Genomic DNA, 56973 nt, shown 5'->3' with positions numbered 1-56973 from the left:
ACGCACGGCGTCCTGCGCCTGATCCTCGAGATCGACGGTGAGACGGTCACCGAGGCCCGCTGCGGCATCGGGTACCTGCACACCGGCATCGAGAAGAACATGGAGTTCCGGTCCTGGGTGCAGGGCACGACCTTCGTGACCCGGATGGACTACCTGTCCCCGTTCTTCAACGAGGCGACCTACTGCCTCGGCGTGGAGCGTCTCCTCGACATCGAGGACGACGTCCCGGAGAAGGCCAACGTGATGCGAGTGCTCCTGATGGAGCTCAACCGCCTCTCGTCCCACCTGGTCTGCATCGCCACGGGCGGCATGGAGATCGGCGCCCTGACGGTGATGACGATCGGCTTCCGCGAGCGCGAGCTGGTCCTCGACCTCTTCGAGCTGATCACCGGTCTGCGGATGAACCACGCGTTCATCCGTCCCGGTGGCGTCGCCCAGGACCTCCCGGTCGGGGCGCTCGACGAGATCCGCGCCTTCATCGCCCTGATGAAGAAGCGCCTGCCCGAGTACGCCGCGCTCTGCAACGCCAACCCGATCTTCAAGGGTCGCCTCGAGGGCGTGGGTCACCTCGACCTCGCCGGCTGCCTGGCGCTCGGGATGACCGGACCGGTGGTCCGCTCGACCGGCTACCCCTGGGACCTGCGCAAGTCCGAGCCCTACTGCGGCTATGAGGACTACGACTTCGACGTGCAGACCTGGGACACGTCCGACTCCTACGGGCGCTTCCGCGTCCGGCTCAACGAGATGTGGGAGTCGCTGCGGATCATCGAGCAGGCCGCCGACCGGTTGGCCGGCCTCGAGGGTGCGCCGGTCATGGTCGCCGACAAGAAGGTCGCCTGGCCCAGCCAGCTGTCGATCGGCAGCGACGGCATGGGCAACTCCCTCGACCACATCCGCCACATCATGGGGGAGTCGATGGAGGGCCTGATCCACCACTTCAAGCTCGTCACCGAGGGCTTCCGGGTGCCGCCCGGGCAGGCCTACGTCCCGGTCGAGTCCCCGCGCGGCGAGCTCGGCGCCCACGTGGTCTCCGACGGCGGCACGCGCCCCTTCCGGACTCACTTCCGCGATCCGTCCTTCACCAACCTGCAGGCGACCAGCGTGATGAGCGAGGGCGGCCAGGTGGCCGACGTCATCGTCGCGATCGCCTCCATCGACCCCGTCATGGGGGGAGTCGACCGATGAATCACCCCACTCGATTCTTCGTCCGCCTCGCTCCGCTCGGGAGCGTAACAATCGTGAGGGGACCCCGATGAGCCTGACCACCGAGACCCGCGCCGAGCTCGAGCAGATCGCGGCGCGCTACCCGCAGAAGCGCTCGGGACTGCTGCCGATGCTCCATCTCGTGCAGTCCGTGGAGGGCAGGGTCACGCCCGAGGGCATCGAGACCTGCGCCGAGATCCTCGAGATCAGCCCGGCGGAGGTCAGTGGCGTGGCGACCTTCTACACGATGTACAAGCGCAAGCCGGTCGGCGACTACCACGTCGGGGTGTGCACGAACACGCTGTGCGCGGTGATGGGCGGTGACGAGATCTTCGCCAAGCTCAAGGACCACCTCGACGTCGGCAACGACGAGACCACCGAGGAGGAGCCGGGCAAGAAGTCGATCACCCTCGAGCACCTCGAGTGCAACGCGGCCTGCGACTACGCCCCGGTGATGATGGTCAACTGGGAGTTCATGGACAACCAGACGCCGGACTCGGCGGTCAAGGTGGTCGACGACCTCCGGGCCGGCAAGGAGGTCACCTCCACCCGAGGCCCTCGGATCTGCAGCTGGCGCGAGGCCGAGCGTGTGCTCGCCGGTTTCCCCGACGACCGCGTCGACGAGGGCCCGGCCGCCGGGGAGGCCTCGCTGCTCGGGCTGCGCATCGCCGCCGACCGGGGCTGGACGGCGCCGAGCGACAACGCGTCGGGCCGGACCGGCACCGAGCCCACCACCGCGGAGGGTGCTGTCGAGGAGGCGGACACCGCACGTGCCGAGACCGAGACCAAGCAGCAGGAGGCAGCCGATGAGTGACGTCGACACCCTCACTCCCGTCCTCACCAAGGACTGGGGCACCGACCGCAGCTGGACGCTCCCCGTCTACGAGTCCCGGGGCGGCTACGCCTCGCTCAAGAAGGCGCTGACGATGGCGCAGGACGACATCATCGCGGCCGTGAAGGACTCCGGCCTGCGGGGCCGCGGAGGCGCCGGGTTCCCGACCGGGATGAAGTGGTCCTTCATCCCGCAGGACAACCCGAAGCCGAAGTACCTCGTCGTCAACGCCGACGAGTCCGAGCCGGGCACCTGCAAGGACACCCCGCTCATGATGGCCTCGCCCCACGTCCTCGTGGAGGGCGTGATCATCTCGTCGTTCGCGATCCGGGCCAACACCGCCTTCATCTACATCCGCGGCGAGATCCTGCACGTCATCCGCCGCGTCCAGGCGGCGGTCGCGGAGGCCTACGCCGCCGGTCATCTCGGCACGAACATCCACGGCTCGGGCTACGACCTCGACATCGTCGTCCACGCCGGAGCCGGTGCCTACATCTGTGGTGAGGAGACCGCGCTGCTCGAGGGTCTCGAGGGCCGTCGGGGCCAGCCGCGGCTGCGGCCGCCGTTCCCAGCCGTCGCGGGTCTGTACGCCAGCCCCACGGTCATCAACAACGTCGAGTCGATCGCCTCGGTGCCCAGCATCATCGAGCACGGGGCCGAGTGGTTCGCCTCGATGGGCACCGAGAAGTCCAAGGGCTACGGCATCTTCTCGCTCTCGGGCCACGTCACCCGCCCGGGTCAGTACGAAGCGCCCCTCGGCATCACGCTGCGCGAGCTGATCGGCCTCTCCGGCGGGATGCGCGAGGGTCACCAGCTGAAGTTCTGGACGCCCGGCGGCTCCAGCACCCCGCTGCTGACCGACGAGCACCTGGACCTGCCCCTCGACTTCGAGGGCATGGCCGGCGCCGGCACGATGCTCGGCACCCGCGCCATCCAGCTGTTCGACGAGACCACCTGCGTGGTCCGTGCGGTCCTGCGCTGGACGGAGTTCTACAAGCACGAGTCCTGTGGCAAGTGCACGCCGTGCCGTGAGGGCACGTGGTGGCTGGTCCAGACCCTGGCCGCGATCGAGCGGGGCGAGGGCTCCGAGGCCGATCTCGACCTGCTGCTCGACCAGTGCGAGAACATCCTGGGGCGCTCCTTCTGTGCCCTCGGAGACGGCGCGACCAGCCCGATCTCCAGCTCCATCCAGTACTTCCGAGACGAGTACGTCGCCCACCTCACCCACGGCGGTTGTCCCCTCGACCCCGCCGCCTCGACCGTGTGGGGCTCGTCCCTCACCCGTTCCGGAGCGTGACACCCATGACCACCACTCCCGAGAAGGCCGGCACCCAGGGCGCCGTCGAGACCGTCAGCGTCACCATCGACGGCGTCCAGGTCGACGTACCCAAGGACACGCTGGTGATCCGGGCCGCCGAGCAGATCGGCGTCCAGATCCCGCGGTTCTGCGACCACCCGCTGCTGGCCCCCGCCGGCGCGTGTCGTCAGTGCCTGGTCGAGGTGCCAGACGCGGGCAACGGGCGCGGTTTCCCCAAGCCGCAGGCCTCGTGCACGCTGCCCGTCGCCGACGGCATGGTGGTCAACACCCAGGCCACCAGCGAGTCCGCCGACAAGGCCCAGCAGGGCGTGATGGAGTTCCTGCTGATCAACCACCCGCTCGACTGCCCGGTCTGCGACAAGGGCGGCGAGTGCCCTCTGCAGAACCAGGCGATGAGCAACGGGCGCGGCGAGTCCCGCTTCGTGGGCTCGGGGTCGGGCGGCGTCAAGCGCACCTTCCCCAAGCCGATCAACCTCTCTCCACAGGTGCTCCTGGACCGCGAGCGCTGCATCGTGTGCCAGCGCTGCACGCGCTTCGCAGAGGAGATCCCCGGCGACCCGTTCATCGCTCTGGTCGAGCGTGGCGCCCAGCAGCAGATCGGCATCGCGGAGAACGCTCCGTTCTTGTCCTACTTCGCCGGCAACACGATCCAGATCTGCCCGGTCGGTGCGCTGACGTCGGAGTCCTACCGGTTCCGCTCGCGCCCCTTCGACCTGGTCAGCACCCCGGCCGTGGCCGAGCACGACGCGTGCGGCTCGGCGATCCGCGTCGACCACCGTCGCGGCAAGGTGATGCGCCGTCTCGCGGGCAACGACCCCGAGGTCAACGAGGAGTGGATCACCGACAAGGACCGCTTCGCCTTCACCTACGCCACCGAGCCCGACCGCCTGACCTACCCCCAGGTGCGTGACGCCGGCGGTGCCCTGCGGCCCGCGTCGTGGCCCGAGGCCTTCTCGGTCGCAGCGCGCGGCCTGGCCGACGCCCGCGCCGCCGGCGGAGTCGGGGTCCTCACCGGGGGACGACTCACCGGGGAGGACGCCTACGCCTACTCCAAGTTCGCTCGCGTCGCCCTCGGCACCAACGACATCGACTTCCGAGCCCGGCCGCACTCCGCCGAGGAGGCCGACTTCCTGGCCGCCCACGTCGTGGCCACCGGTCCCGACGGACCGGCCGGCGGCAGTGTGACGTACGGCGACCTCGAGAGCGCCGCCACCGTCGTGCTCGTCGGCTTCGAGCCCGAGGACGAGGCAGGCGCGATCTTCCTGCGCCTGCGCAAGGCGGCCCTGCACAGCGGCACCCGCGTCCTGTCGATCGCGCCCTTCACCACGCGCGGCCTGAGCAAGATGCACGGCACGCTGATCCCCACGGCGCCCGGCGACGAGCCCGGCGCCATCTCCTCGCTGCTCGGTCACGCCGAGCACGGCGTCGACGCCACCTCGGTGATCCTCGTCGGTGAGCGCCTGGCGACGGTGCCCGGCGCCTTCAGTGCCGTGGCCGACCTCGTCGCCAAGTCGGGTGCCCGGGTCGCCTGGGTGCCGCGCCGGGCCGGTGACCGCGGAGCCCTCGAGACCGGTTGCCTCCCGACGCTGCTCCCCGGTGGCCGCCCGGTCGCCGACGCCCAGGCCCGCGTCGACGCCGCCACCGCGTGGGGCGTCGACTCGCTGCCCGAGAAGGCAGGGCGCGACGGTGACGCCATCGTCGCCGCCCTCGGCGCCGGAGAGCTCGCCGGCCTCGTGATCGGCGGGGTCGACCCCGCCGACACCGCCGACCCCGCGGCGACCACGGCTGCCATCGAGCGCGCCCGGTTCGTGGTCGCCCTCGACGTCCGTGCCAGCGACGTCACCCGCGCCGCCGACGTGGTCTTCCCGGTGGCACCGGTCGTGGACAAGGCCGGCACCTACGTCAACTGGGAGGGGCGACCGCGGCCGTTCGAGGCCGTCCTCGGCGCGCCGTCGTCCCTGCCCGACCTCCGGGTCCTCGCCGGCATCGCCGAGGAGCTCGGCGCCACGCTCGGCTTCCGGACCGTGGCCGAGGTGTGGTCGCAGATGGAGGACATCGGCCCCTGGGACGGCGCCCGGGCCACGATGACCCCGGTCTCCGCCCCGACGAAGGACCCGCTGGGCGACCCGGCCGAGGGCCTGCTGCTCTCGACCTGGAAGCAGCTGCTCGACCAGGGCACGATGCAGGCCGGTGACAAGCACCTGGCCGCCACTGCCCGCCCGGCCGTGGCCAAGGTCGGACGCACGGTCTACGACGCCCTCGGTCCCACGGTCACCCTGACCGGCGAGCGGGGCTCCGTCACGCTGCCGGCCGAGCCCGTCGACGACATGGTCGACGGTGTCGTGTGGGTGCCGAGCAACTCCAGCGGGCTCGGCCTGCTGACCGACCTCGCACCGCCGGGTGCTCGGCTCACGATCTCCGGAGGGGACGCCTGATGGACACCGTCGCAGGCTTCGGCACCGACCCGTGGTGGGTCATCCTGCTCAAGGCAGCGCTGATCTTCGTGATCCTGGTGCTGCTCACGCTCTTCAACATCTGGTGGGAGCGCCGCGTCGTGGCGCGGATGCAGCACCGCATCGGCCCCAACCGCAACGGCCCCTTCGGCCTGCTGCAGTCCCTGGCCGACGGCGCGAAGCTGATGTTCAAGGAGGACCTCACGCCGAAGGCCGCCGACAAGCTGGTGTTCGTCCTCGCGCCGGTCCTCGCCGTCATCCCGGCCTTCGTGACCTTCTCGGTGATCCCCTTCGGGCCCGAGGTGACGATCCCGTTCACCGACACCCGCACCCAGCTCCAGCTGACCGACATGCCCGTGGCCGTGCTGTTCGTGATGGCCGTCGCCTCGATCGGCATCTACGGCATCGTCCTCGGGGGCTGGTCGAGCGGCTCGACGTACTCGCTGCTCGGCGGACTGCGCTCGAGCGCCCAGATGATCTCCTACGAGGTCGCGATGGGCCTGGCCCTGATCGCGGTCTTCCTCTACGCCGGGTCGCTGTCGACCTCGGAGATCGTCGCCGCCCAGGACGACCTCTGGTTCGGACTGATCCTGCTCCCGTCGTTCGTCATCTACGTGATCTCGATGGTCGGAGAGGTCAACCGGGCCCCCTTCGACCTCCCCGAGGCCGAGGGCGAGCTGGTCGGCGGCTTCCACACCGAGTACTCCTCGATCAAGTTCGCGCTGTTCTTCCTCGCCGAGTACATCAACATGGCGACCGTCTCGGCGCTCGCCACGACGTTGTTCCTCGGCGGCTGGACGGCACCCTTCTGGATCGACGAGCTCTGGGCCGGCGCCAACGAGGGCTACGTCCCGGTGATCTGGTTCTTCGCCAAGATGCTCACCTTCATCTTCTTCTTCATCTGGCTGCGCGGGTCGCTGCCCCGGATGCGCTACGACCAGTTCATGAACCTCGGCTGGAAGTGGCTCATCCCGATCTCGCTGGCCTGGATCGTCGCCGTCGCCACGCTCCGGCTCGCCCGCACCGAGGGCTGGTTCGCCTCCGACAACGTGCCGATCATCATCGGAGTCGTCCTGGTCGCGTTCCTCGCGCTGTTCTTCATCGGGGGCGACGGCGAGCAGGACGACGAGCCCCAGGCCGTCGGCGGTGACGCCGCGGCCGGGCTGCCCGGCGCCTACCCGACCCCGCCGATGCCCGCCGGCGGCGCCGTGCGCGGCTCCGCCGAGCCGGTCTCCTTCGAGCGATCGACCCCCATGTCCACCGTGTCAGGAGAGGACACCTGATGGCCGAGCCCAAGAGCTTCAAGGAACAGTTCATCGACCCGGTCGCCGGGTTCGGGGTGACGTTCCGGACGATGTTCAAGAAGGTCGTCACCGAGCAGTACCCCGACGAGAAGTTCGCCACCGCGCCACGCTTCCACGGCCGACACCAGCTCAACCGCTGGCCCGACGGCCTGGAGAAGTGCGTGGGCTGTGAGCTGTGCGCGTGGGCCTGCCCGGCCGACGCGATCTACGTCGAGGGCGACAGCAACTCCGACGGACCCGACGGCGAACGGTTCAGCCCGGGCGAGCGCTACGGCCGCGTCTACCAGATCAACTACCTGCGCTGCATCCTGTGCGGGCTGTGCATCGAGGCCTGCCCCACGCGAGCGCTGACGATGACCAACGAGTACGAGCTGGCCGACAACAACCGAGCCGACCTCATCTACGAGAAGTCCGACCTGCTGGCGCCGCTGCTGCCCGGCATGGAGCAGCCGCCGCACCCGATGCGGCTCGGCGACGACGAGGGCGCCTACTACCGCAACACCTACGCGGCCCCGGCCCCGACTGCTGCCGGCGGCGAGGAGGGAGGTCCCGCATGATCGCCTTCTGGAGCCTGGCTCCGATCATGGTGCTGGCTGCGCTGGGACTGCTCGTCGTCCGCAAGGCCGTGCACGCCGCCCTGCTGCTGGCCGTGGTGATGATGTCGCTCGCCGTGCAGTACGCCGCCCTGGACGCACCGTTCCTGTTCGTGGTCCAGATCATCGTCTACACCGGCGCCATCCTGATGCTCTTCCTCTTCGTCGTCATGCTCGTCGGGGTCGACGCCTCCGACTCGGTCGTCGAGACGATCAAGGGACAACGGGTGATGGCGATCGGCACCGGACTGCTGGTCGGTCTCGTGCTCGTCGTCGGGATGGGCCAGCTCACCCTCGGGACCGCCACCGGCCTCGACGAGGCCAACGCCGGCGGCAACATCGAGGCACTGGCCGACCTGATCTTCTCGCGCTACGTGGTGATCTTCGAGGTCACCGCGGCCCTGCTGATCACTGCCGCGCTGGGCGCGATGGTGCTCGCGCACCGTGAGCGGTTGACGCCCAAGCTGAGCCAGGCCGAGATGGCCGCCAAGCGGGTGCGTGACTACGCCGAGAAGGGCACCCACCTGGGGCCGCTGCCGGCACCCGGCGTCTATGCCCGGCACAACGCGGTCGACACGCCGGCGCTGCTGCCCGACGGCACCGCCGCCGAGGACTCGATCTCACGCGTGCTCTCGGCGCGAGGCACGGTCCGCTCGGCGCCCGCGATGGCCGACGACATCGAGGAGCTCAAGCGCCAGCTGGGCCTCGACGAGCACGGACGGGAGCAGGACCAGTGACCGAGTACGTCGTACTGTCCGCGATCCTCTTCACCATCGGCGCCACCGGCGTGCTGGTGCGCCGCAACGCGATCGTGGTCTTCATGTGCGTCGAGCTGATGCTCAACGCGTCCAACCTGGCCCTGGTCGCCTTCGCCAAGCAGCACGGCAACCTCGAGGGGCAGGTCGCGGCCTTCTTCGTCATGGTCGTCGCCGCGGCCGAGGTCGTCGTGGGGCTGGCGATCATCATGACCATCTTCCGCACGCGACGCTCGGCCTCGGTCGACGACGCCAGCCTGTTGAAGTTCTGAGGTAGAGCGCCTGATGTACGTAATCGAGACCGGGGTCGTCCCGGTGGTGGCTCCCGAAAGCGCCGACGGCGTCTTCTCGCTGCTGTGGCTGATCATCGCCCTCCCGCTCGCGGGTGCCGCGATCCTGCTGCTCGGCGGCCGCTACACCGACCGGTGGGGCCACTGGCTCGGCACGGCGATGCCGATCGGCTCGTTCATCCTCTCCGTCGTGCTGCTCGTGCAGCTGCTCGGCCGCGACGAGGAGGAGCGCCAGATCGGGCAGCATCTCTACGACTGGATCCAGGTCGGCGGCCTGGACGTCGGCGCCGACCTGCTCTACGACCCGCTGGCCGCGCTCTTCCTGCTGCTCATCACCGGTGTCGGCTCCCTGATCCACGTCTACTCCATCGCCTACATGGAGCACGACGTACGACGTCGCCGGTTCTTCGGCTACCTCAACCTCTTCGTCGCCGCGATGCTGACCCTGATCCTGTCGGCCAACTACGTGGGTCTCTTCCTCGGCTGGGAGGGCGTCGGCCTGGCGTCCTACCTGTTGATCGGCTTCTGGCAGCACAAGGACTCCGCGGCCAAGGCCGCCAAGAAGGCCTTCGTGATCAACCGGGTCGGCGACATGGGCATGGCCACGGCGATCTTCCTGGCCTTCGTCACCTTCGGGACCACTGACTTCGCCGGCATCAGTGCCCTCGCCGACCAGGCGCCCGAGGGCACCATGACGGCCTTCGGCATCCTGCTGCTGGTCGGTGCATGCGGCAAGTCCGCCCAGGTGCCGCTTCAGGCGTGGCTGCTCGACGCCATGGAGGGCCCCACCCCGGTCTCCGCCCTCATCCACGCGGCCACCATGGTCACCGCGGGCGTCTACCTGATCGTCCGCTCCAACTTCGTCTTCGAGTACGCCCCGACGGCGCAGACCTGCGTGGTCGTGGTCGCGGTGGTCACGCTCCTGTGGGGTGCGGTGATCGGCTGCGCCAAGGACGACATCAAGAAGGCCCTGGCGGGCTCCACGATGAGCCAGATCGGCTACATGATGCTCGGCGCCGGCCTCGGCCCGGCCGGCTACGCGTTCGCGATCTTCCACCTGATCACCCACGGCTTCTTCAAGGCCAACATGTTCCTCGGAGCAGGCTCGGTGATGCACGCGATGGACGACGACGTCGACATGCGCCACTACGGCGTGCTCAACAAGGCGTTGCCGGTCACCTTCCTCACCTTCGCGATGGGCTACCTGGCCATCATCGGCTTCCCGGGCTTCTCCGGCTTCTGGTCGAAGGACAAGATCATCGAGGCCGCCCTGGCCGAGAACTGGCTGATCGGGATCGCGGCGATGATCGGGGCCGGCGTGACCGCCTTCTACATGACCCGTCTGATGGTGATGACCTTCTTCACCGAGAAGCGCTGGCGCAAGGACGTCCACCCCCACGAGTCCCCGGCCTTGATGACCGTGCCGCTCATCGTGCTGGCCGCGCTCTCGGTCCTCGGTGGCTTCCTGCTCCTGAACGGCTGGATCGTGCACTGGCTGGAGCCGGTGACCGGGCCGGAGCCCGAGCACGAGCTGCCGATCCCGGCGCTCGCCATCACCGCCCTGGTCACCCTCGTCGTCGCCATCGGCGTCGCCGTGGCGATCGTCCTGGTCCAGCGGCGCCCCGTGCCCGACACGCCTCCGACCGACGTCTCGCTCGTGGTCAAGGCCGCCCGCGCCGATCTGTACGGCGACGCGATCAACGACGGGCTCGTGGTCCAGCCCGGCCGCCGCCTGGTGACGGGGCTCTTCGCCTTCGACCGGCACGGTGCCGACGGCGCCTTCATGGGCGGTGGTGGCGCGATCGCCGCCATCGGCGGTCAGCTCCGCAAGGTGCAGAACGGCTACGTCCGCTCCTACGCACTCTCCGTGCTCGTCGGCGTCCTCATCGTCGCCGTCGCGATGCTGGCGGTGAACCTGTGATGATGCCCCACGCCGTTCTCCGTCTCCTCCGCTTCGCTCCCCCGACAAACAACGCCGCGGGGACCCCGGGGTCCTCTGGAAGCCCGATCTTCACTCCGGAGGTTTCCCTGTGATGTTGACGACCCTCATCCTCGTGCCCCTCGTCGGGGCGCTCGTGATCGCCGCCCTCCCGGCGGCCAACGCCCGCGTAATCGCCCTCGGCGTCACCGCGGTCACTCTCGGACTCGGCATCGCCGTCGCGGTGATGTACGACGTCGACGGCGGCATGCAGCTGACCGAGCAGGTCTCCTGGATCGAGGCGTTCGGGGTGCACTACGCCCTCGGCGTCGACGGCCTCGGACTTCTCCTCGTGCTGCTGACCGTGGTCCTGGTCCCGATCGTGCTGGTCGCCGACTGGGACGCCGGCGACGAGAACCCGAAGGCCTTCTACGGCTGGGTGCTCGCCCTGGAGGCCCTGTCGCTGGCCGTCTTCCTGGCCACCGACGTCTTCCTCTTCTACGTCGTCTTCGAGGCCACGCTGATCCCCGCCTACTTCCTGGTGGGCGGCTTCGGTAAGGCCGGTCGCAGCGCGGCTGCGGTCAAGTTCCTGATGTTCCAGCTCGGCGGCGGTCTCGTGCTGCTCGCCTCGGTGATCGGCCTCTACGTCGTCTCCGCGCAGCAGGGCACGCCGTCGTACCTCCTCTCGGACCTGATGGCCCTGGACATCGGCACCGAGGCAGGCCGCTGGCTGTTCTTGGGGTTCTTCATCGCGTTCGCGATCAAGGCGCCGCTCTTCCCGGTGCACACGTGGCTGGCCGACACGACGGAGAAGGCGACGCCGGGCACCAGCGTCCTGCTGGTCTGCGTGCTCGACAAGATCGGCACGTTCGGGATGCTGCGGTTCTGCCTCGGGATCTTCCCCGAGGCCTCGCAGTGGGCCACGCCGGTCGTGGTGACCATCGCGGTCATCTCGATCATCTACGGCGCCCTGGTCGCGATCGGCCAGGACGACGTCCTGCGCCTGATCGGTCTGACGTCGCTGAGCCACTTCGGCTTCATCACCCTGGGCATCTTCGTCTTCAGCAGCCAGGGTGGGTCCGGAGCGATCCTCTACATGGTCAACCACGGACTCGGCACGGCCGCGCTGTTCCTGGTGGCCGGCTACCTGATCAAGCGCCGGGGCACCACGCTCATCTCCGAGATGGGCGGCATCGAGAAGGTCACGCCGGTCCTGGCCGGCCTGCTCCTCGTCGCCGGCCTGGCGACGCTCGGGCTGCCGGGCCTGAGCCCGTTCGTCTCGGAGTTCCTGGTGCTGCTCGCCGCGTTCGACTACGGGTGGTGGGTCGGTGCCTTCGCCGTCACGGGCATCGTGCTCGCCGCGATCTACGTCCTGTGGATGTACCAGCGCATCATGACCGGCCCGACGCCGCCCGAGGTCGAGGCGACCCCGGACGGCACCCTGCGCGAGATCGCCGCGGTCGCGCCGTTGATGGTCGCGCTAGTCTTCTTCGGCTTCTTCCCGAAGCCGCTGCTGGAGACGAGCAACCCCTACGTCGCCGACCTGATGATCCACGTCGGAGTCACCGACGACGAACCCACCGTCGCCCTGGCCGAGGAAGCGGGTCGCTGAGATGGACTTCATCAATCCCACCATCGAGTACGCCGAGCTCTCGCCGCTCCTGATCGTCATGGGCGTGGCCTGTCTCGGAGTCGTCGTCGAGGCATTCCTGCCGCGCGAGCGGCGTCACGTCGTGCAGAGCACCCTCGCCGGGGTCGGCGTGGCGGCGGCGCTGGGTGCCACGATCGCGGTCGGCCTCAACCTGGACCCTGCTGGCACTGACGGTGCCGGGCAGGGCCTCGTCGGTGCCGAGGGCTCGATCGTCGTCGACGGCCCCACGATCTACCTCTGGGGCCTGGTCCTCGTCTTCGCCCTGGGCGGAGTGGCACTCTTCGCCGAGCGACGGCTCGAGGCGGGCATCTCGGCCTTCGCCGGTCAGGCTGCCGCCGTCCCGGGCACCGACGCCGAGCGCGAGGCCTCCACCAAGGGCCTGGCGCACACCGAGGTCTACCCACTGCTGATGTTCGCGGTGGGCGGCATGCTCCTCTTCCCCGCCTCCGGGGACCTGCTCATGATGTTCGTCGCGCTCGAGGTGCTCTCGCTGCCGCTGTACCTGCTCTGCGGACTGGCACGACGTCGCCGCCTGCTGAGCCAGGAGGCGGCGATGAAGTACTTCCTTCTCGGCGCCTTCTCCTCCGGGTTCTTCCTCTACGGCATGGCGCTGGTCTACGGCTACGCCGGCTCGATGGACTTCGCGGCCATCAACGAGGCGGTCGTCAACGGCGCCGACAACGAGATCCTGCTGATGCTCGGCATCGCCCTGCTCTCGGTCGGACTGCTCTTCAAGGTCGGGGCGGTGCCCTTCCAGGCCTGGACCCCCGACGTCTACCAGGGCGCGCCGACCGCGGTGACCGCCTTCATGTCGGCGGGCACCAAGGTGGCCGCGTTCGGCGCCATGCTGCGGCTCTTCTACGTCGCCCTCGGCGCCGACCGCTGGGACTGGCAGCCGATGCTGTGGGTCGTCGCGATCCTCACGATGGTCGTCGGGGCGGTCGTCGCGATCGCCCAGACCGACGTGAAGCGGATGCTGGCCTACTCGGCCGTCGCCCACACCGGGTTCCTGATCACCGGTGTCCTGGGTCTGCAGTCGGCGGGCGAGCTGGCCGACGGCCAGGTCACCTCGCTGCAGGCGGTGCTGTTCTACCTGACGTCGTACGGCGTCGCCTCGCTCGGCGCGTTCGCCCTGGTGATGGTCGTGCGCGACGCGAACGGCGAGTCGTCGTCGTTCGTCCGCTGGACCGGCCTCGGCAAGCGCTCCCCGCTTGTCGCGGGACTGTTCGCCTTCTTCCTGCTCTCGATGGCGGGGATCCCGCTGACCGCCGGCTTCGTCGGCAAGTGGGCCGTCTTCACGGTAGCCATGTCCGCCGGGGCCTGGCCCGTCGTGCTGGTGGCGATCGCGTCGAGCATCGTCGCGGTCTACTTCTACGTGCGCTTCATCCGGCTGATGTTCTTCACCGACCCGGAGCCGGGAGCCGAGGTCGCCGAGGTGACGACGGCCTCGCCGCTCACCGGTCTGACCATCGCGGTGTGCGCAGCCGCGACGTTGTTCCTCGGGGTCGTACCCGGTCCGGTACTCGACCTGGCGGTGCATGCGGGAGACTTCATCAGGTGACGACGTCCACTGCCTCCGCGGTCCCCTCTCCGGGGGGCCCGGTCGACCTGGCGCTGCCCATCTCCGACGCCGGGCTCGCCCGCCGGCTCAGCGAGCGGATGGCCGACGTCGAGGAGGCACTCTTCGGGCACGCGGTGAGTCGCGCGCCGTACGTCACCCGGGCCGCCCAGCACCTGCTCTCCGCCGGCGGCAAGCGGTTCCGTCCGTTGCTCGTGCTGCTCGCTGCCGAGACCGGCACCGACCCCGACTCGGCCGACGTCGTCACCGCTGCCTGCGTCGTGGAGATCACCCACGTCGGCTCGCTCTACCACGACGACGTCATGGACGAGGCCGACCTGCGCCGCGGGGCCGACTCGGCCAACGCTCGCTGGGACAACCTGGTCGCGATCCTCACCGGTGACTTCCTCTTCGCGAAGTCGTCCGAGCTGACCGCGCTGCTCGGCGCCGACGCGGTGCGCATCCAGGCCGAGACCTTCACCCGGCTCGTCGAGGGACAGATCCTCGAGACCGTGAAGCCGGGTCCGGACGAGGATCCCCTCGCGCACTACCTCGACGTCGTGGCCGGCAAGACCGGCTCCCTGATCGCGACCTCGGCGCGCTACGGCGCTCGCTTCGGTGGCGCGACGCCCGAGGTCGAGGAGGCGCTCACGGCGTACGGCGAGATCGTGGGCACCGCCTTCCAGCTCTCCGACGACATCCTCGACATCGCCTCGGAGACCGAGGAGTCGGGCAAGACCCCGGGGACCGACCTGCGCGAAGGGGTCCCGACGCTGCCGGTGCTGATGGCCCTCGCCTCCGACGACCCGGGCGACGCGAGGCTGCACGAGCTGCTCGGCGCGCCGATCACCGACGAGGGCGAGGTCGCCGAAGCACTCGGACTGCTGCGGGCACATCCGGCGATGGCCGAGGCCCGGGCGTACGTCGTGGGGCAGGCCGCCGAGGCGAAGGCGCTGCTGGACGTCCTGCCGCAGGGCCCGGTGCGCGAGGCGCTGGAAGCCTTCGCCGACGTCGTGGCGGTTCGCTCCGCCTGACCCCGCGACGTCCGGTTACGGTGTGCCTGCGCGCCCGAGAGTGGCTCGCGGCCGGCGCGGTCCATGGCCACGGGGACGCAACGTTTGCCACCGTGACCTGTGGGCAGGACCGCCATGACACTCACCCACCATCTCCAGGGAGATCCCATGCGAGCAACTCGCCTTCTCGTCGCCCTTCTCGCCTTCGCACTGGTGGGGCTGCTGCCTGCCACCGCTGCGACCGCCGCGCCGGTCGCCGACGCCACGTCGGCCAACGCGGGGTCGAGCCCGATGGCAGCCCCGGTGTCGGCGCGCGGAGCCAAGAAGCTCACCGCCAAGATCGTCAAGCGCAAGAGCGGCAAGCTCATCCTGACCGGTGTGATCCGCCCGAAGAAGGGCCCGGTCGTCATCCAGAAGGCGACCAACTGCAACGCCAAGAAGGGCACCTGCAACTTCAAGAAGTTCGGCAAGTCCAAGATCAACAAGAAGGGCCGCTACACCAAGCGCGTCTACGCGCCCCGCAACGGTGCCTGGGCCTGGCGGGCCAAGAAGAAGGGGACCGTCAGCGAGGTCTGGGTCACCTGCGTGAAGAAGCCCGGCGACAGGTGCCCGCTTCCCTGACTTGATCGGCACGAGGGCCCCCACCGCGATGCGCCTGTTCGGCTTTTAGTGTGGTTTTGGGCGCGCCTTGTCCGGCCCTCCCGGTAACCTTGACCCTTCGGTCAGGGCCCGGGAGGGCCGGTTCGCGTTCGGAGGGGGTCGCTGGTGGTTGCCGCCCGCGACCTCGAGGACGGCACTGCCGGTGGGACCGGCGCCGGCACGCTGTCTGCGGAGACGTCCCGCCAGGAGGACAACTGACCGACGCAGCAGCACCGCAGTGCCCGGACCCGTCACACGCGGGGAGCCGGGTGCGCCGCCGTGGGCTCAGGGCCTCCGCGGCCGGCACACGGCAGCGGTTCGAGTGCCTGCCCGAGACCGGAAAGCGGCACTTCTTCACCACCCCGGCCGCCGGAGCGGTCGAGGCTGGACGCTCACCGAGGCAGCGGTGCCCTGACCCGTGGCACGCCGACGCCCGGGTCCAGGGACGAGGCACGCGCACGACGAAGGCGGGCACCTGGCGGCGGTTCCGGTGCACCCGGCCCGACGGCAGCTCGCACTTCTTCCAGGTGCTCGCCTCGGCGGCCGGCACCCAGCTCACCTCGCTCGACCGCCCGCCGGGGTGCCCCGAGCACGCGGTCTCGAAGGTGACCCGGCAGGGCGTGTACGGCCGCGGCGCCACGAAGCGGCAGCGCTACCGCTGTGTCCCCGCCGACGGCACGGCGCCACACACCTTCACCCCGCCACTGGCACGGGAGGCCGTCGAGGTCGGTGTCGAGAGCTGCACGACTTGCGACGAACTGCTCTCCCCGCACCGCGGCGCGCTCACCGGCGCCCGGCACACCCCGTGGACGCTCGCGTTGTACGCCCGGGCGCTGAACGAGCTCTCGATGGGCGCCAGCTACGCGGCGGTGTCGCTGATGATGCGCGAGTACCGCGACCGAGCCAGCCGCCACCTGCTCGAGCACCATGGCGGCGGCGCGCTGCTCGACGGGCAGGCGACCGGGGCCGCGCAGTCGTACACCGCCGCGCAGGGCAAGTCCGCCTGGCACCTCGCCGCCGACCTGGTGGAGCAGTACGCACCGCTGCTGTGGCGCCCCGTCGAGCAGCAGATGCGCGACCGCGACCGGCAGCAGCGCGCCGCGAACGACCAGCAGCTCGCCGCTGCACCGAACGCCGCGCTCGCCACCCCCATCACCTGGCTGCTCGACGAGCAGCCGGTCATTTTGTCCGGCCGTCGCCGGCGCGGCCAGCAGCGGCGCCTTGAGCGGAACCAGTGGAGCTTGCTGGTGGTCGTCGAGGTCCGCTGGCACCCGGCCGAGGACCCGATGAGCTACCCGCGTCGGGAGTACCGGCTCCGGCTGGCGCGCGCCTACCCGCGCGCGAACGAACAGGCGTGGCGGCTGGTGCTGGACGAGCTCGGCGAACGCCCGGACTTCATCGTCGCCGACAACGCCGAAGCCATCAGCAACGCGGTGACGAAGCAGTACGGCGCAGGGGTCGTCGGACTGGTCCCGAGCCTGTTCCACATCCAGCGCAACCTCCGCGACGCACTGAGGAAGCTGCCAGGGGCGACCACCAAGCTCGAGGGGCGCACCGTGCTGGTCCCCGAACTGGCCAAGCACCTCGACGTGCTCGCTCGCGACGAGCTGCTCAACCTCGGCCCCGCCGACTGGACACGGTGGTGGGACGACCTCATCGGAGCCGTCGCCACGCTGCCGGCGCCCGTGACCGGAGTGCTGGAGCAGCGCCGCATCTACGAACCCCGGGTCGCGGCCGCGCTGCCCATCCTGGCCCGACAGCCGCAGCTGCCGGCGTCCAACGCCGCGGTCGAGAACCGGATCCGGCACGCGCTTGAGCCGTTCCTGGACAACCGCAAGCAGCTGTACCGCAACCTCGCCCGGACGAACTTCCTGCTCGATCTCGCGGTCGCCCGGGCCCAGGGCGCGTTCACCGACCTCGACGAGGTCACCCGGCTGCTGCGCGAAGACAACGAGGCCGCCGGCGGGTGGGCACCCGCCCCGCGCACCCTCGCCGACGCTCAACCGCCACCGCGCGCCGAGGGTGAGCCGCCACCGGTGTACTCCTCGCTGTTGAACCCGCTGCTGGTCGCCGCGCTCGCCGAGCAGCGGCTCACCCAACCACCCGTTCGGCAGCAGGACGGGCAGCAGAGCGGAGGGCGACCGTGACGCTCACCGACGCCGGCTTCGAGCTGTTCCAGCACCTCACCGCCCGCACCTTCCTCGTGCTCGACACCGAGTACACCCGCGACCCCGACGGGGATGGCGACCGCATCATCTCCCTGGCCATCACCCCGGTTGTCGGCGGGAAACGGGTTCGCGACGGCGAGCTGTACGTCGAGATGAACCCCGGCGTGCCCGTTGACCCCCGCTCCACCGCGGTGCACGGCTTCACCACCGAGGCCGTGGCCCGCAAGCGCCGCTTCGGCTACTACGCGCCCGCGGTGCTCGACGCCCTCACCGTCCCCGACGCGGTGCTGGTCTGCCACACCGGCAGCGACATCCGGGTGCTGCGCCGCGAGTTGGAGCGGCTCGACGAGGCGAGGGCAACCGGGGACGCGACGGTGCCCGTCGGCCTCGAGCAGCTGCCCGAGCTGCCCATCATCGACACCAGCACCCTGCCGCGACTGCTCCGGCTGCCCGGCGTCGGTCAGCGCGGCGTCGTCAGCCTCGCCACCTTGTGCCAGCTCGTCGGGGTCGCCAACGCCGAGGCGCACCACGCCCGCGCGGACGCCCGCGCCACCGCCGACGCCCTGGTCAAGCTGCTCCTTCACGCCGCCGGGGCGTTCGCCTACGACAGCCTCGAGGCGCTGCTCGAAGATCACGCCCGGGGCACTACCCACGACCCGAAGCTTCCTGGCTACATCCGCAGCCGCCGCGAAGCGCCCGTCGTCCCGACCGAGCACCTGGTCCGCCACGACTCCCCGCTCACCCACGCGGGCACTCCGGCCGAGCAGCAGGCGTGGTTGGAGCTGGCCGTGGAGTGCGTGCGGCTGCGCTGCCCGCACCTGCGCACCGAAGCCACCCTCGCCGCCCAGGAGAACGGCGCCGCGCTGTTCGACCCACTCGTCGCGCTGCTGGCCACCGTCACCGAGCCCGGCCAGGCAGGCACCCTGCTCGGCGCCGTCGCCGCACTCATCACCGCCTCCAGCCCTGGTGCCGACCCGCCCGCGGCCGCGCCCGCGCTCGCGCACACCCGGGCGCTGCGCTGGTGGGCCAAGCAGCGGCCCCAGGTCGAAGCCTCCACCCCGTGCGAGCCGTCCGGGTCTCGCTCCTGCCCCGACTGCTGGGAAGGTCACGGTTGCCCCCGCGACACGCTGTACCAGCCGGTGACCCGGATCGCGGTGCTCGGCGAGCAGGGCAGGCTCACCAAGACCGGCATCCGAGACCGCCTCTTCGGCAAGCGCGAGGACCGTCGCATCAACCGCTGGTCACCGACCCACCCGCGCGAGACCGCGTACATGGCTTGGATGGTGTTCACCTTCACCGTCGAGGAGGACCGGGTCCTCGCCGCGAACGACTACCTCGCCGTCGCGATGAGCAAGGGGCTCCACCTGCTCGAGCCGCGCCTGGCCCGAGTCGCGTGCCAGTCGATCGCGGAGACCCGCGGGCTGACCGCAGCGAAGGAGGTCGCGGGGACGGTGCTCGCCGGCCGCACGACCGACCCGGCCTACGATGAGCTCGAACTGTGGATGACCTGGCACGAGCAGGCCGCGGTCGCCACCGCCCGGGCCCAGCAGCCGCGCACCATCACCCACCGGCGCCTCGCCCGCCCCGAAGGGCGCGTGAACCCGAACCCCTACCTGCCGCGCTGATGGACGAACCACTCGGACATCCCAGCCGGCGTTGAAGCGCGCGCCCGTTCTCCCACCGCGATGAAAGCAATGTTCAGCGCACGCTGTACTATTCAGCACATGCTGACCACTGCTAGCCGTCTTGACGTGATGAACAGGTTGGGTCGGGCGATGGCCGACCCCACGCGCTCCCGCCTACTCATGGCCCTTCTGGAGGGCCCCGCCTACCCCGGCGACCTCGCCCGCGACCTAGACCTGACCCGGTCCAACGTGTCGAACCACCTCGCGTGCCTGCGCGACTGCGGCATCGTCGTAGCCGAACCCGAAGGCCGACACACGCGCTACGCCGTCGCTGACCCGCACCTCACCCGGGCTCTCACTGCGCTCATCGACGTCACCCTGGCCGTCGACGAGAGCGCACCCTGCATCGACCAGCAATGTGTCCTGCCCGGGTGTGGCACCCAAGGGGCCGGCGCCTGATGCTGACCTCCGCAGCGCAGGCCATCGGCCTGTTCATCGCCACCAACATCGACGACATCATCGTGCTGTCGCTGTTCTTCGCCCGAGGAGCTGGACGGCCCGGAACCACGTCGCGCATCCTGGCTGGGCAGTACCTGGGGTTCGCCGGCATCCTCGCCGCGGCAGTGCTCGTGTCGCTCGGCGCCGGAGCCTTCCTGCCCGAGGCCGCGATCCCCTACTTCGGCCTCATCCCGCTGGTCCTCGGCCTCTGGGCTGCATGGCAGGCATGGCGCGATGATGATGATGATGATGACGACGACGCCAAAGTCGCCGGCAAGGCCGTCGCAGTGTGGACCGTCGCCGCCGTCACCTTCGCCAACGGCGGCGACAACATCGGCGTCTACGTCCCCGTCTTCTTGAACGTGGGCCCCGCCGCGACAGCCGCCTACTGCGTCGTCTTCCTCGTCCTCGTCGCCGCCTTGGTGGTCGCAGCCAGGTTCGTCGCCACCCGACCAGGAATCGACGAAGTCCTCGAACGCTGGGAGCACATCCTGTTCCCGGTCGTCCTCATCGGCCTGGGCCTGGTCATCCTCTACAGCGGCGGAGCCTTCGGGCTCTGATGCTTCGCCTGGCCAGCGGTCGAGCACGTGCAGGTAGCGCGGGCCTAGTCGCCGTCACCCTCGACAAGAGAACGCTCCACCGCGCGCCGGTCACGCTCGAGTAGCGCTCGCCGACACGCCGCCCGACCGCTACCTGCCCCCGAGCTCCGCCCATCGCGTGCAGGCTGGAGCCATCGGCTCGGAGGCGCAGACGTGAAAGCGCCCCCCGGTCCGATCGGACCGGGGGGCGCTTCGATGCGCCATAGGCGCGCCGTGAACCCACACTAAAAGCCGAACAGGCGCGATGCGGTGGGGGCCTTCGTCGCGGTCGGACGTCCGGTCGTGTCAGACGACGGTCCAGGTGTCGGTGCCGTTGATGAGGGTGCTGAGTCGGTCGGTGGGCGTGCCGGGTGCTGCGTCCATCGAGGAGCTGATCTGGGCGCGGGCCTGGTCGTCGTACGTCGGGCGCTCGACCTGGCGGAAGATGCCGATGGGTGAGGTGTTGAGGTAGCCCGAGTCGGTGAGCCTGGAGATCGCGAACGCGACGGAGGGGTCGGGGTTGTGGGCGTCGTGGACGATGAGCTGGTCGAGCGCTGCCTGGTGGTCGCCGTGGTCGCCGTGGAGGTCGGCGAGGTCGACGGCCTTGACGCCACCGGTGCTGGGGTCGCGGATGACGCCCTTGGTGGGGTTGCCGTCGGCGTCGGGGACGCCGTAGGTCACGGGCTGGCCGTGGACCAGGGGGATGAGGGCGTTCTCCTTGGTGTCGCGGTCCTTGATCGCGTCGAAGGCGCCGTCGTTGAAGATGGGGCAGTTCTGGTAGATCTCGACCAGGGACGTGCCGCGGTGGGCGGCGGCTGCGGCGAGCACGGCGGTGAGGTGCTTGCGGTCGGAGTCGATGGTGCGGGCCACGAAGGAGGCCTCGGCGCCCAGGGCCAGCGAGACGGGGTTGAAGGGGTGGTCCAGCGATCCCATCGGGGTCGACTTGGTGATCTTGCCGGCCTCGGAGGTGGGGGAGTACTGACCCTTGGTCAGGCCGTAGATGCGGTTGTTGAACAGCAGGATCGTCATGTTGACGTTGCGGCGCAGCGCGTGGATCAGGTGGTTGCCGCCGATCGAGAGCGCGTCGCCGTCGCCGGTGACGACCCAGACGTTGAGGTCCTCGCGCGCGGTGGCGATGCCGGTGGCGATCGAGGGGGCACGTCCGTGGATGGAGTGCATCCCGTAGGTGTCGAGGTAGTAGGGGAACCGGCTGGAGCAGCCGATGCCGGAGACGAAGACGATGTTCTCGCGGCGCAGGCCCAGGCCCGGGAGGAACGACTGGACGGCCTTGAGGACGGCGTAGTCGCCGCACCCGGGGCACCAGCGGACCTCTTGGTCGGAGGTGAACTCCTTGCCGGTCTGGGCGGGTGCGTCGGGGTCGAGGGTGGGGACGGACTCGGTGCCCGAACGAAGTCCGGGCACACCGAGATCGGTGCTGGTGCTCATCGGGGAGCCTCCTCGTGGTCGGCGGGGGCAGTGGTGGGGTGGGAGAACACGGCAGGGTCCAGGTCGATGCCCTCGGCCTCGGCGACCAGGGTGCCGACGGCCTCGGCGAGGTCGGCCGCCTTGATGGGCATGCCGTTGACCTGGTTGAACCCGACGGCGTCGACGAGGTAGGTGCCGCGCAGGAGCAGGGCCAGCTGGCCGAGGTTCATCTCGGGCACCATCACCTTGTCGTAGCGGGCCAGGATCTCTGCGAGGTCCTTCGGGAACGGGTTCAGGTGACGCAGGTGCGTCTGCGCGACGTGGTAGCCGGCGCGGCGTACCCGTCGGCACGCGGCACCGATCGGGCCGTACGTCGAGCCCCAGCCCAGCACCAGCACCTTCGCCTCACCGGAGGGGTCGTCGACCTCGAGCGGTGGCAACGAGTCGGCGATCCGGGCGACCTTCGCGGCACGGGTGCGGACCATGAAGTCGTGGTTGGCGGGGTCGTAGGAGATGTTGCCGTGGCCCTCGCCCTTCTCGAGGCCGCCGATGCGGTGCTCGAGGCCGGCGGTGCCGGGGATGGCCCACGGGCGGGCGAGGGTGTCCTCGTCGCGCAGGTAGGGCCAGAACTCGGCATCGTCTCCGTCACCGTGGTTGGTGGTGGTGGCGAAGGCGGGGTCGATGACGGGCAGGTCGGCGACGTCGGGGATCTTCCACGGTTCGGAGCCGTTGGCGAGGTAGCCGTCGCTCAGCAGCATCACGGGGGTGCGGTACGTGACCGCGATCCGGGCGGCCTCGATCGCGGCGGTGAAGCAGTCGCCGGGTGACTGCGGGGCCACGATCGGCACGGGAGCCTCGCCGTTGCGGCCGAACATCGCCTGGAGCAGGTCGGCCTGCTCGGTCTTGGTCGGCAGGCCCGTGGACGGCCCGCCGCGCTGGACGTCGATGACGAGCAGCGGGAGCTCGGTCATCACTGCCAGGCCGATGGCCTCGGACTTCAACGCGATCCCGGGACCACTGGTGGTCGTCACCCCCAGCGAGCCGGCGAAGGAGGCCCCGATCGCGGCACCCACACCGGCGATCTCGTCCTCGGCCTGCAGCGTGGTCACCCCGAACGACTTGTGCTTGGACAGCTCGTGGAGGATGTCGGAGGCCGGGGTGATCGGGTAGGACCCCAAGAACACCGGGAGCCCGGACTGGACCCCGGCGGCCACGAGGCCGTAGGACAGGGCGAGGTTGCCGGTGATGTTGCGGTAGGTCCCGGCGGTCATCTCGGCGGGCTTGATCTCGTACTGGACCGCGAACGCCTCGGTCGTCTCGCCGAAGTTCCAGCCGGTCTTGAACGCGGTGATGTTGGCGTCCCTGATGTCGGGCACCTTCGCGAACCGCTTCGACAAGAACGCCTCGGTGCCCTCGGTCGGGCGCCCGTACATCCACGAGAGCAGACCCAACGCGAACATGTTCTTCGCCCGAGCCGCGTCCTTCCGGGACAGCCCGTACTCCTTGACGGCCTCGACCGTCATCCCGGTCAGGTCGACGGTGTGGACGTTGAAGTCGGCCATCGGGTGACCCGGAGCAGCATCACCCAACGAGTCCAACGGGTTGGCGGTGTAGCCGGCCTTCTCGAGGTTGCGCTTGGTGAAGTCGTGGGTGTCCACGATCACCGTCGCACCCTTGGGCAGGTCAGCCAGGTTGGCCCGCAGCGCGGCCGGGTTCATCGCCACCAGGACGTCGGGGGCATCCCCGGCGGTCAGGATGTCGTGGTCGGCGAAGTGCACCTGGAACGACGACACCCCCGCCATCGTCCCGGCAGGCGCCCGGATCTCGGCCGGGAAGTTCGGCAGCGTCATCAGGTCGTTGCCGAACACCGCCGACTCCGAGGTGAACCGGTCACCGGTGAGCTGCATCCCGTCACCGGAGTCACCCGCGAACCGGATGATCACCCGATCGAGCTGCTTGACCTGCTTGGACACCTGTCCCACCTTCAATTCCACTGTTGCTGCCGGGCGGATCGCGCCGCGGCCAGACCGAAACTAGAACATGTTCTGGACACCTGTCCAGAAGCCGGCTCCGGCGCTGACCACGATAGACGGCCGACAATGCCGGGCCGGGCCGTCCTGCCTGGTGGAAGGCTGCGCCCGCGTGACGTGTGCCACAGCGTGGCCCTGCCGCGCGGCCGGGTCGTGTGCCCGCGCCCGGTCCAGGGACAGCCGTGAGGCACACGACCCTCACGGGCGACCCGGATCGGTCAGCGGTAGTTGGTGAACTGCACCGCGAACTCGTAGTCCTGACCCTTGACCAGGGCGATGATCGCCTGCAGGTCGTCGCGCTTCTTCGATGACACCCGCAGCTCGTCGCCCTGGATCTGGGCCTTGACGCCTTTGGGGCCCTCGTCGCGGATCAGCTTGGAGATCTTCTTGGCGTCCTCGGAGCTGATCCCCTCCTTGAGGGCGATCCCGATCTTCGACTGCTGCCCGGACTGCCGCGGCTCGGAGGCGTCGAGGACCTTGAGGCTGACGTCGCGCTTGATCAGCTTGCCCTTGAAGACGTCGAGCACGGCGGTGGCCCGGTCGTCGGCGGAGGCGCTGATCTCGATCGCCTCGTCGCCCTGCCACTCGATGGTCGCGCCGGTGCCCTTGAAGTCGAAACGGGTCGCGATCTCGCGGGCTGTCTGCCCGAGAGCGTTGTCGACCTCCTGGCGGTCGATCTTGCTCACGATGTCGAAGGACGAGTCGCCCATGGGTGTGTGCTCCTGTACGTCGGCCGGGTCGGGCCCAGCGATTGTCGGATCGGGTGCTGCCTGCGCTATTGTTTCGCCTCGTTGCCGCACGGCCAAAGCCATGCTCAGCAGTGCGGACGACACCCTGGCAGGTTGCCCGAGCGGCCAAAGGGAGCTGACTGTAAATCAGCCGGCACAGCCTACGCTGGTTCGAATCCAGCACCTGCCACTGAAGCCGCGTGACCGCGATCCGGTCCGCGGCTTCGACCATTTGCGGCCCTCGGTTCGGGCGCCCGCACCCGAACCCGCTGACCTCGACGGCGCTCGCCGCGGCCGCTGCCCGAGCTGGGTCGCCACGACGGCCTCAGACCGGCTGGAGGTAGAAGACCGGGATCAGTCGGGTGGTGCGCTCCTCGTACTTCGCGAAGTTGGGCCAGGTGCGCAGCATCACCTGCCACAGGGCGGCTCGCTCGTCGCCCTCCACCTCGCGCCAGGAGACGCGCCGCTCGGCACCGTCGACCGAGATGGTCGCGGTGTCGCAGGCCCGCAGGTTGCCGACCCACAGCGGCACGTCGGGACCGCCGAAGTAGGAGCCGGCGATCAGCCAGCCGCCGTCGTGCGGCACGCACAGCAGGGGCGTGGTGCGCGGGACACCACTCTTGCGACCAGGCACCGTCAGCGCGAGGTTGGGCAGGCCGGCGATGTCGAGGACGGTGACCTTGCCGCCGGTCACCCGCTGCAGACGGGTGTCGACCCAGACCACCTGGGGGAGGAGCTTCGGCATCCAGGAGAGCGCGCCGATGCGTACGGCGAGCGGTGTGAGCAGACCCATGACGTGAGGGTAGGGCAGCCCCGACACCCCTCGTGGGTGGTCGGCGCGACCGGCCAGCAGACGTCTGATGGCTGCGCCCGGGTCGCCCGGACCTCGACCGCTGTTCATCCGTCGGGGCGAGCATCGCCGCATGCTGTGGGTGGTGATTCCCGCGCTGGACGAGGCCGACAACCTCGCCGCGCTGATACCTCGGGTCCTGGCCGAGGTGTCGACGTACGCGCCCGGCGGTCGGGTGCTCGTCGTCGACGACGGCTCCAGTGACGACACCGCCAAGGTCGTGGCCGAGCTGATGGCCGAGCACCCGGCGGTCGCCTACGAGTCGATGGGCCACAACCAGGGCAAGGCGCCGGCGCTGCGACGCGGCTTCGACCGGGCGCTCGACGAGGGCGCCGAGACCGTCGTGATGATGGACGCCGACGGCCAGGACGACCCCTGCGAGCTCGAACGCCTGCTGCGCCGCCTCGAGGCTGGGGCCGACCTGGTCACCGGTGCCCGCCTCACCCGACGCGACCGCTTCGTCAAGCGCACCACCTCACGTCTGTACAACCGCGTGACCGGGGTCCTCTCGGGCGCTCCCGGTCGCGACTTCAACTCGGGCTTCAAGGCGATGCGCGCCGACGTGGCCCGCGCCGTCTCCCCGATGCTGTACGGCGAGATGCACCGCTACCTCACGGTGGTCGCCCACGCCCTGGGGTACGCCGTCGCCGAGGTGCCGGTCGAGCACCACCCGAGGATGTCGGGAGTCAGCAAGTACGGCCTGGCCCGCTTCTGGCGCGGCTTCTCCGACCTGGTCACCATCCGCTTCCTGCTGAGCTACGAGAACCGTCCCTCCCACCTGTTCGGGGGCGTCGGCGCGCTCACGTTCCTGCTGGGCACGGTGATCCTCGGCTACCTCACCGTGGTCAAGCTGACCGGCGAGCCGATCGGCGACCGACCGCTCCTCATCGCGGGCGTCCTGATGGTGATGGTCGGCCTCCAGCTGAGCCTCTTCGGTCTGCTGGCCGAGCTGGTGGTGCACGCTCGCAACCGGACGGCGACCACCGAGCGACGGACATGACGAGCGCGGTCACCGGACCGGCGCGACCCGAGGTCGCCGCCGCCCCTGCGCCGGTCACGTCCTGGCCCCGGACGGCGGTGCCCGCGCCGCCGCGCAGCCTCGTGGTCGTCGCCGCAGTCGCCCTGGCCGCGGGTGTCGCGATCGCCGTGGTCGGCGCGTGGCGCACGGGAGTCTCGTGGGACGAGACGTACCACGTCGTTCGGATGCGCAACTACCTCGAGCACGGGTGGTACCTGCTCGACCAGGACCTCGACGGCTCCGCCCCCGGCGCCTGGGTCGACCAGCGCTACGTCTACGCCCCGGCCACGATGGGGCTGCTGCACGCGTGGTCGATGCTGTGGGGCGTCGACGGTGCGGGCACCGTCGAAGCGACCGACCAGGCCTACGCCGTACGTCACCTCGGCGTCGTGCTCATCTCCTTCGTCGGGGTCGTCGCCACTGCCGTGGTCGTGCGGCTGCTGCTGGGCTCGTGGGCCTGGGCACTGGTCTGTGCCGGGGTGCTCGTCGCGGTGCCGACCTGGACCGGGCACGCGATGTTCAACATCAAGGACGTCCCCGTCGCGACCGGCTACACGCTGGTCACGCTGGGGCTGGTCGTCGTGCTGCGCGCGCATCGTCGGGAGGGGTGGGTGGTGGCCGGCGTCGCCACCACCGTCGCCGGCCTGGTCCTCGCGATCGGGACCCGCCCCGGCATCTGGCCGGGTCTCGCCCTGGCTGGGGGTGTCGTCGTGCTCGTGCTGGTGCTGGGTCGTGAGTGGCGCCGCGCCGCGGCCCTGCTCGCCGCTCCCGTGCTGGCGCTGGGCATCCTGACCCTCGTCTACCCGGCGGCGTTCTCCACGCCGGTGACGGCCCTGGTCGAGGGCGCGCTGTCCTCGGCGAACTACGACGGCAAGCAGGGAGCCTGGTACTACCTGCCGCTCTTCCTGGTCATCGAGCTGCCAACCCTGATGCTGGTCCTCGGCGGCGCCGGCGCCGTGATCGTCGTACGGCGCCTGGCGCGGTCCGCGAAGCGCCCTGGGCGTGAGCTGTCCCACGAGGCCGCCTGGCTGGTGGTGCTGCTCCAGGCCTTCGCCCTGCCGGCGATCGCGGTGCTGCGCGAGTCCAACCTCTACACGGGGCTGCGTCAGCTGCTGTTCGCCGCTCCTGCGTTGGCGGTGCTCGTCACGGTCGCGCTGGCCGCGCTCGTGCGTTGGCGCGTGGACGCGACAGCGAGCGCGAAGGCGCCGTGGCGGCGAGGCCTCGTCCCCACGCTCGGCGGCGCGGCGATCGTCGTACCCCTGCTCGTCCAGGTGCAGCTGTTCCCCTACTCCTACGCGTTCAGCAGCGTCCCGGCCGCCGTCGTCAGCCCGATCGCAGCCGCCCAGGACCGCGACCTCGAGGTGCAGACCGACTACTGGCGCACCAGTGTCCGGGAGCTCGCTCCGTCAGTGCCGCGCGCCGGCTTCGTGACGTGCACCCCGCAGATCGACGACGACGAACGGTTCCTGCCGCGCTCCTCGGAGAGCCGCGAGGACTGCTCGGTCGACCTGATCGGACCGCTGGCGCCGTACGACGCCCTGCGTCCCGTCGCTGCGGGGGACCCGGACCCCGCGCGCTTCGTGGCCGTCGACGCCGGGAGTGCGTTCGTCGGGAGCAACTGCGACGTGCTCGAGCAGGTGACGCGGCGCCTGTGGTGGCGCGAGGTGCCGATGTCGACGGTGGCGCGCTGCGACCTGGTCCTCGAGCCGTTGCCCGGCGACGGACGAGTCGCCTTCGCCGGCGACGGCTCCGGAGCCGCCTACCTGCGCGGCTCGTGGGCGATGAACCGTGCCCTGCCGGGCGCCGGCCTGGGGGCGGAGAGCGGAGAGATCGGCTTCGCCCTGCCCACTGACGCGACGTCCGGGCTCTCCCTCTCCCTCAGCGGCACCGGGCTCGCGGGTGCCTCCCTCGCCGCCAACGGCGCGCCCCTGACCGTGCTCGGTGACGACGTCTCCCTGCACGCCGAGATGTCGCCTGCGGTCGTCTCGCTCCTCGATGCTGGCCGCGTCGTGCTGACGCTCTCGACGCCCACGCCGGGCGCGCTGCGACTCACGGACCTACGCGTCGCACGGCTGTCGGAGGTCGCTCCATGAGCCTGTCCGTCAGGGTGAAGCGCGCCTACGTCGCCGTGGTCCGCGCCGTGCGCTCCGTGCTCGCGGCCACGGGCGTGCTGGGTGCGCTCGACAGGTGGGCAGGACGCTCCCGGACCGGCCTGTGGGTGCGCTCCTGGTTCGCCGTGCACGACCTCGACGATCTCGTCGCCCTCGACACACCCTGGTGGACCTTCGCCGCCGCCGACGAGGTCGAGGCCTTCCTCGCCGACCGCGTGGACGCCCGCGTTTTCGAGTGGGGCTCGGGCGCCTCGACCGTCTGGTTGAGCACCCGTGCCGCGTCGGTGACCAGCGTCGAGCACGACGCCGCCTGGGCCCAGCAGCTGGTGCCGGTGCTGCCCGGCAACGCCACCCTCATCCTCGTCGAGCCACGCCCCTGCGAGTCCCCGGCGACGGCCTCGTCCAAGGCGGGCTTCGCCGGCCTGGACTTCTCCGACTACGTCGCTGCTCTCGACGAGGTCGCGGGCGACTTCGACGTCATCGTCGTCGACGGCCGAGCCCGCGAGGCGTGCCTGGCCCGTGCGCTCTGCCGGCTGCGTCCAGGTGGGCTGGTCGTCGTCGACAACGTCGAGCGGGGTCGGTACCGCGCGGCGATCGGCTCCCTGCCGTCGGGCCCGGACGGCGTGAGCGTGCGCTGGACCCGGGGTCGGACCCCGGCGCTGCCCTACCCCACCCGGACCGCCCTGGTCTCCCGTCCGGTCGACGAGTGATGGCGGACCCGACGCGACGGAGCCGGTGGGTGCGGGCAGCTCGCTGGCTGTTCCTGGGTGTGGTGCTGGCGGGTGCCCTGCTGGCCTTCCGAGGCCACGGAGACGAGATCGTCTCGGCCATCGGCTCGACGTCGGTGGCCTCGGTGGGCGGCGCCTCCGCCCTGGTCCTGGCGGGTCTGGGGCTGACCTCGGTCGCCTGGCTGGCGCTGCTGCGCGGCTTCGGTCATCGGCTGCCGGGAGGGATCGGTCGTTCGGTCTTCTTCGTCGGCCAGCTGGGCAAGTACGTGCCTGGCGGCGTGTGGTCGATCGGCGCCCACGCCCACCTGGCCCGCGACCACGGCGTACCCGTCCGGGTGACGGCCTCCACCTCGCTCACGTTCCTGGGACTCAACCTGGCCACGGCCGCCGCCGTGGTCGGTGTCGTGGCCTGCGCCGGCGTCGACGTCGGTCCACTCACGCGGACCACTGGGGCGGTCCTCTGCCTGGCGGCGCTGGTCTCGCTGGTGCCCGCCGTGGTCAACCGCCTGGCCGGCCTGGTGGCGGGCGTCCAGCTGGGGCTGCGCTGGCTCGACGTCGTGGGACTCGTCGCCCTGATGGCGCTGACCTGGGCGAGCTATGCCGGCGCTGTCGTGGTGCTCTCGCCGGAACCGACCTGGTCGGTGCTGCCCGCGGCTGCGGCGGCATTCGCCACGGCGTACGCCGTCGGGGTCGCGATCGTCGTGGCTCCCGCGGGGGTGGGGCCGCGCGAGGTCACCCTCGTGGCCCTGCTCAGCCCGATGCTCGGCGTCGGAGCCGCGGGCGCCGTCGCGGTCCTGGTGCGGGTGCTGCACACCGGCGCCGACCTGCTGCTCGCCCTGGTCGCCTGGGCGGCGGCGAGCAGAGTCCCGAGTCCTGCAGGTCGGCCACCGGCCCAGAACTCGTCAGCCGTCGTTCACGAGAGCGTCGCCGGGGATCCCTAGCCTCCGCGTGTGCTTGTGCGCGGATTCGTCGGGAGTGTGCTGGTCCTCGTGGGGGGTCTCGGTGTCTCCGTGCTGCCCGACTCGACCCCCTTGATGCAGCCCGACCTCCTCCCGCGAGTCCACGGGTCCGAGGTCGGACGGATGGTCTCGCTCGGCATCGTGATGCTGGGCCTGGGCCTGGTCGCCTCGCAGTGGCTGAGCCTGTGCCGCCACGTCGCCCACGCCGCCGACCTGCACAGCGAGGACCGCGAGGACGCGGTCGCCCTCGTGCGCCACGCAACCCTCGTCTGGGCGGCGCCGCTCGTGCTGGCGCCCCCGCTGTTCTCCCGCGACGGCTGGTCGTACGCGGCGCAGGGGATGCTCGCCAAGGCCGGCATCTCGCCGTACGAGCACGGTCCCTCGGTCCTCAGCGGTCCGATCGTGGAAGCCGTCGACCCACGCTGGATGGAGACCGTGACGCCGTACGGCCCGATCCCGGTGTCGATCGGATCCTTCGGCGCCGAGCTCACCGGCAACCCGTGGGTCCTGGTGATCGGCCATCGGATGCTGGCGTTGACCGGGCTCGTCCTGCTCGCCTGGGCCGTGCCCCGGCTGGCCAGGTGGAGCGGGCTGAACCCCGCCCTGGCCGCCGCGGTCGTCCTCGCCTCGCCGCTGATGCTGGCCAACGGCGTCGGTGGGCTGCACAACGACCTGCTCATGGTCGGCCTGATGGCCGCCGCCCTCGTCGTGGCCCAGGAGCACGGCTGGTTCGCGGGGGCGCTGCTCGGCGGCGCGGCCGCAGCGGTCAAGGCGCCGGGAGGACTGGTCTGCATCGGGATCGTGCTGCTGTCGCTGCCCGCGGCGGCCACGCTCCTCGATCGCGTACGACGACTCGGCGCCGTCGCCGCCACGTCCGGAGGTCTGCTCCTCGGGCTGGGCGTGGTCACCGGCCTGGGAGTGGGGTGGGTGCGCGCCCTCGGCGTACCGGGCACGGTCAACACGCCGCTGTCCATGCCGACGCTCGTCGGCGGCGCCCTGGACTGGCTGACCCGGGTCCTCGGGGTCGGTCTCGACAACGCCACCTTCCTCGACCTGGTCCGGCAGCTCGCCACCGTGGCCGCTCTCGGGCTGGCCACGGCCGTGGCCCTGCGGTGGCGCACCGGCTCCGCCGTCGACGCCGTGCGCGCCGTCGCGCTGGTGATGGGGGCCCTGGTGCTCCTCAGCCCGGTGGTGCACCTGTGGTACTTCCTCTGGGTGGTGCCGTTCCTGGCGGTGATCCGCCTGCCGCGCACCGCGATGGCCGCGCTGCTCGGCTGGTCCCTGGTCTTCGGCCTGGCGGCGCCGCTGGACTCGTCCCTGCACGGCGCCTACCTGGCCATCGTGCTCGGCTCGCTGCTGCTGGCGGTGCTCGTGCCGCTGCTCCTCCTGACCCGCGCCTCCCGCGCGCGCATCGACCGGATCGTGTCGGCGGAGTGGATCCCCGCGCAGGACGAGCCGGCCCTGGTCGCGCGGCGTCGCTGACGCGAGAGTCATCCGGGCAGGCGCGGAGGCTCAGGAGACGGCTTCGACCGCCAGGCCGGCGTGCAGGTCGAGCATCCGGCCCACCGTGGTGCGCCACGGGAACTCCTCGGCGCGAGCGCGCGCGGCCGCCCGACGCCGTCCCGCCGGCCGAGCGGCCACGCGGAGCACGGCGTCGGCGAGCGAGCCGGCCTCGGCGCGACCCCAGTCACCGGATGCGGCGTCGACCAGCTCCCTGGCACCGCCACGATCGGCCGTCACGACAGGGGTGCCGCTGGCCAACGACTCCAGGACCGCGAGTCCGAAGGTCTCGCCCGGGCAGACCGAGAGGGCCACGTCGGCGGCCCCGAGACGGGCGCTGAGCTCGGCGCGGTCGGCAACGTGGCCGGCGAAGCGCACCGGCCCGGACCCGGCCAGCGCGACCAGCTCGTCACGGTGCGGCCCGTCGCCGTACACGGTCAGCTCGACGGGTACGCCGCGGCGGTGCAGCTCGAGAGCAGTGGCCACCGCGAGGTGGGGCGACTTCTCCCGGGAGAGCCTCCCGGCGTGCACGAGCCGCAGGGTCGGTGAAGGCTGCCAGCTGCGTGGGTGGAAGGTCTCCAGGTCGACCCCGAGGGGGATCCGGACGACGTCGCAGCCGGCCGAGGCGGCCACGGCAGCGAACTCCGCCTGGGCGTAGCGCGAGGTCACCACGACCTGGTCGACGCTGCGCACCAGGAGCCGGTTGAGGATCGCGATCGAGGCCTTCGAGGTGGTGTCGAGCCCCGTCCGCATCGCCAGCATGTCGTCCATCCGCTCGTGGGAGAGCAACGTGGTGAGGACTCCGCGCCGCCGGGCCCACCGGGCGACCGGCAGCAGGGTCGTCTTGTCGCTCATCTCCACGCACGTGGGGTCGAAGTCCTCCAGGACGTCGACGACGCGCCACGGCTCGACGATCAGTCGGTAGCCGGCACCACCCACGCGCGGCGCGCGGACCTGGACCACGTCGCCGTACGGCGTGCTGGTCGTGGCATCGACGGGGCCGGGCACCACGAGCAGTCGCCGGGCACCGGCCTCGACGTAGCCGCGACCCAGGGCTTCGACGGCGAAGCGCATGCCTCCCGAGGCCGGGCCGATGAAGTTGGCGATTTGGGCGATCCGCACGCCGTCACGCTTGCGCGGGTCGATGAACGGGCGGCGGGTTCGACATGACGAGGAAGCGGCGCCTTGGCGCCGGTGGTGGAGGTCGCCGGGCTCGCCGAGCGGGCGCCGTGGCTACCCCTGGCTACCCCTGGCTACCCCTGGCATCCTCGTGCGCATGGCCGCAGCTCACGCCCTGACCCGTGACCAGGCCTGCCGGATCGCGGTGCTGGGTGCCCTGCTGGCCGACGAGCGTCCCGACGACCTGTACGACGCCGCCCGCCGGCTCACGATGCTGCCGCTCGACCGGACGAAGGCGGTGGCACCGGCCGCCGACCTGGTCCTGTGGTCCCGGCTCGGTGCGGACCACCGCCGAGGCGACCTGGACGACGCGGTCGCGGCCCAACGGATCGTGGAGGTCGGCGGCGCGCTGCGCCCGGTCGAGGACGCGACGCTCTACCGCGCGGAGATGGCCGCCTGGCCGACGCCGGGCGCGTGGAAGGACTGGCACCACCAGCTCAGCGAGTGGATGGAGGCCAACGAGGGCGCACGGCGCGACGTGCTCGAGCAGCTGCGCCAGGAGGGCCCGCTCCCGGTGAGTGCGCTGCCCGACACGTGCGAGCGCCCCTGGCGCTCCTCGGGGTGGAACAACGGCAAGAACGTCCGGATGCTCGTCGCCCAGCTGGTGCAGCGCGGCGAGGTGGCAGTCGCCGGGCGCGACGACGGCGAGCGGTCCTACGACCTCGCCGAGCGCGTCTACCTCGACGAGCCGGTCCCAGCGCTGGCGCAGGCCCTGGTGGAGAACGACCGCCGTCGGCTGCGGGCCTTCGGGCTGGCTCGCTCCGGCGACGTCTACCAGCAGGGCGAGCCGGTGGGCGGCGGAGAGGCCGGCGAGCCGGCTGTCGTGGAGGGGGTGCGGGGGCGCTGGCGCGTCGACCCCGACGTCCTGGCCGCGGCCCTGGACTCGGCGGACCTCTTCGACGACCCGGCCGCCCGGCGCACCTCCCTGCTGGCACCCTTCGACGTCCTCCTGCACGACCGCAAGCGGATGACCGACCTGCTGGACTTCGACTACGCCCTGGAGATGTTCAAGCCGAAGGCCAAGCGCCGGTGGGGCTACTACGCCCTACCGGTGCTGCACGGCCACCGGCTGGTCGGCAAGGTCGACGCGACCGCGGACCACGAGGCCGGGGAGCTCCTCGTGCACGCCGTGCACGAGGACGAGCCGTTCACCGCTGCGGTCCGCGAGGGCGTCGAGGCACGCCTCGCCGACCTGGCGTCCTGGCTCGGCGTCGTCGCCGTGGACTCGCCGCACTGACTGGGCGCTGTCGGTCACCGTGCGGGCGAGATCGTGCCGCGGACCTCGCCCAGGGTGATCCTGCCGCCACCGACGCCCGGCGCCGAGTAGCGCAGCACGACGGTCGAGCCGTCGTCGAGGAACCGCTCCCCGCCGTACAGCTCGAGCAGGGAGCCGACCTGGTCGGGCTCGGTGCCACTGATGGTGCCGGACCCGAAGAGGTCGCCGGGGCGCAGCGAAGCGCCGTTGACCGTGAGGTGGGCGAGCATCTGGGCCGGGCCCCAGTAGGTCGAGGAGTACGGCGGTCTGCTGACCACCTGCCCGTCGATCTCGATCTCCACCGCGAGGTCGAGGCCGCGCGCCGTGCCCGGGGCGAGGTACTCGGCCGGGCGGGGGTCCTGGTCCGGGAGGGCGCACCACGCCGCGTCGAGAGCGTCGAGGGGCGTGACCCAGTGCGAGATCGAGGTCGCGAACGACTTGCCGAGGAAGGGTCCGAGCGGCACGTACTCCCACGCCTGCAGGTCGCGCGCGGACCAGTCGTTGAGGCCGACGACCCCGAAGACGTGCTCGGCGAGGTCTGCTGCCCGGACCGGGGTGCCGAGGGTCGAGCCGGCGCCGACGACGAAGCCCAGCTCGGCCTCGAGGTCGAGTCGTCGAGTCGGTCCCACGTCCCCGGGACCGCGCTGGCCGCTGGGCCGCACGACGGGAGTGTCGGATGCGACGACGGTGCCGGCGCGCCCGTGGTAGCCCACCGGCAGGTGCTTCCAGTTGGGCAGCAGGGCGTCCCCGTCCGGCCGGAACAGGCGTCCTACGTTGGTCGCGTGCTGCTCGGAGGCGTAGAAGTCGACGTAGTCGGCGACCGCGAGGGGCAGGTGCAGGTCGACGTCCGCGAGCGGGACGGTCTCGGCCCCGTCCTGGATCAGCGCCCGTGCCTCGTCCCGGACCTCGCGCCAGGTCGCCCGTCCACGCGCGAGGAAGGCGTTGAGCGAGGGCTCGGCGAGCTCGGGCCGGCCGGTCTCGAAGGCGAGGTCCAGCACCCCGTCGCCGTAGCGGACACCGACCGCCGGGGCGCCGCCGCCGACCGAGAACACGCCGTACGGCAGGTGGTCGAGGCCGAAGCCGCTCATCGCGACCCCAGGTGGTCGAGCTGCTCGAGGTGGTCGAGAGCAGCGTCGACGTCGGGGGTGGCCCAGCTGCGTACCCACCGCCGGGCCGCGGTGAGGTCGTCCTCGTCCCCCCAGAGCCGGGCGGCCGTGCGCAGCGCGGCGACGGCCTGCCCGGGCGTCCCGCCGACGAGCGACACGGGGGTCTCGCGGTCCATCGCGGCGTCGATCCAGGACTCGGGATCGAGCTGGCCGTCGAGGGGGAGCGTGACCATCCACTCGGCTGCGGCGATCTCGTCGAGCGCCGCCAGCCACGACGGCGTCAGCTCTCCCGCCACCCGCACGTGCACGACGGTGTCCTCGATCAGGTCGCCGGCCGCGAGTGCGACGTCGAAGGCAGCGAGGAACCGCCGTACGTTGCCGGCCGGGTCGCCGAGGTCGCGCACCGTCAGGTCGAGGGAGCTCACCTCGACGCCGTGCTTGCGGCAGTAGGCCGCGGCGCCGGCGATCTGCCCCGCACCGCCGGTCACCACCAGCCGCACGTCGCCGGCGTAGCGGCCGAGACCGGGAAGGTCCTCGTCGCGCACCAGCCGGTCCCCGCGCGCCGGGGAGGCCCGTCGGTCGGCGTCCGCAGCGAGGGGGCTGGCGTCGTCGACGAAGCGCTTCCACATGTCCGGCGTGACCATGGGGCTAGCCTGCCAGGCATGGCGTACTACCGACGGCTCGGCACGGTGCCGCCGAAGCGGCACACCCAGCATCGCGACCCCGCGGGCAACCTCTACTACGAGGAGCTGATGGGGGAGGAGGGCTTCTCCTCCGACTCGTCGCTGCTCTACCACCGCGGCGTGCCGTCGGCGATCACGGCCTCGGCCGTGTGGGAGCTGCCGGACCAGGTGCGCGTGCCCAACCACCCGCTCAAGCCGCGACACCTCAAGCTCCACGAGCTCGCGACCGGCACCGACCCCGTGCTCGACCGCCGCGTCGTGCTGGGCAACGGCGACGTGCGGATCTCCTACGTCGTGACCTCGGGCTCCGACGAGGCAGCGAGCGACCCGTCGCCGCTCTACCGCAACGCGATCGGCGACGAGTGCGTGTACGTCGAGTCGGGCGAGGGCGTCGTCGAGACGGTCTTCGGGGTGCTCTCCTACCGCGCCGGTGACTACGTCGTGATCCCGCGCGCGACCACGCACCGCTGGGTGCCCCGGACGGTGTCACGGCTCTACGCGATCGAGGCCAACAGCCACATCGCCCCGCCGAAGCGCTACCTCTCGCGGTTCGGTCAGCTGCTCGAGCACGCGCCGTACTGCGAGCGCGACCTGCACGGCCCCGAGGACGTCCACCTGGCCGACGAGAGCGAGGGGAGCGAGCAGGGCGAGGAGGGCGTCGAGGTCCTGGTCAAGCACCGCGCCCAGGGCCAGGTCGTGGGCACCCGCCTCACCTACGCCACGCACCCCTTCGACGTGGTCGGCTGGGACGGCTGCCTCTACCCCTACACGCTCAACATCGAGGACTACATGCCGATCACCGGCAAGGTCCACCAGCCGCCGCCCGTGCACCAGGTCTTCGAGGGCCACCACTTCGTGATCTGCAACTTCCTGCCCCGCAAGGTCGACTACCACCCGCTGGCGATCCCGGTGCCCTACTACCACTCCAACGTCGACAGCGACGAGGTGATGTTCTACGTCGGTGGGGACTACGAGGCGCGCAAGGGCTCGGGCATCGGTCTCGGCTCGATCTCCTGGCACCCGGGCGGTCACGCCCACGGTCCGCAGCCGTCGGCGATCGAGGCCTCGCTCGGCGCCGAGGCGTTCGAGGAGTCCGCGGTGATGGTCGACACCTTCGCCCCGCTCGAGCTCGGTGAGGGCGGGTTGTCGTGCGAGGACCCGGCGTACGCCTGGACGTGGGCGCGCTCATGAAGCTGCCGCACTCACCGCTCGGACCCCTGCGCAGGGCGCCCGACGAGGACATCGACGAGTCCGACGTCACCGTGGCTGGCGAGGCTCATGCGGCAGCGGGGGCCACCGCCGTCGCGGTGGCGATGAAGCGTGCCGTGGAGCAGATGGGCCCCCTGCGGACGGCGCGCACGTTGCTCCGGCTCAACCAGGCGGACGGGTTCGACTGCCAAGGGTGCGCGTGGCCGGACCCCGAGCACCGACACACCGCGGAGTTCTGCGAGAACGGCGCCAAGGCGGTCACCGAGGAGGCCACGCTGCGCCGCGTCACGCCGGCGTTCTTCGCCGAGCACTCCCTGGCCGACCTGGAGGAGCGCACGGAGTACTGGCTCGGTCAGCAGGGCCGGATCACCGAGCCCATGGTGCGCCGCGCCGGCGCCACCCACTACGAGCCGATCTCCTGGGACGACGCCAACGCCTTGATGGCCGCGTCGTTGCAGGGGCTCGACAGTCCGGACGAGGCGGTCTTCTACACCTCCGGCAAGACCTCCAACGAGGCCGCCTTCGTCTACCAGCTCTTCGCCCGGGCCTACGGCACCAACAACCTGCCCGACTGCTCCAACATGTGCCACGAGTCCACCTCGGTCGCGCTCGCGGAGACGATCGGCATCGGCAAGGGGTCGGTCTCGCTGACCGACGTCGAGACCGCCGAGCTGGTCATCGTCGCCGGTCAGAACCCCGGCACCAACCATCCGCGGATGCTCAGCGCCTTGGAGAAGGCCAAGCGGGGCGGCGCGAGGATCATCTCGATCAACCCGCTTCGCGAGGCCGGCCTGGTCAACTTCCGCAACCCGCAGAAGGTGCGTGGCTGGGTGGGTCAGGGCACCGACCTCGCCGACCTGCACCTGCCGGTGCGGCTCAACGGCGACCTCGCGCTCTTCCAGGGCATCGCGGCCCACCTCGTCGCCCACGACGCGATCGACCGAGACTTCGTCGAGCAGCACACGGAGGGGGTCGAGGCCTGGCTCGCCCACGTCGCCGCGGTCGACTGGGCCGAGCTCGAGCGGGCAAGCGGCCTCACCCGGGCCCAGATCGAGGAGGCCGCCGAGCTGCTGCGCGCGTCCTCGGCCACGGTCTTCTGCTGGGCGATGGGCATCACCCAGCACCGCAACGCGGTGGCCACCATCAAGGAGATCGTCAACGTCGCCCTGCTCCAGGGCAACATCGGCAAGCCCGGTGCGGGGCTGTGCCCGGTGCGCGGGCACAGCAACGTCCAGGGCGACCGGACGATGGGCATCTGGGAGAAGTCGCCGCCGGAGTTCCTCGACGCCCTGCAGGCGGAGTTCGGCTTCGACCCGCCCCGGGAGCACGGCCTCGACGCCGTCGACGCCGTCCGCGCCCTGCGCGACGGCCGCGCCCGCTTCTTCCTCGGGATGGGCGGCAACTTCACCGCCGCGATCTCCGACACGCAGGTGACCGAGCAGGCGATGCGCAACGCCGACCTGACGGTCCACGTGTCCACCAAGCTCAACCGCTCCCACGTCGTGACCGGCCGCGAGGCGCTGATCCTGCCGGCACTGGGCCGCTCCGAGCGCGACCTCACAGGCGGCACCACACAGCGCGTCACCGTCGAGGACTCGATGTCGGCCGTGCACGCCTCCCACGGACCGCTCGCACCGGCATCGCGGCACCTGAGGTCCGAGGTCGACATCGTCTGCTCCCTCGCCCTGGCGACCCTCGGCGACCGCCACGCGATCCCGTGGGACGAGTTCCGCGACGACTACACGGCCATCCGCCACCGGATCGCGCGGGTGGTGCGCGGCTGCGAGTCGTACGACGAGCGCAGCCGGCGGCCGGGCGGGTTCGTCCTCCCGCACCCGCCGCGGGACTCGCGCACCTTCGAGACCGGCTCCGGGAAGGCCGTCTTCAGCGTGAGCCCGCTCGAGGTGCTCGAGGTGCCGGAGGGCCGGCTGCTCCTGCAGACGCTGCGCAGCCACGACCAGTTCAACACCACGATCTACGGCCTCGACGACCGCTACCGAGGCGTGAAGGGCGGTCGTCGGGTCGTCTTCGTGCACCCCGACGACCTGCGGCACCTCGACCTCGAGGAGGGCGCCCGGGTCGACATCGTCAGCGAGGCGGACGACGGCAGTGAGCGCACGGCGTACGACTTCGGGGTGGTGGGCTACGACCAGCCTGTGGGCTGCGCGGCTGCCTACTACCCCGAGACCAACCCGTTGATCCCGCTCGACGCGACCGCCGAGCACAGCAACACCCCGACGTCGAAGTCGGTCGTCGTGAGGCTGATGCCCCGCCCTGCATGAGGCCGCTGGGGATCGACCCATGTCACGATGTGGCAATTGTTGAGAGATCAATGTGTCGCACGGGGCTCCTGGGTGGGACGATGGGGCGGTGAGCAACCTCGAGGAGAGGCCCGCCGTGGTGACGTGCGTGGCCGGCGGCGCCCAGCCGTCCGCGGCTCCTCCGCGCGGCACGGAGGTCATCACGCCCCGCGAGGTCCCGTTGGGCGGCCCTCGGGCGATGACCGTGCGCCGCACGCTCCCCTCGCGATCGCGCTCCCTGATCGGTGCGTGGTGCTTCGTCGACCACTACGGACCCGACCCGGTCTCCGGCCCGTCGGGCAGCGGCGGGATGTCGGTCGCGCCGCACCCGCACACCGGTCTGCAGACGGTCAGCTGGCTGTTCACCGGTGAGATCATCCACCGCGACAGCGCCGGGCACCACGCGGCGGTCCGGCCCGGTGAGCTCAACCTGATGACGGCCGGGCGCGGGATCAGCCACTCCGAGGTCTCGACCGCCGACACGGAGGTCCTCCACGGCGCGCAGCTCTGGGTGGCGCTGCCCGACGACGCGCGCCACGGTGAGCCCGGGTTCGCCCACTACGCCCCGCCGCCCGTGACCGGGCCCGGCTACGAGGCCCGGGTCTTCCTCGGCTCCCTGCTCGGCTCGCAGTCCCCGGTCGCCACCGCGACACAGCTGCTCGGGGCCGAGCTGGTGCTGGAGCCCGGCGCGCACCTGTCGCTGACCGTGGACCCGACCTTCGAGCACGGCGTCCTCCTCGACACCGGTGCCCTCACGGTCGCCGGGCAGGCCGCGGCCGACCACGACCTCGTCTACGTGCCACCGGGCCAGGACCGGCTCGACCTCGCCGCCGAGGACGAGCCCGTGCGGGCACTGCTGATCGGCGGACCACCGTTCGGCGAGGCGATCGTGATGTGGTGGAACTTCGTCGGCCGCACCCACGAGGAGGTCGTGGCCTTTCGAGGCGCCTGGCAGGGCCAGATCACCGAGGACGGCCTCGTCGAGGGGCCCTTCGGGCGCCCGACCGGTGAGCGGCTGCCGCCGATCCCGGCACCCGAGCTGCCCGGCGTACGCCTCAAGGAGCGCCGGTGACCGACCCCCACCTCCCCGGCACTGCGACGTCGCGGGAGCTGGACGAGCACCGCGCCCGGCTGGCCTCCCTGGTGGAGCACCATCCGCGCGGGTTCTTCGTCCTCGACCTGGAGGGGTGCTTCCGGTCGGTCAACGGTGCCGCGCTGGCGCTGGGCGGGGGCTACTCCGAGGCCGACCTGATCGGGCGGCCCTTCGCCGACCTGCTGGTCGACGAGGACCTGCCGCGACTGGTCGAGCACTTCCAGGCCCTCGTGGCGGGGGAGTCGCGTCGATTCGAGCTCCGCTTCCGGCGCCACGACGGCCTCTGGGGCGAGGTCGACTTCCACGGGGTGCCGGTCGTGGTCGCGGGAGAGGTGATCGAGATCCACGCCGCCGTCGAGGACGTCAGCGCTCAGCTGCAGATGCTCGCCGAGCTCGACGAGGCCGTGCACGCCGCCGAGTCGGCCAACGAGGCCAAGACGCTGTTCGTGGCGACGGTCAGCCACGAGCTCCGCACGCCCCTGACCAGCGTGCTGGCCGCGCTGGAGCTGCTCGGCGAGACCGAGCTGAGCGACGCCCAGCGCAAGCTGCACGCGGTGATGGAACGCTCCGGCGGTCGTCTCCTCGGACTCGTGGACGAGATCTTGGACTTCTCGCGTGTCGAGGCAGGCAAGGCCGACCTCGTGCTCGACACCTTCTCGGTCTCCGAGCTGATCGACTGGACCGCCACCACGATGGGACCCGTCGTGCGCGAGAAGGGCTTGGTCTTCGCCACGTCGTGCGACCAGGATGCGTCCGTGCCGCTGATCGGTGACGCCGAGCGACTCAACCAGGTGCTGACCAACCTCGTGGGCAACGCGGCGAAGTTCACCGCCACGGGCAGCGTCACGCTGCGAGCCACCGGCTACGACACCGTCCCGGGCCACCAGGGCGTCCGCTTCGACGTCGTGGACACCGGGGTGGGACTGACGGGCGAGCAACAGCGGCTGGTCTTCGAGTCCTTCCGGCAGGCCGACGCCTCGATCACGCGACAGTACGGCGGCACCGGGCTGGGGCTGGCGATCTCGCGCAAGATCGTGGCGCTGATGGGCGGCACGATCGAGGTGGCCAGCATGCCCGGGAGGGGCAGCACCTTCAGCGTGCTGCTGTCGCTGCCGCGTCAGGTCCTGCCAGGGTGACGTCCCTGTCGGCGGTGTCCGACAGGATGGCGTCATGGGACCAGTGACCGGGGACGACGGGGTGGCGCGCTGTGCGTGGGCGGGCACCACTGCGAGCACGATGCGCGACTACCACGACGTCGAGTGGGGCCGCCGCGTCCACGGGGAGGCCGCCTACTTCGAGAGGCTCACCCTGGAGGCCTTCCAGTCCGGCCTGTCGTGGTCGACGATCCTCACCAAGCGAGAGGCCTTCCGCGAGGTGTTCTGCGGCTTCGACGCCGAGCAGGTCGCCGCCTTCGACGACGTCGATCAGGCGCGGCTGATGGGCGATGCGCGGATCGTGCGCAACCGGTTGAAGGTCGCGGCCGCGGTCACCAATGCCCGGGCCACCGTCGCCCTGCGCGAGCAGGAGGGGCTCGAGGCGCTGGTGCTCTCCTTCGCACCCGAGGTGGCGCCGGCTCCTGTCGACACCGACTCGATGGCGACGACGTCGGCGGAGTCCGCGGCGCTGTCCAAGGAGCTGAAGCGCAGGGGCTTCGCCTTCGTCGGGCCCACGACCATGTACGCGCTGATGGAGGCGATCGGGGTCTTCGACCCGCACCTGGCGGGGTGTCACGCCCGCGGCACCAGCTGATGGGCGAGGTGGTGGTCGCGTGATCGTCGGACTCCTCTGGCTGCTCGGCTGCCAGCTCGTCGGGGAGGTCGTCGTACGGCTCCTCGACGTGCCGGTCCCCGGACCGGTGATCGGACTGGTGCTGCTGTGGGCCGTGCTGACCTGGCGTCGTACGCCGGACGACGCGCCCGTCGTGCGCACGGGAGATGCCCTGCTCAAGCACCTCCAGCTGCTCTTCGTGCCGGCCGGGGTCGGCGTGATCGCGTTCGGGTCGACCCTGCGCGACGACGCCGTGCCGTTGTCCCTGGCGCTCGTCGGGTCCTGGGTCGCCGCGCTCGCCGTCGTCGGCTGGTCGGTCGCTCTCCTGCTGCGCCGTGCGCGGTCAGGGGGCGAAGGGTGACCGATGCCCTCGCGTGGCTGCGCGACTCGCCCTTGCTCATGCTGACGGTGACGATCGGCGCCTACCACCTGGGGTGCCGGCTGCGCGAGCACACCGGCGGCCACCCCGTGGCCCAGCCCGTGCTGGTCGCCATCGTGATGGTCGCGGCGACCGTGCTGGCCCTGGACGTCGACTACGTCGACTACCGCGCCGACACCGAGCTGATCGCGTTCTGGCTCGGGCCGGCCACCGTCGCCCTGGCGATCCCGCTGCACCGGCAGGCGGCCCGGCTGCGGGGCCTGGTCGCCCCCATGCTCGTCGGCATCACGCTCGGCGCGATCGTCTCGGTGACGACGGCAGCACTGCTGGTCCGCCTCGCCGGCGGCGACGACCTGCTCGCCCGGACGGCGGCACCCAAGGCCACCACGACGCCGGTGGCGATCGGGTTGGCCGAGAGCCTCGACGCGATCGCGCCGCTCGCGGCGGTGCTGGCGATCCTGGCCGGGGTGCTGGGGGCCGTCGCGGGGCCGACCGTGCTCACCCTGCTCCGCATCCGCGACCCGCGGGTGCGGGGGCTGGCCCTGGGGTCGGTCTCGCACGGCATCGGGACCGGGCGGCTGCTGCACGACGACGAGACCCAGGGCGCGTTCTCGGGGCTGGCGATGGGGCTGACCGCGCTCGCCACCAGCGCGCTGATGCCCCTGCTGGCGCTGGTCCTGTTCCCGTAGGTGGCCGGTGGGTCGATAGGTTCCCGGGTATGACGCAGCCACACGAGGACCTGCAGGTGAGCGCCGTGACCGACGACGCGCTCGGCGAGCACGACGCCGTCGGGCTCGTCCACGCACTGCATGCCGGGGCGGTGTCCGTCCCCGAGGTCGTGGAGGCCGCCATCGCTCGCGTCGAGGCCGTCGACCCGTCCCTCAACGCCCTGGCCTTCCGCGCCTTCGACCGCGCCCGGCTCGAGGCACTCGCCCCGCGCGACGGGTACTTCTCCGGCGTCCCGACCGTCGTGAAGGACAACGTCGCCGTCGCGGGGATGCCGACCCAGGACGGCTCCGACGCCTGGGCACCTCGGCCCGAGAGGGTGGACGGCGACTTCGCCCGGATGTATCTCGCCACGGGTCTCATCCCGCTCGGCAAGAGCCAGCTCTCGGAGTACGGCTTCTCGGCCGCCGCAGAGCACCCGCGCCTGGGCGCCGTCCGGTCCCCCTGGTCGACCGACCGCGTGGCGGGGGCGTCCTCGGCCGGGTCCGCAGCCCTGGTCGCGGCCGGTGCGCTCCCGCTCGCGCACGCCAACGACGGAGGAGGGTCGATCCGGATTCCCGCCTCGGTCAACGGGCTGGTCGGGCTCAAGCCCACGCGCGACCGGCTCGCCCAGGACAAGCTGATGCGCGACATGCCCATCCGGATCGTCGCGGACGGCGTGGTGACCCGCTCGGTGCGCGACACCGCTGCCTTCGTGCGGGAGGCCGAGCTGGTCTACCGCAACCTCGCCCTGCCCCCGGTCGGCGACATCACCCGGCCGGGTCGCAAGCGGCTCCGCATCGGCTTCAACACCAGCGGGGTCGGCGTGAGCGCCTCCCCCGAGGTGGCCGCGCTGACGCTCGAGACCGTCGCGCTGCTCGAGCGGCTCGGCCACACCGTCGAGGAGGTCGAGGCTCCGGTCCCCGACGGCTTCCGCGAGGACTTCCTGCTCTACTGGGCGCTGCTGGCGACGGTGCTCGTCCGCACCGGACGACGTACGCACGGCAGGAGCTGGGACCGCACCCGCCTCGACAACCTCACCCTCGGCCTGGCACGGCACGCCTCGCGCAACCTGCACCGGGTCCCGGGGGCGATCCGCCGCCTGCGTCGCGCCCAGCGGCTCTCCGCGACGTTCTTCGAGACCTACGACGTCACCCTGACGCCGGCGCTGGCCACCGAGACACCCCGCGTCGGCCACCTCGACCCCACCCAGGACTACGACACGATCATCGAGCGCCTGATGGGCTGGGTGGCCTTCACGCCCCTGCAGAACGTCACCGGTGACCCGGCGATCTCCCTGCCGCTCGCCCAGACCGGTGCCGGTCTGCCGCAGGGGATGATGTTCGGCGCTGGCGCCGGCCGCGAGGCGACCCTGCTCGAGCTGGCCTACGAGCTGGAGGACGCGCAGCCGTTCGCGCGGCTGGGTGTCCGCCCCGGGGACTGAGCTGGCAGTACCCCGCGGCCAGTGCCGACGACGCCGAGTGGCTCCCAGTGCGATCGTCGGGGCTGTGTGGGCCGCGCGGTGAATGGGTCCCTGGGTTGAGCTTGGCCGACAAACGGTGCACCTGGACGATGTCCGGACGTCGTCCAAGCGCCGGGTTCACCGGCCAGCCGGTGAATGGGTCCCTGGGTCGAGCTTGGCCGACAAACGGTGCACCTGGACGATGTCCGGACGTCGTCCAAGTGCCGGGTTCACCGGCCGGCCGGTGAATCCGGCACCGGCGGACGCGGACCACAGCCACATCACCGCCTCACCACCAACAGCGCCTGCGCCGACCTCGCCACGAGCCCCAGCTCGTCGTACACCGCCGACGTGGCGATCCCGACGGAGCCGGGACCGAGCGTGGTCTCGGCGTCCAGACAGATCCACTCGCCGACGGGCGGGCGGAGCAGGTGGACGGTCAGGTCGGTGTTGAGGAACGCCCAGTCGGCGACGTCCAGGGCCGCGCTCGCGCCGGAGGCGGAGTCGACGCAGGCCAGCAGTCGCTGGACCGGCGAGATTGCGGCGTCGGTGATCAGGTCGGGGGAGCGCATCCACACCACGCCGGGGCCGGGCCGGTCGACCGCGCCGGTGATCCAGCGCCAGTCGATGGCGTCGAGGTAGCCGCCGCCCCACGTCGTCGGGCGCTCGTGCCGGACGCCGTCGTCGGGGCCGTGGGTCAGCGACACGGACGCGTCCCCGGGGCCCGCGGAGGAGTCCGGGAAGAGCCAGGCCTGCGCGGTCGCGACGACGCGGTCACGTCGTACGTCGACCAGCTCGGCCCGGGCGAGGGTCACCGACCGGCCAGGCCGTACGACGTGCGCAGAGACGCGCAGGGGGGTGAGCGGGATCGGCCCCCAGAGCTCCATCGTGAAGCGCCCGACCACCGTGTCGGCGGCCGCTGGGAGCGCCTCGACCGCCCACGCCAGCAACGCCGCCGGGGGCCCTCCGTGCTGGGCCTCGGAGGTCCACGGACCGGCCGTCGCAGAGGTCGGATCGACGACCGCGGTGATGCCGTCGGGGCTGCGTGTGGGGCCCTCCGAGAGGCCGTAGAACGGGCCTTCGCCAACCGATTTCTTCATTCCGCTACCCCCTGTGTATCGTTCTCCGTCGTTGCCCCTTTAGCTCAGTCGGCAGAGCGTCTCCATGGTAAGGAGAAGGTCTACGGTTCGATTCCGTAAAGGGGCTCTGGGTGTGATCTTCCGACCGGAGTCACCACCACATCCTGGCGGGGTAGCTCAGGTGGTTAGAGCACACGACTCATAATCGTGGTGTCGCGGGTTCGAGTCCCGCTCCCGCTACCGCACCGACAACAGACCGGCACCGACCGGCACCAGCAATCCGAAGGACAAGCCGTGGCAAGCAAGAGCTCCGACGTTCGCCCCAAGATCACGCTCGCGTGCGTGGACTGCAAGGAGCGCAACTACATCACCAAGAAGAACCGCCGCAACAACCCCGACCGCATGGAGCTGGCGAAGTTCTGCCCGCGCTGCCGCACGCACAAGGCGCACCGCGAGACCCGCTGATCCCGCGTCGGCCACGCCGACTTCTGCTCCAACGCTGCGAGCCCGTCCCCGGTGGGGACGGGCTCGTCCGCGTTCGCGCGAGGCAGGAGCGATGTCCTAGGTTCGACCTCGTGGATGCCTCCATCGTCGGTCGTTCGTTCCCGCCACCAGCCCCGTTCGAGGTGACCGAGGCCGCGCTCGCGGACTTCGCCGCCTCCGTCGGCCAGTCCTACGACGGGGGCCCCGCTCCACTCACGTTCCCGATCGTGCCCGCGTTCGCGGCGATGATGGGGTTCCTCGCCGCCGAGGAGATCGACCTGTCCCGGGTCGTCCACGGGGAGCAGAAGTTCAGCTACGAACGCCCGGTCGTCGTGGGCGACCTGCTCAGCGTGACCCTGACAGTGGCCACGCTGCGTCAGATCGGCGGCAACGACATCGTCGGCACGACGAGCGCGGTCACCGACGCCGACGGGGCGCTCGTCTGCACCGGCACCGCCACCCTGGTCCACCGCGGAGTCGAGGAGGCCGAGCAGTGAGTGACTTCGAGACCCGCACCTACTCCGTCACGCGAGCCGACCTGGTCGCCTACGCGGCCGCCAGCGGCGACCACAACCCGATCCACCAGGACGAGGAGATCGCCCGCAGCGTCGGCCTCCCCGGGGTGATCGCCCACGGCATGTTCACCCTCGCCCTGGTCGCCCGCTACCTCGGCGAGTGCGGCGTCGCCACCGGCGATGTGAGCGAGCTGGGCGGCAAGTTCGTCAAGCCGGTGGTGGTGCCGGCCGAGGGCGCCGAGGTCACGATGACGGGCAGCGCCCGCGTCGACGGTGACGAGACCGTCGTCGCCGTCGAGGTGCTGTGCGACGGAGCCAAGGTCTTCGGGCCCCGCGGCGCTCAGGCCAGGCTCCGTGCCTGAGTCCTCGACACCGGTGCCGCGGCTGGCCGACCACACGACGTTGCGCCTGGGCGGACCCGCTCGCACCTGGGTCATCGCGACCACCGAGGCCGAGCTGATCGCAGCGGTCTCCGCGGCCGATGACGTCGGCGAGCCGGTGCTCGTGCTCGGCGGGGGGAGCAACCTCGTCGTGGCCGACGAGGGCTTCGCCGGAACCGTCGTCGCCGTCGCCACGACGGGCATCAGCGCCGACGTCGACGACGAGGCCGAACCTGGCTGCGGGGGAGCGCTGGTGACGGTCGCCGCCGGCGAGACCTGGGACGACGTCGTCGCCACGGCCGTACGGCGGGGCTGGGTCGGCGTCGAGGCGTTGTCGGGCATCCCGGGCTCGACGGGGGCCACCCCGATCCAGAACGTCGGCGCCTACGGCCAGGAGGTCGCCCAGACGATCGCCCGCGTGCGGGTGTGGGACCGTCACGAGCGTGCCGTGCGCACGATCGCCGCCGCCGACTGCGGCTTCGCCTACCGTCACTCGCGCTTCAAGGCCGATCCCGGCCGCCACGTCGTGCTCGACGTGACCTTCCAGCTGCGCCAGGGCGCGCTCTCGGCCACCGTCGGGTACGCCGAGCTCGCCCGCACCCTCGGTGTCGCGGCGGGCGAGCGGGCCCCGCTCGTCGACGTCCGCGCCGCGGTCCTGCGGCTGCGTGCCGGGAAGGGGATGGTGCTCGACGCCGCCGACCACGACACGTGGAGCGCCGGTTCCTTCTTCACCAACCCGATCATCTCCCCCGACCTGGTGCCGAAGGACGCCCCGTCGTGGCCGCAGGACGACGGCCAGGGGCTCGTGAAGACGAGCGCCGCCTGGCTGATCGAGCGCGCCGGCTTCACCAAGGGGTACGTCGCCCCGCTCGCCGGGGCGCGTGTCTCGCTGTCGAGCAAGCACACGCTGGCGGTGACCAACCGCGGCGGCGCCACCACCGAGGACCTGCTGAGCCTGGCTCGCACCGTCCGCGACGGCGTCGAGGCGGCGTACGGCATCAGGTTGGTCGAAGAGCCGGTGCTGGTGGGCTGCGATCTCTAGACTTCGGCTGCTCATCATCGTCGTGCCGCGAGGCCGCGTATCCGGAAGTAGTCATGACCTCATTCCTCTCGGGCACGCTTGCCTGCCTGATCGCCCTCACGCCCCTCGCGGTGACGTCCCCGGCAGCGCCAGCAGCGCCGGCTCAGACCCCGGGCGCCGAGGCCCTCGCCGCTCCAGGTGGGATCCAGGCCGACGGCCTCGGCGAGATGGTGTTCCACCCGTCCACCGGCCGCACCTTCGCGAGTGCCCACCGCGCCGGCACCTACGAGCTGCTGGTCGTCGCGCGTGACTCGACGCTGATCGCTCGGCTCCCGGTCCCGGGTGAGCAGGTGGCGATGACCAGTGACGGAGCAACGGTCCTGGTCGCCGTGGCCGCAGAGCGCCAGATCGTCGCCGTGGACGCGGTGAGCCTGGAGACAACGCGCTTCGACACCGGCCCGGACTCCTGCCCCTCCGAGGTCGCCGAGTCGTCGGGGGTCTACTGGTTCACCAACGCCGGGTACTGCCCGGACGACCCCTGGGCGACCAACGAGATGCCGGCCGTGGCCGGCATCGATCCTGCCGACGGCTCGGTGACCGAGGTCAGCGGCCTCAGCTTCGCTCCGGGCCGCCTGGCCGCCGGAGCCGGACTGCCCGACACCCTCATCGCTTTCAGTCACCACGGCCTGCTGTCGCTCGCGACGGCAGCGGGGCCGGGCGGCCCGACGGCGGTCGAGCGCGCCGTCGCGGAAGTCGACAGGATCTACGACGTGGCGGTTCACCGCACGGGCGAGGTCTTCCTCGGCACGCACCGAGGCATCCAGGTGCTCGACGGCACGGACCTGGTCACCCACCGCATCGTCCCGACCCCGCGGTACGACGGTGTCGGCGACATCGGGGTCAGCCCGGAGGAATGGGTGGCGGTGCGCAGTGGGTCATCGGGCCCCCTGTTGCTGGCGCCCGGCGCGAGTCAGCTGCAGACGATCCCGGGCCTGGACTTCGACGTCGAGGCGATGGCGTTCGACGGCGAGCGACTCGCGCTGATGGGCATCGCGCCCCACGACATCGGCTACAGCGTGATCTTCCGGAGGCCGCGCCACGTCCCGGTGCTCGAGGCGCGGGTGCTCGGCAAGCGCTACCAGGAGGTGAGCCACGGCGACAAGGTCAAGGTGGGGATCGATCTGGACACCCCGGCAGGCCGCACGGTCTCGCTCGTGAGCAGCAGCAAGGGGCGGGCCGACGAGGTGCTGCGGACCGGGGTCGTCCCGCCCCGGGGCGTCACGTGGACGGTCTCGGCGCAGGAGCACGCACTGCTGACGGTCGTCTATGCCGGCGACGCCACGACCTATCCGGCGTCGGTGGTGGCCGGCGGCGTGACCGTGGCGGCCGAGGTGGTGATGAAGCCGCGCAAGGTGGTACGGACGAGAAAGGGCGTCCACGTGGTCCGCGTCAGGACGGGCATCCGGATGGTGCTCTCCACCCTGCCGCGCCTGGGCGACGCGGAGATGTCGGTGAGCCTCTCGCTCAAGGACGGCGACCGGTGGCGCAGGGCGGGCTTCATCAAGGAGTTCCCGCTCGGGCCCCGGGGGCGGCGCCAGCTGATCGTCTCCACCGACCGGTCCCTCATCGGCCGGCAGGTGCGGGTCCGCGTCCAGGGTCCCAACGACTCCAAGCTGGTCGACGAGAGCTCCACAGGTTGGGTCTACTTCGACCTCATCGGCTGAGCAAGGCGTGGATGCGTGCGTTGATCGCGGCGTCCGCGCCGCCCTGTTCAGCAGTCTCCTGGCGCCGTCGACGCGACCTGCCCCCGCGAGTCCCTTGCTCACAGGGGCGCAGCCAGCCACACGTCGATCTCAGCGAGCGCCGCGTCACGCCGTGACGCGGGCGCCCGCGAGGCGCGCAGGGACATCCGGGCCAGCTCGGCGAGCGTCTCGTCGGAGAGGTCGTGGGCGGCGCGCATCGTGGCGTACTGCCCGGCCAGCCGGGAGCCGAAGAGGAGCGGGTCGTCGGCGCCCAGGGCCACGGTGGCCCCGGCCTCGAGCAGCGTGGGGAGGGGGACGGAGGTGAGGTCGCTGTAGACGCCCAGGGCGACGTTGGAGACCGGGCACACCTCGAGCGCGACGCCGGCATCGACGACGCGGGCGAGCAGGTCGGGGTCCTCGGCAGAGCGCACGCCGTGCCCGAGCCGGTCGGCGCCGAGCTCGTCGAGGCACACCCGCACGTGCTCGGGACCGCGGAGCTCGCCTCCGTGCGGCACCAGCGCCAGGCCGGCGCGCTCGGCGATCGAGAAGGCCCCGGAGAAGTCGGCGGTGCTGCCCCGGCGCTCGTCGTTCGACAGCCCGAAGCCGACCACGCCGCGATCGGCGTACTGCGCCGCGAGCCGGGCGAGCGTGCGCGCGTCGAGGGGGTGGCGGGTGCGGTTGGCGGCGACGACGACGCCGATGCCGAGCCCGGTGGCCTGCTCGGCCTCGCGGACCGCGTCGAGCACGAGGTCGGTGAAGGCGGTGATCCCGCCGAACCTCGCGGCGTACCCGCTGGGGTCGACCTGGATCTCCAGCCACCGACCGCCGTCGAGGACGTCGTCCTCGGCTGCCTCGAGGACCAGACGTCGTACGTCGGCCTCGGTGCGCAGCACGGAACGTGCGACGTCGTAGAGGCGCTGGAAGCGGAACCAGCCCTTCTCGTCGGCCGCGCTCAGCTGCGGCGGCCACTGGCTGACCAGGGAGTCGGGCAGCGCGATCCCGTCGCGCTCGGCGAGCTCCAGCAGGGTCTCGTGGCGCATGGACCCGGTGAAGTGCAGGTGCAGGTGCGCCTTCGCGAGTGTGTGCAGGTCCCTCATCGGCACCACTGTAGGGCTGCGGCCGGCGGGATCGGGCGCCGGTGCGACCGGGTCGACCAGGGCCCTTTTGGACCTGCGCAACGCGTTGGACGTAGACTCCACGTCTGGTGGATCTTCCCCATGCTTTGTCGTGCCCTCAGACGGACCTCAGCGGGTCTCGAACGGGCGGGGCGCGGCACGGGTGAGATCGACGAAGGGCACTAGCTCAACTGGCAGAGCATCGGTCTCCAAAACCGAAGGTTGGGGGTTCAAGTCCCTCGTGCCCTGCACGATCTCCACGCAGTTCCAGCACCACCCAGCAAACACCCCGCACGACCAAGCACGATCAACGACGACGAGAGGTGAATGGCGTGTCGGACAGCAGCGCCGTACGCGGTGACCGGGAGTCCGGTGACGCGCACAAGCGCACGAGCATCCCGACCTTCTACCGTCAGGTGATCGCCGAGCTGCGCAAGGTGGTCTACCCCACCCAGGAGCAGCTGGTCACCTACTTCTTCGTCGTCATGTTCTTCGTGATCGTGATGATGTCGATCGTCTCCGCGCTCGACCTGGGCTTCGGCAAGCTCGTCTTCGCCGTGTTCGTCGACGGCGGGGACCTCTGACCTCACGCGCGCCCCGGCCCTGAAGGCCGGTCCGGCGAGAGCCGCACCCCTGCAGCAGCGACCAGCTATCGATGGAGCACCACGTGTCTGAGCAGTACCCCGAGTCGGCCGAGCTGACCGAGTCCCCCGAGCTCGACGAGTCCGTTGCGACCGACGAGATCGTCGAGTCGGACGACGTCGTCGAGGCGCCCGAGGTGACCGACGACGTCGCCGAGGCCACCGACGGCGCTGCCGAGGGCACCGACCCGGTCGCCGCGGACAGCGACGACGACGAGCTCGAGGACGCCGACCCCGTCGCCGAGCCGGTCGAGGACGTCGTCGAGACCGAGGCCGAGCTGGCCGACGAGGCAGCTGCCGAGGTCGCGGAGACCACAGTCGACGCCGAGGTGGCCGAGGAGGGTGTCGACCTCGCGGACGACGCCGAGGTCGTCGACGAAGACCCGCTGGAGGCCTTCCGGCGCGAGCTGTGGGCCAAGCCCGGCGACTGGTTCGTGGTGCACACCTACTCCGGCATGGAGAACAGGGTGAAGTCCAACCTCGAGAACCGCATCGTGTCGCTCAACATGGAGGACTACATCCACGAGATCGTGGTCCCCATCGAAGACATCGTCGAGATCAAGAACGGCCAGCGCCGTACCCGCAAGAAGCCCTCGCTGCCCGGCTACGTGCTGGTCCGGATGGACCTCACCGACGAGTCCTGGTCGACGGTGCGCCACACACCCTCGGTGACCGGCTTCGTCGGCAACAGCCACGAGCCGGTCCCGCTCACCATGGACGAGGTCGAGAACATGCTCGCCCCCGAGGTGCAGGCTGCTGCCGAGGTCGCTGCTGCGGCTGCCGGTACCCCGTCCCCGTCGGGCGGCTCCACGACGGCGAAGAAGCAGATCGAGGTCGCCGACTTCGACATCTCCGACTCCGTCATGGTCGTCGACGGCCCGTTCGCCACGCTGCACGCGACGATCACCGAGATCAACGCCGAGTCGCAGCGCGTCAAGGCGCTCGTCGAGATCTTCGGCCGGGAGACCCCCGTCGAGCTGAGCTTCAACCAGATTCAGCGCGTCTGAGTCGGGCGGAGCTTGCTCCGACCGGCTCAGCGAACGCGCTGGGTTGAGGAGCGTCGACGTGCTCGCGCCGCGTAGCAAGCGAGGACGTGACGCGTCTCGAAACCCAGTGAGATTTCGTGGATTCGCAACCACAGTCCAGACTTAGCCCAGGTAACACCCAGTGGCAGGGGGCGACAGACGCCCTCGTCATGACCACACCTGAGAAAGAGAGATAGCCATGCCTCCCAAGAAGAAGATCTCTGCACTGGTCAAGGTGCAGCTGCAGGCCGGTGCCGCGACGCCTGCCCCGCCCGTCGGTACCGCCCTCGGTCCGCACGGCGTCAACATCATGGACTTCTGCAAGGCCTACAACGCCCAGACCGAGTCCCTGCGCGGCAACGTGATCCCCGTCGAGATCACCATCTTCGAGGACCGCTCCTTCACCTTCATCACCAAGACGCCCCCGGCGGCTGAGCTGATCAAGAAGGCCGCCGGTCTCCAGAAGGGTTCCGGCGTCCCGCACAAGGAGAAGGTCGGCAAGCTGACCAAGGACCAGGTGCGCGAGATCGCCACGACCAAGCTGCCCGACCTCAACGCCAACGACATCGACGCCGCGATGAAGATCGTCGAGGGCACCGCGCGCTCGATGGGCGTCACCACCGACTGAGCCCTCGGGCCCCGCTCCACCTCCTAGCACCTGTGGCAGAGCCGCGCTGGCTCACAACGACCACGTCTTCGGTTCAACAGAAAGAAGAAACTCATGCAGCGCAGCAAGACCTACCGCGCGGCGACCGCGACCTTCGACCAGGACGAGCTCCACGCTCCGCTGGCCGCGATCAAGATCGCCAAGTCCACCTCGAAGAAGAAGTTCGACGAGACCGTCGACGTCGTGATGCGTCTCGGTGTCGACCCCCGCAAGGCCGACCAGATGGTCCGCGGCACGGTCAACCTCCCCAACGGGACGGGCAAGACCGCTCGCGTCCTCGTCTTCGCCAACGGTGACAAGGCCGAGGCCGCCCGCGAGGCCGGCGCCGACATCGTCGGTGGCGACGAGCTGGTCGACAAGGTCAACGGCGGCTGGCTCGAGTTCGACGCCGTCGTCGCGACCCCCGACATGATGGGCAAGGTCGGTCGTCTCGGCCGCGTCCTCGGGCCGCGTGGTCTGATGCCGAACCCGAAGACCGGCACCGTGACGCCCGACCCGGCCAAGGCCGTGACGGACATCAAGGGCGGCAAGATCGAGTTCCGCGTCGACCGCCACTCCAACCTGCACTTCATCATCGGCAAGGCGTCCTTCACCGAGGCCGCGCTCGCCGAGAACTACGCCGCCGCCCTCGAGGAGGTGCTGCGGCTCAAGCCCGCCAGCTCCAAGGGTCGCTACCTGCGCAAGGTGACGGTCTCGACCACCATGGGCCCCGGTGTCCAGGTCGACCCCAACCGCACCCGCAACGTCACCGGCGAGGAGGACTCGGCCGAAGGCTGAGCCCCTCGCACGTCGTACGACGGCCCGCTGCCCCTCGTGGGGTGGCGGGCCGTCGTGGTTCGTGGCTGGTAAGTCCGCCAGTCAGCTGCCCGACAACGACTCAGAGGCGGCCAGCGCGACACAGGTCGCGACGCCCGCCATCGCCGTCTCGACCTCGGCGAGCACCGGGAACGTCGGGGCAAGGCGGATGTTGCGGTCGCGGGGGTCCTGGCCCAGCGGGTACGACGCCCCGGCCGGCGTCAGCGCGATGCCGGCCTCCTTGGCAAGGGCGACCACGCGCGACGCGGTGCCGTCGAGGACGTCGAGGTTCACGAAGTAGCCTCCTGTCGGCTTGGTCCACTCCGCGACGTCCAGCCCTCCGAGCGCCGAGGTGAGGGCCGCGTCGACCGCATCGAACTTCGGGGCGATGATCTCGCGGTGCTTGCGCATGTGAGCACGCACGCCGTCGGGGGAGCCGAAGAACTCGACGTGGCGCAGGTGGTTGATCTTGTCGGGCCCGATGGACGCCATGGCGAGGTGCTTGAGGTACCACGCCTTGTTGGCCGCGGAGGCTGCCAGCACCGAGACGCCGGCTCCGGCGAAGGTGATCTTCGACGTGGAGGCGAACATGATCGGCCGGTCGGGGTGACCGGAGGCGGCGGCGATGCTGAGGGCGTCGGCGCTCTTGGCCTCGTCCTCGGTGAGGTGGTGGAAGGCATAGGCGTTGTCCCAGAACACCCGGAAGTCCGGCGCCGCGGTCGGCATGGAGAGCAGCGCTGCGGCGACCTCCTGGGAGCAGACCGCCCCGGACGGGTTGGCGTAGGTGGGGACGATCCAGATGCCCTTGACCGAGGGGTCGTCCTTCACCAGCGCGGCGACGGCGTCGACGTCGGGGCCGTCCGCGTTCATGTCCACGGTGACCATCTCGATGCCGAAGTCGGCCAGCATCGAGAAGTGCCGGTCGTAGCCCGGCACGGGACAGACGAACTTGAGGCTCGGCTCGTCCTTCCACGCACGCTCGGAGCCCGGTCCCCCGTGCAGGAGCAGGTCGACGAGCACCTGGTGCATCATCGTGAGGCTCGAGTTGCCGCCGCACACGACCTGGTCGACCTCGACCCAGAGGAGCTCGGCGAAGATCTCGCGCAGCTCGGCAAGCCCCTCGAGGCCGCCGTAGTTGCGCACGTCCGCGCCGGCGCGGTCCTTCGTCGTCGACGGCAGCGACAGCAAGGCGTCGGACAGGTCGAGCTGGGCGCTGGAGGGCTTGCCACGCGTCAGGTCCAGCTTCAGTCCGCGCGCCTGGAGCGCGGCGTACTCCTCCTGCTTGACCGCGCGGAACGCGGCGAGGTCGTCGGGGGAGAGGGAGCTGAGCGGGGCGTTCTGCTGGCTGGTCACCCCCTGATCCTGTCAAACGGCCCATCTCTAGGGTGAGCGGGTGTCCACGCGCTCCTGGGCCCTGCTGGTCCGTCCCTCCGCCAACCGCGTCTACACGGCCGCCGGCCCGCGGCTGCTCGAGGCAGAGGTAGCGGTGCTCGACGCGACCGTGCTGCGCGGGCGGCTGCGCGACGTCGCCACCGAGACCCTCGGCGGCGTGCCGTACCTGACCTTCTCCAGCGACGGGGACCTCGATGCGGGAGCCGTCGCGCACCTGTCGACGCTCTCGGGCATCTACGCGCTGTTCGAGCGCGAGGGGGAGCTCCTCAGACCGGTGGACCTTGCTCCGTTGCAGGTCTTCGACGAGGACCTGCTGACGATCCAGAAGTACGTCGGCAAGACCAACGAGCTCTTCACCCGGCTCCTCCTCAACGTCACGCTCTGGGCCTCCGCGGTCGGTCCCGACCTCGTGGTCGGCGCCTCGCGAGACCGGCCGATCCGGGTGCTCGACCCGTTGTGCGGTCGCGGCTCGAGCCTGCACCAGGCACTCGTCTACGGCTGCGACGCCGATGGCATCGACGTGGACGGCAAGGACTTCGACGCCCACGAGGCGTTCCTCAAGACGTGGCTGCGCCGCAAGCGCCTCAAGCACACCGCCGAGGTCATCCCGATCAGACGCGAGGGTGAGCGGCTCGGACGTCGACTCGAGGTCGCCGTCGCCCGCGACAAGGACGCCTGGAAGGCCAAGGACGTGCACCGTCTCGGCTTCGTGCACGCCGACACGACCCGGGCCGCCGAGTTCTTCCGGCCCGGCACCTTCGACGCCCTCGTCGCCGATGCGCCGTACGGCGTGCAGCACGGTGCGCGGGCAGGGGGCCGCCTGGACCGCAGCCCCCTCTCGCTGCTGGAGGGGGCGCTCCCCGGCTGGGTCTCGCTCCTGCGGCCCGGCGCGGCGCTCGGTCTCTCGTGGAACACCCACGTCGCACCCCGCGACGAAGCAGTCGGCCTGCTCGTTGCTCATGGCCTGGTGCCGCTCGACTCCGGTCCCTGGCGGGGCTTCGGCCACCGGGTCGATGCGAGCATCGAACGGGACGTCCTGGTGGCGCGGGTGCCGGCGGGGTGAGGTCGCGGCACTCGGTGGCCTCGGTGGCCTCGGTGTTCTTCGGGGTCGGTGTGGCGCCCGCGCGCGTAGCCGACCGGGTCTCGCTGTCAAGGATCGCCTGCGGCGCCCGCTGCGCGACACCTTCGGTGTCCTTGACTGCGAGCCTCTCCCGGTCGACTGAACGGCGCGCTCA

At 71.0% G+C, this 56973-nt stretch carries 51 protein-coding genes and 4 tRNA genes (1 of these 55 only partly in view); 45 read left to right on the top strand and 10 right to left on the bottom strand.

Annotation, left to right across the window (positions count from 1 at the left end; genetic code table 11):
• The 17 genes from Q1K33_RS04960 to Q1K33_RS04880 all read left to right on the top strand — a co-directional run.
• On the top strand, positions 1–1185 hold the 3' portion of the coding sequence (locus Q1K33_RS04960) for an NADH-quinone oxidoreductase subunit D (protein ID WP_300401258.1). Its footprint begins 162 nt before the window's first position; the window shows 1185 of its 1347 coding nt (coding positions 163–1347); the start codon falls outside the window, past its left edge; its stop codon occupies positions 1183–1185.
• Positions 1186–1198: 13 nt separating this feature from the next.
• Positions 1199–2017, top strand: coding sequence for an NADH-quinone oxidoreductase subunit NuoE (gene nuoE / locus Q1K33_RS04955; RefSeq protein WP_300401387.1), 819 nt, complete (start codon positions 1199–1201; stop codon positions 2015–2017).
• On the top strand, positions 2010–3332 hold the full coding sequence (gene nuoF / locus Q1K33_RS04950) for an NADH-quinone oxidoreductase subunit NuoF (RefSeq protein ID WP_300401256.1): 1323 nt from the start codon (positions 2010–2012) through the stop codon (positions 3330–3332). Before nuoE ends, nuoF begins: the two co-directional genes overlap by 8 nt.
• 5 nt (positions 3333–3337) lie before the next feature.
• Entirely contained in the window at positions 3338–5788 is a 2451-nt protein-coding gene (locus Q1K33_RS04945; RefSeq protein ID WP_300401254.1) for an NADH-quinone oxidoreductase subunit G, read from the top strand.
• The gene (nuoH, locus tag Q1K33_RS04940; protein WP_300401252.1) at positions 5788–7089 is read left to right on the top strand and encodes an NADH-quinone oxidoreductase subunit NuoH; all 1302 of its coding nucleotides are present in this window, start codon (positions 5788–5790) and stop codon (positions 7087–7089) included. Before Q1K33_RS04945 ends, nuoH begins: the two co-directional genes overlap by 1 nt.
• Positions 7089–7667, top strand: a complete 579-nt coding sequence (gene nuoI, locus Q1K33_RS04935; protein WP_300401250.1) for an NADH-quinone oxidoreductase subunit NuoI — start codon at positions 7089–7091, stop codon at positions 7665–7667. The genes nuoH and nuoI overlap by 1 nt, the downstream gene beginning before the upstream one ends.
• Positions 7664–8440: an NADH-quinone oxidoreductase subunit J gene (locus tag Q1K33_RS04930; protein WP_300401248.1), complete on the top strand. Its 777-nt coding sequence runs from the start codon at positions 7664–7666 to the stop codon at positions 8438–8440. The genes nuoI and Q1K33_RS04930 overlap by 4 nt, the downstream gene beginning before the upstream one ends.
• Positions 8437–8730 carry an NADH-quinone oxidoreductase subunit NuoK gene (gene nuoK / locus Q1K33_RS04925; protein ID WP_300401246.1) on the top strand — a complete coding sequence of 98 codons (294 nt, stop codon included), beginning with the start codon at positions 8437–8439 and terminating at the stop codon, positions 8728–8730. The genes Q1K33_RS04930 and nuoK overlap by 4 nt, the downstream gene beginning before the upstream one ends.
• Positions 8731–8743: 13 nt before the next feature.
• Positions 8744–10669: an NADH-quinone oxidoreductase subunit L gene (gene nuoL, locus Q1K33_RS04920; RefSeq protein ID WP_300401244.1), complete on the top strand. Its 1926-nt coding sequence runs from the start codon at positions 8744–8746 to the stop codon at positions 10667–10669.
• 112 nt (positions 10670–10781) lie between these two features.
• Positions 10782–12278, top strand: a complete 1497-nt coding sequence (locus Q1K33_RS04915; protein ID WP_300401242.1) for an NADH-quinone oxidoreductase subunit M — start codon at positions 10782–10784, stop codon at positions 12276–12278.
• Position 12279: 1 nt separating this feature from the next.
• Positions 12280–13878 carry an NADH-quinone oxidoreductase subunit NuoN gene (gene nuoN, locus Q1K33_RS04910; protein ID WP_300401240.1) on the top strand — a complete coding sequence of 533 codons (1599 nt, stop codon included), beginning with the start codon at positions 12280–12282 and terminating at the stop codon, positions 13876–13878.
• Positions 13879–13976: 98 nt separating this feature from the next.
• A complete protein-coding gene (locus tag Q1K33_RS04905) occupies positions 13977–14909 on the top strand; it encodes a polyprenyl synthetase family protein (RefSeq protein WP_300401385.1) in 933 nt (310 codons plus the stop codon).
• 147 nt (positions 14910–15056) lie between these two features.
• A complete protein-coding gene (locus Q1K33_RS04900) occupies positions 15057–15509 on the top strand; it encodes a hypothetical protein (RefSeq protein ID WP_300401238.1) in 453 nt (150 codons plus the stop codon).
• A gap of 287 nt (positions 15510–15796) precedes the next feature.
• The gene (locus Q1K33_RS04895; RefSeq protein WP_300401236.1) at positions 15797–17674 is read left to right on the top strand and encodes a hypothetical protein; all 1878 of its coding nucleotides are present in this window, start codon (positions 15797–15799) and stop codon (positions 17672–17674) included.
• A complete protein-coding gene (locus Q1K33_RS04890) occupies positions 17671–19320 on the top strand; it encodes a 3'-5' exonuclease (protein ID WP_300401234.1) in 1650 nt (549 codons plus the stop codon). The genes Q1K33_RS04895 and Q1K33_RS04890 overlap by 4 nt, the downstream gene beginning before the upstream one ends.
• A gap of 99 nt (positions 19321–19419) precedes the next feature.
• Positions 19420–19779: a metalloregulator ArsR/SmtB family transcription factor gene (locus Q1K33_RS04885; protein ID WP_068123217.1), complete on the top strand. Its 360-nt coding sequence runs from the start codon at positions 19420–19422 to the stop codon at positions 19777–19779.
• Positions 19776–20378 (top strand): cadmium resistance transporter, encoded by a 603-nt coding sequence (locus tag Q1K33_RS04880; protein WP_300401383.1) that lies wholly within the window; start codon positions 19776–19778, stop codon positions 20376–20378. Before Q1K33_RS04885 ends, Q1K33_RS04880 begins: the two co-directional genes overlap by 4 nt.
• 324 nt (positions 20379–20702) lie before the next feature.
• Here Q1K33_RS04880 and Q1K33_RS04875 read toward each other — a convergent pair whose 3' ends face one another.
• From Q1K33_RS04875 to Q1K33_RS04865, 3 genes are all read right to left on the bottom strand, one after another.
• Positions 20703–21842 carry a 2-oxoacid:ferredoxin oxidoreductase subunit beta gene (locus Q1K33_RS04875; RefSeq protein ID WP_300401229.1) on the bottom strand — a complete coding sequence of 380 codons (1140 nt, stop codon included), beginning with the start codon at positions 21840–21842 and terminating at the stop codon, positions 20703–20705.
• Positions 21839–23794 carry a 2-oxoacid:acceptor oxidoreductase subunit alpha gene (locus Q1K33_RS04870; RefSeq protein ID WP_300401227.1) on the bottom strand — a complete coding sequence of 652 codons (1956 nt, stop codon included), beginning with the start codon at positions 23792–23794 and terminating at the stop codon, positions 21839–21841. Before Q1K33_RS04870 ends, Q1K33_RS04875 begins: the two co-directional genes overlap by 4 nt.
• Before the next feature lie 275 nt (positions 23795–24069).
• Complete coding sequence (locus Q1K33_RS04865; protein ID WP_300401225.1) at positions 24070–24561, bottom strand: YajQ family cyclic di-GMP-binding protein; 492 nt, start codon at positions 24559–24561, stop codon at positions 24070–24072.
• Positions 24562–24687: 126 nt separating this feature from the next.
• Here Q1K33_RS04865 and Q1K33_RS04860 point away from each other — a divergent pair.
• A tRNA-Tyr gene (locus Q1K33_RS04860) sits at positions 24688–24769 on the top strand.
• A 135-nt stretch (positions 24770–24904) separates the two neighbouring features.
• Here Q1K33_RS04860 and Q1K33_RS04855 read toward each other — a convergent pair.
• Positions 24905–25372, bottom strand: a complete 468-nt coding sequence (locus Q1K33_RS04855; protein WP_300401223.1) for a nitroreductase family deazaflavin-dependent oxidoreductase — start codon at positions 25370–25372, stop codon at positions 24905–24907.
• 130 nt (positions 25373–25502) lie between these two features.
• On the opposite strand from Q1K33_RS04855, the gene Q1K33_RS04850 reads away from it, so the two are divergent.
• The 5 genes from Q1K33_RS04850 to mptB are packed head-to-tail and all read left to right on the top strand — an operon-like array spanning position 25503 to position 31727.
• Positions 25503–26429, top strand: coding sequence for a glycosyltransferase family 2 protein (locus Q1K33_RS04850; protein WP_300401221.1), 927 nt, complete (start codon positions 25503–25505; stop codon positions 26427–26429).
• Entirely contained in the window at positions 26426–28540 is a 2115-nt protein-coding gene (locus Q1K33_RS04845; protein WP_300401219.1) for a hypothetical protein, read from the top strand. The genes Q1K33_RS04850 and Q1K33_RS04845 overlap by 4 nt, the downstream gene beginning before the upstream one ends.
• Positions 28537–29268, top strand: coding sequence for a class I SAM-dependent methyltransferase (locus Q1K33_RS04840; protein WP_300401216.1), 732 nt, complete (start codon positions 28537–28539; stop codon positions 29266–29268). The genes Q1K33_RS04845 and Q1K33_RS04840 overlap by 4 nt, the downstream gene beginning before the upstream one ends.
• Before the next feature lie 29 nt (positions 29269–29297).
• Positions 29298–30227, top strand: coding sequence for a lysylphosphatidylglycerol synthase domain-containing protein (locus Q1K33_RS04835; RefSeq protein ID WP_300401214.1), 930 nt, complete (start codon positions 29298–29300; stop codon positions 30225–30227).
• 9 nt (positions 30228–30236) lie between these two features.
• Complete coding sequence (gene mptB, locus Q1K33_RS04830) at positions 30237–31727, top strand: polyprenol phosphomannose-dependent alpha 1,6 mannosyltransferase MptB (RefSeq protein WP_300401212.1); 1491 nt, start codon at positions 30237–30239, stop codon at positions 31725–31727.
• Between the two features lie 30 nt (positions 31728–31757).
• On the opposite strand, the gene Q1K33_RS04825 is transcribed toward mptB, so the two are convergent.
• Entirely contained in the window at positions 31758–32867 is a 1110-nt protein-coding gene (locus Q1K33_RS04825; protein ID WP_300401210.1) for a glycosyltransferase, read from the bottom strand.
• Positions 32868–33021: 154 nt separating this feature from the next.
• Between Q1K33_RS04825 and Q1K33_RS04820 the strand changes: the two genes are divergently transcribed.
• A complete protein-coding gene (locus tag Q1K33_RS04820) occupies positions 33022–34161 on the top strand; it encodes a crosslink repair DNA glycosylase YcaQ family protein (protein ID WP_300401208.1) in 1140 nt (379 codons plus the stop codon).
• 14 nt (positions 34162–34175) lie between these two features.
• Here the strand turns inward: Q1K33_RS04820 and Q1K33_RS04815 are convergent, their stop codons facing one another.
• The gene (locus tag Q1K33_RS04815) at positions 34176–35267 is read right to left on the bottom strand and encodes a fumarylacetoacetate hydrolase family protein (RefSeq protein WP_300401206.1); all 1092 of its coding nucleotides are present in this window, start codon (positions 35265–35267) and stop codon (positions 34176–34178) included.
• Positions 35264–35929: a hypothetical protein gene (locus Q1K33_RS04810; RefSeq protein ID WP_300401204.1), complete on the bottom strand. Its 666-nt coding sequence runs from the start codon at positions 35927–35929 to the stop codon at positions 35264–35266. The genes Q1K33_RS04815 and Q1K33_RS04810 overlap by 4 nt, the downstream gene beginning before the upstream one ends.
• 18 nt (positions 35930–35947) lie before the next feature.
• Here Q1K33_RS04810 and Q1K33_RS04805 point away from each other — a divergent pair, with 18 nt between their 5' ends.
• The 8 genes from Q1K33_RS04805 (at position 35948) to Q1K33_RS04770 (ending at position 44865) form a co-directional block, all read left to right on the top strand.
• The gene (locus tag Q1K33_RS04805; RefSeq protein WP_300401202.1) at positions 35948–37159 is read left to right on the top strand and encodes a homogentisate 1,2-dioxygenase domain-containing protein; all 1212 of its coding nucleotides are present in this window, start codon (positions 35948–35950) and stop codon (positions 37157–37159) included.
• Positions 37156–39459: an FdhF/YdeP family oxidoreductase gene (locus Q1K33_RS04800; protein ID WP_300401381.1), complete on the top strand. Its 2304-nt coding sequence runs from the start codon at positions 37156–37158 to the stop codon at positions 39457–39459. Before Q1K33_RS04805 ends, Q1K33_RS04800 begins: the two co-directional genes overlap by 4 nt.
• A gap of 88 nt (positions 39460–39547) precedes the next feature.
• Positions 39548–40549, top strand: a complete 1002-nt coding sequence (locus tag Q1K33_RS04795) for a pirin family protein (protein ID WP_300401200.1) — start codon at positions 39548–39550, stop codon at positions 40547–40549.
• Complete coding sequence (locus Q1K33_RS04790; RefSeq protein ID WP_300401199.1) at positions 40546–41706, top strand: ATP-binding protein; 1161 nt, start codon at positions 40546–40548, stop codon at positions 41704–41706. The genes Q1K33_RS04795 and Q1K33_RS04790 overlap by 4 nt, the downstream gene beginning before the upstream one ends.
• Before the next feature lie 34 nt (positions 41707–41740).
• Entirely contained in the window at positions 41741–42319 is a 579-nt protein-coding gene (locus Q1K33_RS04785; protein WP_300401197.1) for a DNA-3-methyladenine glycosylase I, read from the top strand.
• Between the two features lie 19 nt (positions 42320–42338).
• Complete coding sequence (locus Q1K33_RS04780) at positions 42339–42698, top strand: CidA/LrgA family protein (protein WP_300401195.1); 360 nt, start codon at positions 42339–42341, stop codon at positions 42696–42698.
• Entirely contained in the window at positions 42695–43405 is a 711-nt protein-coding gene (locus Q1K33_RS04775) for an LrgB family protein (RefSeq protein ID WP_300401193.1), read from the top strand. Before Q1K33_RS04780 ends, Q1K33_RS04775 begins: the two co-directional genes overlap by 4 nt.
• A 29-nt stretch (positions 43406–43434) precedes the next feature.
• Positions 43435–44865: an amidase gene (locus Q1K33_RS04770; protein ID WP_300401191.1), complete on the top strand. Its 1431-nt coding sequence runs from the start codon at positions 43435–43437 to the stop codon at positions 44863–44865.
• 299 nt (positions 44866–45164) lie between these two features.
• Here the strand turns inward: Q1K33_RS04770 and Q1K33_RS04765 are convergent, their stop codons facing one another.
• Entirely contained in the window at positions 45165–45983 is an 819-nt protein-coding gene (locus tag Q1K33_RS04765; protein ID WP_300401189.1) for a thioesterase family protein, read from the bottom strand.
• 33 nt (positions 45984–46016) lie between these two features.
• Between Q1K33_RS04765 and Q1K33_RS04760 the strand changes: the two genes are divergently transcribed.
• The 7 genes from Q1K33_RS04760 (at position 46017) to Q1K33_RS04730 (ending at position 50085) form a co-directional block, all read left to right on the top strand.
• Positions 46017–46089, top strand: a tRNA-Thr gene (locus tag Q1K33_RS04760).
• 39 nt (positions 46090–46128) lie between these two features.
• Positions 46129–46202 (top strand) — tRNA-Met (locus Q1K33_RS04755).
• Between the two features lie 54 nt (positions 46203–46256).
• Positions 46257–46427, top strand: a complete 171-nt coding sequence (rpmG, locus tag Q1K33_RS04750) for a 50S ribosomal protein L33 (RefSeq protein WP_300401187.1) — start codon at positions 46257–46259, stop codon at positions 46425–46427.
• A gap of 110 nt (positions 46428–46537) precedes the next feature.
• Positions 46538–46942: a MaoC family dehydratase N-terminal domain-containing protein gene (locus tag Q1K33_RS04745; RefSeq protein ID WP_300401185.1), complete on the top strand. Its 405-nt coding sequence runs from the start codon at positions 46538–46540 to the stop codon at positions 46940–46942.
• On the top strand, positions 46939–47322 hold the full coding sequence (locus tag Q1K33_RS04740; protein ID WP_300401183.1) for a MaoC/PaaZ C-terminal domain-containing protein: 384 nt from the start codon (positions 46939–46941) through the stop codon (positions 47320–47322). Before Q1K33_RS04745 ends, Q1K33_RS04740 begins: the two co-directional genes overlap by 4 nt.
• Complete coding sequence (locus Q1K33_RS04735; RefSeq protein WP_300401181.1) at positions 47315–48382, top strand: UDP-N-acetylmuramate dehydrogenase; 1068 nt, start codon at positions 47315–47317, stop codon at positions 48380–48382. Before Q1K33_RS04740 ends, Q1K33_RS04735 begins: the two co-directional genes overlap by 8 nt.
• Positions 48383–48435: 53 nt before the next feature.
• The gene (locus Q1K33_RS04730; protein WP_300401179.1) at positions 48436–50085 is read left to right on the top strand and encodes a hypothetical protein; all 1650 of its coding nucleotides are present in this window, start codon (positions 48436–48438) and stop codon (positions 50083–50085) included.
• 98 nt (positions 50086–50183) lie between these two features.
• Here the strand turns inward: Q1K33_RS04730 and Q1K33_RS04725 are convergent, their stop codons facing one another.
• Complete coding sequence (locus tag Q1K33_RS04725) at positions 50184–51200, bottom strand: adenosine deaminase (protein WP_300401177.1); 1017 nt, start codon at positions 51198–51200, stop codon at positions 50184–50186.
• Between the two features lie 194 nt (positions 51201–51394).
• On the opposite strand from Q1K33_RS04725, the gene Q1K33_RS04720 reads away from it, so the two are divergent.
• The 5 genes from Q1K33_RS04720 to rplA all read left to right on the top strand — a co-directional run bounded on the left by Q1K33_RS04720 (position 51395) and on the right by rplA (position 54328).
• Positions 51395–51467: transfer RNA gene (locus tag Q1K33_RS04720), tRNA-Trp, on the top strand.
• Positions 51468–51550: 83 nt separating this feature from the next.
• Positions 51551–51802, top strand: coding sequence for a preprotein translocase subunit SecE (gene secE / locus Q1K33_RS04715; protein ID WP_300401175.1), 252 nt, complete (start codon positions 51551–51553; stop codon positions 51800–51802).
• 158 nt (positions 51803–51960) lie between these two features.
• Positions 51961–52866, top strand: a complete 906-nt coding sequence (locus Q1K33_RS04710; protein WP_300401379.1) for a transcription termination/antitermination NusG family protein — start codon at positions 51961–51963, stop codon at positions 52864–52866.
• A 217-nt stretch (positions 52867–53083) separates the two neighbouring features.
• Positions 53084–53512, top strand: coding sequence for a 50S ribosomal protein L11 (rplK, locus tag Q1K33_RS04705; RefSeq protein ID WP_300401173.1), 429 nt, complete (start codon positions 53084–53086; stop codon positions 53510–53512).
• Positions 53513–53605: 93 nt separating this feature from the next.
• Positions 53606–54328, top strand: coding sequence for a 50S ribosomal protein L1 (gene rplA, locus Q1K33_RS04700; RefSeq protein WP_300401171.1), 723 nt, complete (start codon positions 53606–53608; stop codon positions 54326–54328).
• 81 nt (positions 54329–54409) lie between these two features.
• On the opposite strand, the gene Q1K33_RS04695 is transcribed toward rplA, so the two are convergent.
• A complete protein-coding gene (locus Q1K33_RS04695; protein WP_300401169.1) occupies positions 54410–55699 on the bottom strand; it encodes an aminotransferase class I/II-fold pyridoxal phosphate-dependent enzyme in 1290 nt (429 codons plus the stop codon).
• Positions 55700–55739: 40 nt separating this feature from the next.
• On the opposite strand from Q1K33_RS04695, the gene Q1K33_RS04690 reads away from it, so the two are divergent.
• Positions 55740–56801: an SAM-dependent methyltransferase gene (locus Q1K33_RS04690; RefSeq protein ID WP_300401167.1), complete on the top strand. Its 1062-nt coding sequence runs from the start codon at positions 55740–55742 to the stop codon at positions 56799–56801.
• The last annotated feature ends 172 nt before the right edge of the window (positions 56802–56973 follow it).

This window comes from Nocardioides sp., assembly GCF_029937575.1.
Lineage (GTDB): Bacteria > Actinomycetota > Actinomycetes > Propionibacteriales > Nocardioidaceae > Nocardioides.
The sequence above is the reverse complement of the archived record's forward strand: the minus strand, read 5'-3'. Positions and strand labels throughout refer to the sequence as shown.

What these genes read in the sequence shown, in the direction of transcription:
- Q1K33_RS04855 (WP_300401223.1), bottom strand. Translation starts at nt 25,372, where the DNA reads ATGGGTCTGCTCACACCGCTCGCCGTACGCATCGGCGCGCTCTCCTGG.
- Q1K33_RS04785 (WP_300401197.1), top strand. Translation starts at nt 41,741, where the DNA reads ATGGGACCAGTGACCGGGGACGACGGGGTGGCGCGCTGTGCGTGGGCG.
- Q1K33_RS04810 (WP_300401204.1), bottom strand. Translation starts at nt 35,929, where the DNA reads ATGGTCACGCCGGACATGTGGAAGCGCTTCGTCGACGACGCCAGCCCC.
- Q1K33_RS04850 (WP_300401221.1), top strand. Translation starts at nt 25,503, where the DNA reads ATGCTGTGGGTGGTGATTCCCGCGCTGGACGAGGCCGACAACCTCGCC.
- Q1K33_RS04800 (WP_300401381.1), top strand. Translation starts at nt 37,156, where the DNA reads ATGAAGCTGCCGCACTCACCGCTCGGACCCCTGCGCAGGGCGCCCGAC.
- Q1K33_RS04730 (WP_300401179.1), top strand. Translation starts at nt 48,436, where the DNA reads ATGACCTCATTCCTCTCGGGCACGCTTGCCTGCCTGATCGCCCTCACG.
- Q1K33_RS04885 (WP_068123217.1), top strand. Translation starts at nt 19,420, where the DNA reads ATGCTGACCACTGCTAGCCGTCTTGACGTGATGAACAGGTTGGGTCGG.
- Q1K33_RS04875 (WP_300401229.1), bottom strand. Translation starts at nt 21,842, where the DNA reads ATGAGCACCAGCACCGATCTCGGTGTGCCCGGACTTCGTTCGGGCACC.
- Q1K33_RS04765 (WP_300401189.1), bottom strand. Translation starts at nt 45,983, where the DNA reads ATGAAGAAATCGGTTGGCGAAGGCCCGTTCTACGGCCTCTCGGAGGGC.
- Q1K33_RS04930 (WP_300401248.1), top strand. Translation starts at nt 7,664, where the DNA reads ATGATCGCCTTCTGGAGCCTGGCTCCGATCATGGTGCTGGCTGCGCTG.
- Q1K33_RS04840 (WP_300401216.1), top strand. Translation starts at nt 28,537, where the DNA reads ATGAGCCTGTCCGTCAGGGTGAAGCGCGCCTACGTCGCCGTGGTCCGC.
- rplA (WP_300401171.1), top strand. Translation starts at nt 53,606, where the DNA reads ATGCAGCGCAGCAAGACCTACCGCGCGGCGACCGCGACCTTCGACCAG.
- nuoN (WP_300401240.1), top strand. Translation starts at nt 12,280, where the DNA reads ATGGACTTCATCAATCCCACCATCGAGTACGCCGAGCTCTCGCCGCTC.
- nuoF (WP_300401256.1), top strand. Translation starts at nt 2,010, where the DNA reads ATGAGTGACGTCGACACCCTCACTCCCGTCCTCACCAAGGACTGGGGC.
- rplK (WP_300401173.1), top strand. Translation starts at nt 53,084, where the DNA reads ATGCCTCCCAAGAAGAAGATCTCTGCACTGGTCAAGGTGCAGCTGCAG.
- Q1K33_RS04905 (WP_300401385.1), top strand. Translation starts at nt 13,977, where the DNA reads ATGGCCGACGTCGAGGAGGCACTCTTCGGGCACGCGGTGAGTCGCGCG.
- Q1K33_RS04865 (WP_300401225.1), bottom strand. Translation starts at nt 24,561, where the DNA reads ATGGGCGACTCGTCCTTCGACATCGTGAGCAAGATCGACCGCCAGGAG.
- nuoI (WP_300401250.1), top strand. Translation starts at nt 7,089, where the DNA reads ATGGCCGAGCCCAAGAGCTTCAAGGAACAGTTCATCGACCCGGTCGCC.
- Q1K33_RS04805 (WP_300401202.1), top strand. Translation starts at nt 35,948, where the DNA reads ATGGCGTACTACCGACGGCTCGGCACGGTGCCGCCGAAGCGGCACACC.
- Q1K33_RS04725 (WP_300401177.1), bottom strand. Translation starts at nt 51,200, where the DNA reads ATGAGGGACCTGCACACACTCGCGAAGGCGCACCTGCACCTGCACTTC.
- nuoL (WP_300401244.1), top strand. Translation starts at nt 8,744, where the DNA reads ATGTACGTAATCGAGACCGGGGTCGTCCCGGTGGTGGCTCCCGAAAGC.
- Q1K33_RS04945 (WP_300401254.1), top strand. Translation starts at nt 3,338, where the DNA reads ATGACCACCACTCCCGAGAAGGCCGGCACCCAGGGCGCCGTCGAGACC.
- Q1K33_RS04815 (WP_300401206.1), bottom strand. Translation starts at nt 35,267, where the DNA reads ATGAGCGGCTTCGGCCTCGACCACCTGCCGTACGGCGTGTTCTCGGTC.
- Q1K33_RS04820 (WP_300401208.1), top strand. Translation starts at nt 33,022, where the DNA reads ATGGCCGCAGCTCACGCCCTGACCCGTGACCAGGCCTGCCGGATCGCG.
- Q1K33_RS04915 (WP_300401242.1), top strand. Translation starts at nt 10,782, where the DNA reads ATGTTGACGACCCTCATCCTCGTGCCCCTCGTCGGGGCGCTCGTGATC.
- nuoH (WP_300401252.1), top strand. Translation starts at nt 5,788, where the DNA reads ATGGACACCGTCGCAGGCTTCGGCACCGACCCGTGGTGGGTCATCCTG.
- Q1K33_RS04770 (WP_300401191.1), top strand. Translation starts at nt 43,435, where the DNA reads ATGACGCAGCCACACGAGGACCTGCAGGTGAGCGCCGTGACCGACGAC.
- Q1K33_RS04900 (WP_300401238.1), top strand. Translation starts at nt 15,057, where the DNA reads ATGCGAGCAACTCGCCTTCTCGTCGCCCTTCTCGCCTTCGCACTGGTG.
- Q1K33_RS04845 (WP_300401219.1), top strand. Translation starts at nt 26,426, where the DNA reads ATGACGAGCGCGGTCACCGGACCGGCGCGACCCGAGGTCGCCGCCGCC.